At 71.3% G+C, this 56,045-nt stretch carries 51 protein-coding genes and 1 pseudogene (1 of these 52 running past the window's edge); 21 read left to right on the top strand and 31 right to left on the bottom strand.

Going from position 1 to position 56,045, the window contains the following annotated elements; all coding sequences use genetic code 11:
- On the top strand, window positions 1–308 hold the 3' portion of the coding sequence (locus ACFWZ5_RS16895; RefSeq protein ID WP_384803513.1) for a 2-phosphosulfolactate phosphatase. 445 nt of this gene lie to the left of the window's left edge; the window shows 308 of its 753 coding nt (coding positions 446–753); its start codon lies beyond the left edge, outside the window; it ends in the stop codon at window positions 306–308.
- A gap of 18 nt (window positions 309–326) precedes the next feature.
- On the opposite strand, the gene ACFWZ5_RS16890 is transcribed toward ACFWZ5_RS16895, so the two are convergent.
- The 7 genes and pseudogenes from ACFWZ5_RS16890 to ACFWZ5_RS16860 form a co-directional block, all read right to left on the bottom strand.
- Window positions 327–2,315 (bottom strand): galactose oxidase-like domain-containing protein, encoded by a 1,989-nt coding sequence (locus tag ACFWZ5_RS16890; protein ID WP_384803516.1) that lies wholly within the window; start codon window positions 2,313–2,315, stop codon window positions 327–329.
- A gap of 4 nt (window positions 2,316–2,319) precedes the next feature.
- Window positions 2,320–4,098, bottom strand: coding sequence for a glycosyltransferase family 2 protein (locus ACFWZ5_RS16885; RefSeq protein ID WP_384803522.1), 1,779 nt, complete (start codon window positions 4,096–4,098; stop codon window positions 2,320–2,322).
- Between the two features lie 351 nt (window positions 4,099–4,449).
- The gene (locus ACFWZ5_RS16880) at window positions 4,450–5,082 is read right to left on the bottom strand and encodes a TetR/AcrR family transcriptional regulator (protein ID WP_384804574.1); all 633 of its coding nucleotides are present in this window, start codon (window positions 5,080–5,082) and stop codon (window positions 4,450–4,452) included.
- Window positions 5,079–5,759 (bottom strand): DUF4166 domain-containing protein, encoded by a 681-nt coding sequence (locus tag ACFWZ5_RS16875; RefSeq protein ID WP_384804572.1) that lies wholly within the window; start codon window positions 5,757–5,759, stop codon window positions 5,079–5,081. Before ACFWZ5_RS16875 ends, ACFWZ5_RS16880 begins: the two co-directional genes overlap by 4 nt.
- A gap of 269 nt (window positions 5,760–6,028) precedes the next feature.
- Window positions 6,029–6,709: pseudogene (locus ACFWZ5_RS16870) on the bottom strand (hypothetical protein); the annotation flags it as partial.
- Window positions 6,710–6,871: 162 nt separating this feature from the next.
- Window positions 6,872–7,168 carry an MTH1187 family thiamine-binding protein gene (locus ACFWZ5_RS16865; protein WP_384804570.1) on the bottom strand — a complete coding sequence of 99 codons (297 nt, stop codon included), beginning with the start codon at window positions 7,166–7,168 and terminating at the stop codon, window positions 6,872–6,874.
- A complete protein-coding gene (locus ACFWZ5_RS16860) occupies window positions 7,165–7,509 on the bottom strand; it encodes a DUF3817 domain-containing protein (protein WP_384804568.1) in 345 nt (114 codons plus the stop codon). Before ACFWZ5_RS16860 ends, ACFWZ5_RS16865 begins: the two co-directional genes overlap by 4 nt.
- Before the next feature lie 154 nt (window positions 7,510–7,663).
- On the opposite strand from ACFWZ5_RS16860, the gene ACFWZ5_RS16855 reads away from it, so the two are divergent.
- The 4 genes from ACFWZ5_RS16855 to ACFWZ5_RS16840 all read left to right on the top strand — a co-directional run bounded on the left by ACFWZ5_RS16855 (window position 7,664) and on the right by ACFWZ5_RS16840 (window position 10,372).
- A complete protein-coding gene (locus tag ACFWZ5_RS16855; protein WP_384804566.1) occupies window positions 7,664–8,302 on the top strand; it encodes an AIM24 family protein in 639 nt (212 codons plus the stop codon).
- Between the two features lies 1 nt (window position 8,303).
- A complete protein-coding gene (locus tag ACFWZ5_RS16850) occupies window positions 8,304–8,954 on the top strand; it encodes an AIM24 family protein (RefSeq protein WP_384804564.1) in 651 nt (216 codons plus the stop codon).
- A 23-nt stretch (window positions 8,955–8,977) separates the two neighbouring features.
- On the top strand, window positions 8,978–9,778 hold the full coding sequence (locus ACFWZ5_RS16845; protein ID WP_384804576.1) for an AIM24 family protein: 801 nt from the start codon (window positions 8,978–8,980) through the stop codon (window positions 9,776–9,778).
- 117 nt (window positions 9,779–9,895) lie between these two features.
- A complete protein-coding gene (locus ACFWZ5_RS16840; RefSeq protein ID WP_384804562.1) occupies window positions 9,896–10,372 on the top strand; it encodes a MarR family winged helix-turn-helix transcriptional regulator in 477 nt (158 codons plus the stop codon).
- 16 nt (window positions 10,373–10,388) lie between these two features.
- Here the strand turns inward: ACFWZ5_RS16840 and ACFWZ5_RS16835 are convergent, their stop codons facing one another.
- Together ACFWZ5_RS16835 and ACFWZ5_RS16830 are read right to left on the bottom strand one after the other, a co-directional pair.
- Window positions 10,389–11,879 carry an ATP-binding protein gene (locus ACFWZ5_RS16835; RefSeq protein ID WP_384804560.1) on the bottom strand — a complete coding sequence of 497 codons (1,491 nt, stop codon included), beginning with the start codon at window positions 11,877–11,879 and terminating at the stop codon, window positions 10,389–10,391.
- Entirely contained in the window at window positions 11,876–12,571 is a 696-nt protein-coding gene (locus ACFWZ5_RS16830; RefSeq protein ID WP_384804558.1) for a response regulator transcription factor, read from the bottom strand. The genes ACFWZ5_RS16835 and ACFWZ5_RS16830 overlap by 4 nt, the downstream gene beginning before the upstream one ends.
- Before the next feature lie 139 nt (window positions 12,572–12,710).
- Between ACFWZ5_RS16830 and ACFWZ5_RS16825 the strand changes: the two genes are divergently transcribed.
- The gene (locus ACFWZ5_RS16825; RefSeq protein ID WP_384804556.1) at window positions 12,711–13,340 is read left to right on the top strand and encodes a PepSY domain-containing protein; all 630 of its coding nucleotides are present in this window, start codon (window positions 12,711–12,713) and stop codon (window positions 13,338–13,340) included.
- A gap of 547 nt (window positions 13,341–13,887) precedes the next feature.
- Here the strand turns inward: ACFWZ5_RS16825 and meaB are convergent.
- Both meaB and ACFWZ5_RS16815 read right to left on the bottom strand, forming a co-directional pair.
- Window positions 13,888–14,844, bottom strand: a complete 957-nt coding sequence (gene meaB, locus ACFWZ5_RS16820) for a methylmalonyl Co-A mutase-associated GTPase MeaB (protein ID WP_384805028.1) — start codon at window positions 14,842–14,844, stop codon at window positions 13,888–13,890.
- A gap of 73 nt (window positions 14,845–14,917) precedes the next feature.
- Window positions 14,918–16,120, bottom strand: a complete 1,203-nt coding sequence (locus ACFWZ5_RS16815; RefSeq protein ID WP_384805026.1) for an acetyl-CoA C-acetyltransferase — start codon at window positions 16,118–16,120, stop codon at window positions 14,918–14,920.
- 144 nt (window positions 16,121–16,264) lie between these two features.
- Between ACFWZ5_RS16815 and mce the strand changes: the two genes are divergently transcribed.
- The 7 genes from mce (at window position 16,265) to ACFWZ5_RS16780 (ending at window position 26,286) form a co-directional block, all read left to right on the top strand.
- Window positions 16,265–16,705, top strand: coding sequence for a methylmalonyl-CoA epimerase (mce, locus tag ACFWZ5_RS16810; protein WP_384805023.1), 441 nt, complete (start codon window positions 16,265–16,267; stop codon window positions 16,703–16,705).
- Window positions 16,706–16,915: 210 nt separating this feature from the next.
- Window positions 16,916–20,833, top strand: coding sequence for a polarized growth protein Scy (gene scy, locus ACFWZ5_RS16805; protein ID WP_384805021.1), 3,918 nt, complete (start codon window positions 16,916–16,918; stop codon window positions 20,831–20,833).
- Window positions 20,834–21,016: 183 nt separating this feature from the next.
- On the top strand, window positions 21,017–21,952 hold the full coding sequence (locus tag ACFWZ5_RS16800) for a cellulose-binding protein (RefSeq protein ID WP_384890798.1): 936 nt from the start codon (window positions 21,017–21,019) through the stop codon (window positions 21,950–21,952).
- Between the two features lie 106 nt (window positions 21,953–22,058).
- Window positions 22,059–23,066, top strand: coding sequence for an ABC transporter ATP-binding protein (locus ACFWZ5_RS16795; protein WP_384805178.1), 1,008 nt, complete (start codon window positions 22,059–22,061; stop codon window positions 23,064–23,066).
- Window positions 23,067–23,072: 6 nt separating this feature from the next.
- Entirely contained in the window at window positions 23,073–23,843 is a 771-nt protein-coding gene (locus ACFWZ5_RS16790) for an ABC transporter permease (RefSeq protein ID WP_384805176.1), read from the top strand.
- 113 nt (window positions 23,844–23,956) lie between these two features.
- On the top strand, window positions 23,957–25,138 hold the full coding sequence (locus ACFWZ5_RS16785; protein WP_384805174.1) for an ABC transporter ATP-binding protein: 1,182 nt from the start codon (window positions 23,957–23,959) through the stop codon (window positions 25,136–25,138).
- A gap of 305 nt (window positions 25,139–25,443) precedes the next feature.
- Entirely contained in the window at window positions 25,444–26,286 is an 843-nt protein-coding gene (locus tag ACFWZ5_RS16780; protein WP_384805180.1) for an ABC transporter permease, read from the top strand.
- Window positions 26,287–26,411: 125 nt separating this feature from the next.
- On the opposite strand, the gene ACFWZ5_RS16775 is transcribed toward ACFWZ5_RS16780, so the two are convergent.
- The gene (locus ACFWZ5_RS16775; RefSeq protein ID WP_384805172.1) at window positions 26,412–26,759 is read right to left on the bottom strand and encodes an ATP/GTP-binding protein; all 348 of its coding nucleotides are present in this window, start codon (window positions 26,757–26,759) and stop codon (window positions 26,412–26,414) included.
- A 243-nt stretch (window positions 26,760–27,002) separates the two neighbouring features.
- On the opposite strand from ACFWZ5_RS16775, the gene ACFWZ5_RS16770 reads away from it, so the two are divergent.
- The gene (locus tag ACFWZ5_RS16770) at window positions 27,003–28,079 is read left to right on the top strand and encodes an LLM class flavin-dependent oxidoreductase (protein ID WP_384805170.1); all 1,077 of its coding nucleotides are present in this window, start codon (window positions 27,003–27,005) and stop codon (window positions 28,077–28,079) included.
- 119 nt (window positions 28,080–28,198) lie between these two features.
- On the opposite strand, the gene ACFWZ5_RS16765 is transcribed toward ACFWZ5_RS16770, so the two are convergent.
- Complete coding sequence (locus ACFWZ5_RS16765) at window positions 28,199–28,591, bottom strand: SCO5389 family protein (protein ID WP_384805168.1); 393 nt, start codon at window positions 28,589–28,591, stop codon at window positions 28,199–28,201.
- 257 nt (window positions 28,592–28,848) lie between these two features.
- Between ACFWZ5_RS16765 and nucS the strand changes: the two genes are divergently transcribed.
- Window positions 28,849–29,520, top strand: coding sequence for an endonuclease NucS (nucS, locus tag ACFWZ5_RS16760; protein ID WP_384805166.1), 672 nt, complete (start codon window positions 28,849–28,851; stop codon window positions 29,518–29,520).
- A 137-nt stretch (window positions 29,521–29,657) separates the two neighbouring features.
- On the opposite strand, the gene ACFWZ5_RS16755 is transcribed toward nucS, so the two are convergent.
- From ACFWZ5_RS16755 to ACFWZ5_RS16740, 4 genes are all read right to left on the bottom strand, one after another.
- The gene (locus ACFWZ5_RS16755; protein WP_384797062.1) at window positions 29,658–32,333 is read right to left on the bottom strand and encodes an ATP-binding protein; all 2,676 of its coding nucleotides are present in this window, start codon (window positions 32,331–32,333) and stop codon (window positions 29,658–29,660) included.
- A 342-nt stretch (window positions 32,334–32,675) separates the two neighbouring features.
- A complete protein-coding gene (locus ACFWZ5_RS16750; RefSeq protein WP_030361223.1) occupies window positions 32,676–32,999 on the bottom strand; it encodes an STAS domain-containing protein in 324 nt (107 codons plus the stop codon).
- Window positions 33,000–33,170: 171 nt separating this feature from the next.
- Window positions 33,171–34,019, bottom strand: coding sequence for a 3-hydroxyacyl-CoA dehydrogenase family protein (locus tag ACFWZ5_RS16745; protein ID WP_384797064.1), 849 nt, complete (start codon window positions 34,017–34,019; stop codon window positions 33,171–33,173).
- Between the two features lie 173 nt (window positions 34,020–34,192).
- Window positions 34,193–34,831: a TetR/AcrR family transcriptional regulator gene (locus ACFWZ5_RS16740; protein WP_384797066.1), complete on the bottom strand. Its 639-nt coding sequence runs from the start codon at window positions 34,829–34,831 to the stop codon at window positions 34,193–34,195.
- A 106-nt stretch (window positions 34,832–34,937) separates the two neighbouring features.
- Here ACFWZ5_RS16740 and ACFWZ5_RS16735 point away from each other — a divergent pair, with 106 nt between their 5' ends.
- The 3 genes from ACFWZ5_RS16735 (at window position 34,938) to ACFWZ5_RS16725 (ending at window position 37,135) form a co-directional block, all read left to right on the top strand.
- The gene (locus ACFWZ5_RS16735; RefSeq protein ID WP_384797069.1) at window positions 34,938–35,720 is read left to right on the top strand and encodes an ABC transporter ATP-binding protein; all 783 of its coding nucleotides are present in this window, start codon (window positions 34,938–34,940) and stop codon (window positions 35,718–35,720) included.
- A gap of 63 nt (window positions 35,721–35,783) precedes the next feature.
- Window positions 35,784–36,533 (top strand): ABC transporter permease, encoded by a 750-nt coding sequence (locus tag ACFWZ5_RS16730; protein ID WP_384797073.1) that lies wholly within the window; start codon window positions 35,784–35,786, stop codon window positions 36,531–36,533.
- 29 nt (window positions 36,534–36,562) lie between these two features.
- Entirely contained in the window at window positions 36,563–37,135 is a 573-nt protein-coding gene (locus ACFWZ5_RS16725; protein WP_384797076.1) for a cob(I)yrinic acid a,c-diamide adenosyltransferase, read from the top strand.
- Window positions 37,136–37,159: 24 nt separating this feature from the next.
- Here ACFWZ5_RS16725 and ACFWZ5_RS16720 read toward each other — a convergent pair whose 3' ends face one another.
- On the bottom strand, window positions 37,160–37,738 hold the full coding sequence (locus ACFWZ5_RS16720) for a hypothetical protein (protein WP_384797079.1): 579 nt from the start codon (window positions 37,736–37,738) through the stop codon (window positions 37,160–37,162).
- 180 nt (window positions 37,739–37,918) lie between these two features.
- On the opposite strand from ACFWZ5_RS16720, the gene ACFWZ5_RS16715 reads away from it, so the two are divergent.
- The 3 genes from ACFWZ5_RS16715 (at window position 37,919) to ACFWZ5_RS16705 (ending at window position 41,796) form a co-directional block, all read left to right on the top strand.
- Entirely contained in the window at window positions 37,919–39,139 is a 1,221-nt protein-coding gene (locus ACFWZ5_RS16715; RefSeq protein ID WP_384797082.1) for a sensor histidine kinase, read from the top strand.
- Entirely contained in the window at window positions 39,136–39,780 is a 645-nt protein-coding gene (locus ACFWZ5_RS16710) for a response regulator (protein ID WP_384797085.1), read from the top strand. Before ACFWZ5_RS16715 ends, ACFWZ5_RS16710 begins: the two co-directional genes overlap by 4 nt.
- Before the next feature lie 162 nt (window positions 39,781–39,942).
- The gene (locus ACFWZ5_RS16705) at window positions 39,943–41,796 is read left to right on the top strand and encodes a glycosyl hydrolase family 18 protein (RefSeq protein ID WP_384797088.1); all 1,854 of its coding nucleotides are present in this window, start codon (window positions 39,943–39,945) and stop codon (window positions 41,794–41,796) included.
- Window positions 41,797–41,905: 109 nt separating this feature from the next.
- On the opposite strand, the gene ACFWZ5_RS16700 is transcribed toward ACFWZ5_RS16705, so the two are convergent.
- The 13 genes from ACFWZ5_RS16700 to glyA all read right to left on the bottom strand — a co-directional run bounded on the left by ACFWZ5_RS16700 (window position 41,906) and on the right by glyA (window position 55,969).
- On the bottom strand, window positions 41,906–44,197 hold the full coding sequence (locus ACFWZ5_RS16700; RefSeq protein WP_384797091.1) for an MMPL family transporter: 2,292 nt from the start codon (window positions 44,195–44,197) through the stop codon (window positions 41,906–41,908).
- Window positions 44,198–44,488: 291 nt separating this feature from the next.
- Window positions 44,489–44,947 carry a DUF2550 domain-containing protein gene (locus ACFWZ5_RS16695; protein WP_384797094.1) on the bottom strand — a complete coding sequence of 153 codons (459 nt, stop codon included), beginning with the start codon at window positions 44,945–44,947 and terminating at the stop codon, window positions 44,489–44,491.
- Between the two features lie 159 nt (window positions 44,948–45,106).
- Window positions 45,107–45,481, bottom strand: a complete 375-nt coding sequence (locus ACFWZ5_RS16690; protein ID WP_016643256.1) for a F0F1 ATP synthase subunit epsilon — start codon at window positions 45,479–45,481, stop codon at window positions 45,107–45,109.
- 130 nt (window positions 45,482–45,611) lie between these two features.
- Window positions 45,612–47,048, bottom strand: a complete 1,437-nt coding sequence (atpD, locus tag ACFWZ5_RS16685; protein WP_384797098.1) for a F0F1 ATP synthase subunit beta — start codon at window positions 47,046–47,048, stop codon at window positions 45,612–45,614.
- Window positions 47,048–47,965 (bottom strand): F0F1 ATP synthase subunit gamma, encoded by a 918-nt coding sequence (locus ACFWZ5_RS16680; protein ID WP_384797101.1) that lies wholly within the window; start codon window positions 47,963–47,965, stop codon window positions 47,048–47,050. The genes atpD and ACFWZ5_RS16680 overlap by 1 nt, the downstream gene beginning before the upstream one ends.
- 20 nt (window positions 47,966–47,985) lie before the next feature.
- Entirely contained in the window at window positions 47,986–49,578 is a 1,593-nt protein-coding gene (atpA, locus tag ACFWZ5_RS16675) for a F0F1 ATP synthase subunit alpha (protein ID WP_384797104.1), read from the bottom strand.
- Between the two features lie 124 nt (window positions 49,579–49,702).
- Window positions 49,703–50,524, bottom strand: coding sequence for a F0F1 ATP synthase subunit delta (locus tag ACFWZ5_RS16670; protein WP_384797107.1), 822 nt, complete (start codon window positions 50,522–50,524; stop codon window positions 49,703–49,705).
- The gene (locus ACFWZ5_RS16665) at window positions 50,521–51,078 is read right to left on the bottom strand and encodes a F0F1 ATP synthase subunit B (RefSeq protein WP_030685168.1); all 558 of its coding nucleotides are present in this window, start codon (window positions 51,076–51,078) and stop codon (window positions 50,521–50,523) included. Before ACFWZ5_RS16665 ends, ACFWZ5_RS16670 begins: the two co-directional genes overlap by 4 nt.
- Window positions 51,079–51,117: 39 nt before the next feature.
- Entirely contained in the window at window positions 51,118–51,354 is a 237-nt protein-coding gene (gene atpE / locus ACFWZ5_RS16660) for an ATP synthase F0 subunit C (protein WP_030685170.1), read from the bottom strand.
- Between the two features lie 76 nt (window positions 51,355–51,430).
- Window positions 51,431–52,201 (bottom strand): F0F1 ATP synthase subunit A, encoded by a 771-nt coding sequence (atpB, locus tag ACFWZ5_RS16655; protein ID WP_384797119.1) that lies wholly within the window; start codon window positions 52,199–52,201, stop codon window positions 51,431–51,433.
- Window positions 52,202–52,477: 276 nt separating this feature from the next.
- Entirely contained in the window at window positions 52,478–52,939 is a 462-nt protein-coding gene (locus ACFWZ5_RS16650; RefSeq protein ID WP_384797111.1) for a hypothetical protein, read from the bottom strand.
- A gap of 261 nt (window positions 52,940–53,200) precedes the next feature.
- The gene (locus tag ACFWZ5_RS16645) at window positions 53,201–54,568 is read right to left on the bottom strand and encodes an MraY family glycosyltransferase (RefSeq protein WP_384797114.1); all 1,368 of its coding nucleotides are present in this window, start codon (window positions 54,566–54,568) and stop codon (window positions 53,201–53,203) included.
- Between the two features lie 102 nt (window positions 54,569–54,670).
- Entirely contained in the window at window positions 54,671–55,969 is a 1,299-nt protein-coding gene (gene glyA, locus ACFWZ5_RS16640) for a serine hydroxymethyltransferase (RefSeq protein ID WP_384797116.1), read from the bottom strand.
- Window positions 55,970–56,045 lie beyond the last annotated feature (76 nt).

Here is a 56,045-nt window from a genome sequence, read left to right as displayed (position 1 = left end):
TCGGGGTGATCGCCGCGGGCGAGCGCTGGCCCGACGGCAGTCTGCGCCCGGCCCTTGAGGACCTGCTCGGCGCCGGTGCCGTGATCGCGGCGCTGCGGGAGCACGACCGCACGTCGCTGTCGCCGGAGGCCACGATGGCCGCGTCCGCGTTCGCGGCGTCCGTCGACGTGGGAGCGGCCGTCGCGGCCAGCTCCTCCGGGCGGGAGCTGGCCGACGACGGCTTCGCGGAGGACGTCGAGATCGCCACGGAGCTCAACGCGAGCGAGCAGGTGCCGGTGCTGCGGCACGGGGCGTTCGTACCTGCCTGAACCACCCGTGGCCCGGGGCTACTTCACGTGCACCCACTTCGCCTCGGACGAGGCGCCGTCCGCGTCCGTGACGAACAGCATGTACCAGCCGGGCGGCACCAGGGCGGTGTCGCCGCGCGGCACGTCCACGGTGATCGAGCCCTGGCCCTTCGTCAGGCCGAGGGCGATCGAGCGCTGCTCGACGTCCGTGGTGTGCGTGACCGCGCTCGGGCGCATCAGGCGGGCCGAGACGATCTTCTCCGGGTGCGCGGTGCGGAAGGTCGCGCGGCCGTCGGCCGGGAGCTGCTCGGGGCCCTCGCCGACGACGGGACGGTCCTTGCCCGCCTTGTGCAGCGAGGGCGGCGTGAAGATCTCCATGCGCTGCTCGAAGTGGCCGAGCTTGGTGTTCTGCTCGTTGTCGAAGAGCGGGTCGGAGCCGAAGGTGGCGACGCGGCCGTCGGGCAGGAGCAGCGCCTCGGAGTGGTAGTTGCGGCCCACCATGGGCTCGGCGGCGGTGCGGAAGGCGCCCCGTCCCGCGTCGGCCTTCGGGTCGTAGAACTGGGCCTTGAGGATGTTGCTCGCGCTGCGGCCGCGGTAGTCGGACGAGCCGTTCGTGGTGAAGACGGAGTCGTCCGGCATGAGCACGCTGTTCAAGTAGCGGGTGCCCTGCGGGAGTTGCGGGCCCGTCCTGAAGGAGGGCTTGGCCTCCTTCAGGTCGATGACGGCGGTGCGGCGCGTGGCCTTGTCGGACTCGCCGACACCGCCGCCGCCGAGGATCATCACCTTCTGGTCCTGCGCGGGCGGGAGCAGCACGGAGGAGGACGTCTCGGTCTGGTCGAGGTCCTCGAGGCCGGGCACCTTCTCGAACGTGTTGGTGTCCAGGTCCCACAGGCCCGGCTTGCGCCCCTTGTCGGCGGGCCCGTAACCGGCGTTGGACGCGGGGTAGAAGAGCTTGCCGCCCTTGGTGAGGAACAGGGCCGGGTAGGTCGGGAAGTACCGCTTGGGGCCGTCCGTCCACTGCTTGGTCTTCGGGTCGTAGATCTCGTTGTCGCCGGGGTCGATGACGCCGACGTCGTCGAGCCCGGACACCGCGAGCACCCGGCCGTCGTCGAGGCCGACGAGCGTCGGGTACCAGCGGGCCTTGTCCATCGGCTCCACGGGCACGTACCGCTCGGCCTTCGGGTCGAACTCGTACGCCGCCTTGATGCCCTGGAAGTCCTGCTTCTCCATGGTGAGCTTCTCGGCGATGCCGTACGTGTTGTCGGCCTCCTTGCCGGTCAGGCCCTCGATCTCGTACTGCGCGGACTTCTCCGTGACCGACTGCTTGCCCTCCTGCACGGCCTCCACGAAGACCCGCGCCTCGCTCGCGGTGACCTTGGTCTTCCAGGGCTGCATCGCGCCGGACTTCGAGTACGTGATCTCGAAGTCCCGCTTGGCCTTCGGGACCTTCACGTCGAACCTGCTGACGTACTCGACGCCCGACGGCGAGCGGAACTTCGTGCCCTTCTTCAGGACGACCGGCTTGTCCGGGTTCTCGTTCTTCACGCGCATGCCGCCGCCCGCGCGGTCCACCTCGTCGTCGAGGAGTTCGTAGCGGGCGGTGCCGCCGGCGACGAGGAGGCGCCCGTCGGGGAGCTGGGCGTGCCCGGCGCAGAAGAAGTCCTCGGGCGTTGCGACCTTCTTGAAGGTGTTCTCCTTCGGATCCCACAGCACGGTGTCGAAGGACCCGGCGTCGAACTTCTTCTGCTCGTTGCCGGACCCCGCGACGATCAGCACCTTCCCGGTGTGGAGCAGCGCCGCGTGAATGGCGTTCGTACGGAACTCCTCGGGAATGCCGACCTGCTGCCACGACCCGTACTTCTTCTTGTAGCCCGGCCGGGAGATCTTGTACGCGTGGTACTTCTCCTCGGCGAAGGACAGCGCGGCCGGGGCGTTGAGCCCGATGAGCAGCGCGCCCGCGCCCACTCCGAAGACGACCTTCTTGGAGCGCCTGGACAGCTTGGAGAACTGCGTGAACCGGGGGGCCATGGCGTCAGTTACCTCCAGTGGTCGTGCCGGTGGCGAAGGCCGGCTCCGGCTCGCCCTCGGTGCCGCGCTCCTTCAGGCGCTGCCGGGCCGCCGCCTTGCGGGCCCTGCGCTCCCTGACCGCGGTGACGCTCCACACCGTGACCGGCGCGAGCGAGATGGCCATGGCGAGCACGGCCCAGGTGCGCATCGCCACGTGCGTGTGGCCGAGCACGAACGACGCGACGAGCGAACTGGCGAGCACCGCCGCCCAGAAGAGATGGATGCGGAAGGTGAGCAGCCGGTCGGACGTGGCGCCGCCGCCCTTGGGCGTGACGACGAAGCGGCTCGGTCGGCGCGCACAGGCCGCGCCGAGCGACTTGGCGTAGATCGGCGCGGACAGCGCGGACATCGCCATGCCGGCGAGGCCGCCCGAGCCCTCGGGCTCGTGCGGCGAGACGTTGTGCCGCCGGTTCCACAGGTAGAGCCCGATCTGGAGCGCGGCGGCGTCGCTGTACAGCATCAGCCATACGGAGGCGGCGACCTGCGTGCCGGAGGCGCCGAACCACAGGAACAGCACGCAACTCAGGATCCCGAGGAGCCAGTTGACGGCCGTCATCGGGTAGTAGACGAGCATCAGCGTGTACGAGAAGAGCCGCCCGGGCGGCATCGTGAACGGCGCCTTCCAGTACTGCTTGAACAGCGTCTCGTACGTACCGCGCGACCAGCGCATCTGCTGGGTGAAGAAGTCCGTCCAGGAGGCGGGGCCCTCGCCGACGGCGAGGACGTCCGGCGTGTACACGGACCGCCAGTGCCGCCGGGTCGCCGGGTTCTTGTGCCGGTGCAGCTCGAAGCCGGTGGCCATGTCCTCGGTGATGGAGTCGTAGAGCCCGCCGACCTGCCGCAGGGCGGAGATCCGCACGACGTTGTTCGTGCCGACGAACATGGGGGCCCGGTAGCGGTTCCCGGCCCGCTGGATCAGCGCGTGGAACAGGAACTGCTGGGACTCGGCGGCCTTGGTGACGGGTGAGGTGTAGTTCCCGTACACCTGCGGCCCGACGACGAACGCGACGTCCGGGTCGCGGAAGAACCCCATCATCCGCTCCAGGAAGTTCGGCAGCGGGACGTGGTCGGTGTCGACGGAGGCGAAGAAGTCGTAGGCGTCGCCGTGCATCGCGAGCCAGGCGTTGTAGTTGCCGTGTTTGGTACGGGCCTTGTGCGGGCCCTTCTTGCGGTTCCACTCGGGCACCCCGTTGCGGGTGAAGTGCCGCACGCCGAGCTCCGCGCACAGGGCCTTGGCCTCGTCGTCGTCGCCCTCGTCGAGCAGCCATACGTCCAGGGGGCCGACGTGGTGTATCGCTACGGCGCCCGCCAGCGTGGCGCGGACCATGGAGAGGGGTTCCTTCCCCGGTACGTACGTCGTCAGGAAGGCGACGCGGGTGCCCGGCTCGGGCAGGACGGGGATCGGGTCGCGGGCCACCATCGTCGCGTGCGCGATCGATATGACGTTGATGAGCATGAACAGCTCGATGAGTCCGATCGCGACCAGCATGGTGACGTCCAGACCCACCAGCCAGCGGTCGCCGCCCTCGCGCTCGGTCCAGTGGGTGGGCCAGACGAGGTAGAGGAGCAGGGCGCCGGTGAGGACCGGGGCCAGCGTCATCAGGAGTACGGCGCGTATTCGGTGGGGCTCGCGTGCCAGGAGCGACCGGTACTGGACCCGATAGCCGCCGGCGTCGCCCTCCGGCGGGGTGAGCGGACCGGCGAGCCGGCTATGGGTGTCGTAGTCGTAGCCCTCCGGCCGCACGGTGCCCTCCTGGTGATCGAACAAGCCGATACCCATACAAAAGTGGACTTTTCTCGGCGTGTCGAACGGGGCGCGTCCGACAGAGTGCCGGGCCGGGCTGGGCTTGCCGGTTCCTCTCCCACCCGCCCGCCCGTTTCCGGTGGGACACGGGTGACCGCCCCCGGTGGGGGGTGACCCGCCGTTGGCGGCGGAAGCGCATGGGGTGGGCGGGCGGGATAGCTCCCGCCGCGAAGCGGCGGGGCGGGGGCGTATCGGGCCCGGGTGCGGGCCGGACGGTTGGTCATGGGTGGGCGGGCGGGATGAAGCCGCCGCGTTAGCGGTGGTAGCTGTGCACAGGGACCGGTGGAGGCGCTACGCCCGCTTCGCGCGGCGGAGGTGGTGGCGGACCGCCCGCTGCGCCACCGGACCCAGGTCGTCCAGGGCGGCCACCAGGGCCCCCAGGTCCTCCAGGGCATCCAAGGCGCGCGCGACCCCTTCGGGGTCGACCCCCTCGTACAGCTCAAGGCCCACGAACGACCCCGCCACCGCCCGCGCGAGCCCCACCGCATCCACGAACGCCCCGAGCGGCGACGCCCCCAGGACCCGGACGAGGACCTTCTCGATCTCCTCGATCCACAGGGAGAGCCCGGCGGCGGTCGCGGCGGCGAGCCGCGGCTGGGTCTGGGCCCCGGCCAGCAACTGGCCGAGCACGGCGACGTGCCCCGCCGCCCGCTCCTCCTCGTGCATCTCACGCCCGAAGGCGAGGAGTTCGCCAAGGGAGGAGACGGCGGCGAGCCGCTCCCGGTAGAGGGCGACGCGCTGCTCCGTGCCATGGCGGCAGGCCTCGGAGAGCAGGTCGTCGACGGAGCCGAAGTGGTAGAAGACGAGGGCCTGGTTCACCCCGGCAGCCGCGGCGACGGACCGCGCCGAGGTCTTGGCGATGCCCTGCTCGGTGAGGGTGCGCAGGGCGCCGTCGAGGAGCTTCGCGCGGGTGTCGGCGCTCACGCGCGGACCTCCTCGCGCACGGGCCTGAGCCCGGGCCGCACCCCGCACTCCCGCACGTCCCGGTAGCGCGCCGTGAACGACCCCTCGTACCCGAACAGCGGCCCGAAGTACCGGTTGGCCACCCGCACCCGGATCCGGAAGCACCCGGCGGCGTCGTCGTACGACTCGTGCACCTCGGCGTCGCCGCCGATGAGGTCCGGCACCCGTACGTCGACGGGCCCCTCGCGGAACCGGTGCACTCCCGAGCGGATGACGAGGGAGCCGTCGGGCCGCGCGTCGAAGTGCAGGTCGCTCGCGAGGTGCTGATGCGTGCCGAGGTAGTCGAGCACGCGGTCGCCCTGGGGGGCGAGGATCATCTGGGCGTCGAAGCGCCGGGGACGCCCGGGGAAGTCGAAGGTGCGCACGAAGGTCACCGTCTCACGGCCGAACGAGTCGGCGTACGGCACGTTCTCGATGGTGAACGGGATGTTCCGGCCCGTGCGCGGGACGAGGATGTGCCGGGTCGCACCGACCGCGAGGAACGGCTTCACAAAGCCGCGCCCGTGCCAGATCCGGTCCATCACGCCCCGGCCGACGCAGGCCTCCCCGCTCGCGAGCCCGACGGAGAAGCGCCGCTGGAGCTGCGGGTGCAGGCGCGCGAAGTCGGCGCCGAGGACGGTACGGAAGATCGAGGTCATGCGGGCTGCTCCTGGACGGTGACGGGACGGACGGGACAGACGGGAGAGACGGCACGGACGAGAGGGACGAGACGGACGAGGGAGACAGTGCGGACGGGAGAGACAGCGCGGACGGCGCGGACGCGGACGCGGGCGACGCCCCCGCGAACAGCCCGCCCAAGGACGGACACGAAGGCCGCGGAACCACCACCGGCACGGCCGCCGCCCCCACCGCTCCCCACGGCCACCCCCGCACCGGACACCCCCGCGCCGGGCGCCCCCGCACCCCCGAGCCCCGCAAGCACCCGAGGCGCCCGCGCCGCCCCCGTCGGCGGCGTCCGCAGGCACCGCCGCGCCGCAGGCGTCACCGGCAGCGGCGGCACAAGCAGCACGACCACCGCCGCGGCGACGGCGGCCACCGGACCGGCGAGCGCCGCGGCGGCGACGCACAGGGCGCGGGCCGCGACCTCGGCGGCCGCGTGGCCGAGCGCCCGCTCGGGCGTGATCCCGCGCTCCAGCCACAGCCGGAGCCGGTCGAAGGACCAGGCGGTGGCCCAGCCCATGAGCGGCCGCAGCGCGACCCGGTCGGCGAGGGCGCCGACGCGGCCCCAGCGCGGCCGGTAGTCGTAGCCGGTGAGGAAGCGGACGCCGTCGCCCGTCGGTACGTAACGCCAGTAGCCGCTGCCCTCGGCGAGGAGCGAGAGCGGGTGCGGCGAGGCGAACCGCAGGGCCGAGGTGCGGGTGCCGTCGGGCCGCCGCTTCTCGCCCGCGCTGACGCCGGTCCCGGCGACGGTGAGGAAGGGCAGCACGCGCGTGGCGTACCGGAACCGCTGGGGCTCGTCGGCCGCCTTCGGCAGGTAGTCGATCTGCGTGAAGCGCAGGTCCCAGCGCTGGTGCGCGGCGGGCTCCTGCGTGTGCGCCCAGAGCTCGTCGAGATCGGCACGTATCAGGGCTTCGATGTACAGGCTCACTGCAAACCCCCACGTCAGCACGTTTTTGAGCGAGTGCTCAAACGCTACGTAGGAAACGTACAGCGATTTGAGCACTCGCTCAACTCTCCTCTTGCCTCCCCCACGGGCACCAAAAAGCCCCCGCCGGACACTCGGCGGGGGCCTGGAGGAAGGCGGGCGTCGTCAGCCCTGCGACAGATGCCGCTCCACGGTCTCGACCTTGGAGGTCATGCCGTCCGTCACGCCGGGGCGGACGTCGGCCTTGAGGACGAGGGAGACCCGGGGCGCCCGAGCCTCCACGGCCGCGACGGCGCGCTTGACCACGTCCATCACCTCGTCCCACTCGCCCTCGATCGAGGTGAACATCGCGTCGGTCCGGTTGGGCAGACCCGACTCGCGGACCACGCGGACGGCGTCGGCGACGTACTCCCCCACGTCCTCGCCGACGCCGAGGGGCGTCACGGAGAAGGCGACGATCATGCGTTCACGACTCCCTCGCGGCGGGCGCGGGAGGCGATGACCGCGGCCTCGGCCTCGCGCTTCAGCTTGCGGTCGGCGAAGAAGCCGCCGGTGGGCAGGACGGAGAGGACGAAGTAGAGGAGGCCGGTCTTGGCGTCCCACTTGGTGCGGTTCCAGGCGTCGAGCCAGAACAGGACGTAGAGGACGAAGAGCAGACCGTGGATCATGCCCATCGCCGGTACGGCGTTGAAGTCCGTGGTCCGCTTGAGCACCGAGCAGACGATGAGGAGCAGGAAGGACACGGCCTCGGGAATCGAGACCAGGCGGAGGCGGCGGAGTGCGGAAGCGGTCTTGATGTCCACGGGTCACCTTCGGGGCGGGGTCGAGGTCGATCTTGTGAACGGATGCACAAGCGCTCCCCATTGTGGCATCAGGGGCCCGTGAGGGATTTTCCGGGGTCCGGTCAGGGTCGGCGGCCCTGTCGCCGGGACCCGCGCTGCGGATACCTTCGGCTTCGTGGCTACGTTCCGATTGCAGGGCAGCAGAGTGCTCGCCGTGGACATGAGCGGCGATGCCGTGAAGGCGAAGAACGGGTCGATGGTCGCCTACGACGGCACCATGATCTTCAAGAAGCTGACGGGGGGCGGTGAGGGCATCCGCGGCATGGTCACGCGCCGGCTGACCAATGAGCAGATGACCGTGATGGAGGTGAAGGGGCACGGCACGTGCTGGTTCGCCGACCGCGCCACGGAGATCAGCCTGGTGCAGCTCCAGGGCGAGAAGCTGTACGTGGAGTCGAGCAACCTGCTGTGCACGGAGGCGAGCCTGCGCACCGGCACCACCTTCACGGGCCTGCGCGGCGCCTCCCAGGGCAACGGCGTGTTCACCACCACCGTCGAGGGCATGGGCCAGGCGGCCATCATGTCGGACGGCCCGGCGGTGATCCTGCGCGTCACGAAGCAGTACCCCTTGACCGTGGACCCGGGCGCGTACGTGGCGCACCAGGGCAATCTCAAGCAGAGCTTCCAGTCCGGGGTCACCTTCCGCCATCTGTTCGGCGAGGGCGGCGGCGAGGCCTTCCAGATCCGCTTCGAGGGCGAGGGCCTTGTCTACGTCCAGCCCAGTGAGCGCAACACGATCGCGGGAGACGTGTGACATGCCGTTCCGTGAGGTCAACGCAAAGATGGTCGAGGCGACCCTGCAGCCGGGCGTGAAGCTGTTCAGCCAGCGCGGCGCCATGCTCGCCTACAAGGGAGACGTCTCCTTCACCCCCAACATCACCGGCGGCCAGGGCGGCCTGATGTCCATGATCGGCCGCCGCGTCGCCAACGAGTCCGTGCCCCTGATGACCGTCGAGGGCTCCGGCACGGTCCTGTTCGGGCACGGCGGCCACCACGTCCATGTGATCGCCCTCAGCGGCGACACGATGTACGTGGAGGCGGACCGCCTGCTCGCCTTCGACGGCACCCTGCAGCAGGGCACGATGTTCCTCGGCTCGCAGGGCGGCGTGATGGGCATGGTGCGCGGCCAGGTCTCGGGCCAGGGCCTGTTCACGACGACCCTCAAGGGCCACGGCGCGGTCGCCGTGATGGCGCACGGCGGCGTGATCGAGCTGCCGATCACCCCCCAGCGCCCGGTCCACGTGGACCCCCAGTCGTACGTGGCGCACCACGGTGACGTACGCAACAAGCTGTCCACGGCGCTCAGTTGGCGCGACATGGTGGGCCGCGGCTCCGGCGAGGCCTTCCAGCTGGAGCTCAGCGGCAGCGGCGTGGTGTACGTCCAGGCATCGGAGGAGAAGCTGTGAGCACGCCCGTGATCTTCGACCCGATGACGCTGCCGAGCGACGACAACGTCAACGCGTACACGTTCTGCGTGGAGCTCAGGGGCAGCCAGTGGTTCCTGCAGAAGGGCAAGATGATCGCCTACTACGGGCGCATCGACTTCAACGGCATCGGACACGGCCGCCTCGACCGCCTCGTGCGCACGTCCTTCCACTCCCCGCTGCACGCGAGCGACTGGGTCGTGGCCGAGGGCGAGGGCAAGATGCTCCTCGCCGACCGCGCCTTCGACGTCAACTCGTACGACCTGGAGGACGGCAACCTGACGATCCGTGCGGGCAACCTCCTCGCTTTTCAGCCAAGTCTCGCGCTCAAGCAGTCCATCGTTCCCGGCTTTCTCACCCTGATCGGGACGGGCAAGTTCGTGGCGGTGTCGAGCGGTCCGGTGGTCTTCATGGAGCCGCCGATCCGGGTGGATCCCCAGGCCCTCGTCGGCTGGGCGGACTGCCCGTCCCCCTGCCATCACTACGACCACCAGTACATGACCGGGGTGATCGGCGGCCTGCGCGCACTCACGGGAATCGGCGGCACGTCCGGGGAGGAGCACCAGTTCGAGTTCGTGGGCGCGGGCACGGTGCTGCTGCAATCGTCGGAGGCGCTGATGGCGGACGTGGACACGGGCGCGCTGCCGCAGCAGGCCGGGGTGCCGGGCGCGGGGGCCACGGGCGGCGGCCACGGCGCGGGCGGCCCGTCCGGCCAGCGCGGGCAACATGGCCAACGTGGACAGCAGCCGCAAGGACCGCGCCTTCCCGGACAACTAGGAGACCTCCAGCGTCGCTTCGGCCTGTGAGCGGTAGTCTGCGGAGTGTGACGGCGAACGCCTGTACCCCTCGATCTCCGGGGGGTGCGAGGCGCGTCACACCCCGACACTCGTTCACCATTCAACTTCTTAGGTAGAATCGATTCCATGGAGACCGAGACGGCCCCGCAGTGGCTGACCGACGAGGAACAGTGCGCCTGGCGTACCCACGTGGAGGTCAACAGGATGCTGACGTACCAGCTGGAGAAGGATCTCCAGCCGTTCAACCTGACCATGAACGACTACGACATCCTCGTGCATCTCTCCGAGTCCGAAGACCTTCGGATGCGCATGAGCGACCTGGCGTCCGCCACCCTGCAGTCCAAGAGCCGCCTCTCCCACCAGATCACCCGCATGGAGAACGCGGGACTGGTCCGGCGGGAGAACTGCGAGTCCGACCGGCGCGGACTCTTCACCGTCCTCACCGAAGAGGGCCTGGAGACCATGAAGCGCGTCGCCCCGCACCATGTGGCCTCCGTGCGGCAGCACTTCGTCGACCTTGTCTCGCCGGAGGCGCTCAGCGACCTCCACAAGGCGCTGACGCCTATCGCGGAGCACCTGCGGGGGCTGCGCGGCAAGCCCTGACCCTGTTTGCGGGTTGTCAGGGGCTGGGCGCGCCCGCCCCGGCCGGCAGGCGCAAGGTGAACAGGGCGCCGCCGTCTGGGGACTCGGTGACCGTGAGGGTGCCGCCGTGGCGGGTGGCTACGTCTCGGGCGATGGCCAGGCCCAGGCCCGCTCCGCCCTCGTCCCGGCCGCGTGCGTCGTCCAGGCGTACGAAACGTTCGAAGATCCGCTCACGCTCGGCCGGTGGCACGCCGTCCCCGTCGTCGGCCACCTCAAGCACCGCCCACGCCCCGTCGGCCCGGGTCGTGACCGTCACCCGGGAACGTGCGTGCCGCTGCGCGTTCGTCACCAGATTGCCGAGCACCCGCGCCAACTGACCGCGCGATCCAGCCACTTCGACGCTCTCCAGTTTCCTCGTCACCGCGATCCGGTCGGCCGGACGCTGCGAGAGCTCCTCCTCGGCCAGGGCCCCGAGCTCCACCCGGCCCTGGACCGGCTTCTCCCCCGCGTCGAGGCGGGCGAGCAGGAGCAGGTCGGCGGCCAGCTCCTGGAGGCGCACGGTGTCCTCGACGGCACCCGGCACATCCAGCAACTCCGGGTGGGCGGCGCCCACTTCGAGCTGGGTGCGCAGCGAAGCGATCGGGCTGCGCAGCTCGTGCGAGGCGTCGGCGACGAACCGCCGCTGCCGCTCCACGGACGTCTCCAGGGCAGCCAGGGTCTCGTTCGTGGTCCGGGCCAGGCGCGCGATCTCGTCGTGCGTGTCCGGCTCGGGCACCCGGCGCGCCAGGTCCTCGGACGCGGTGATCGCGGCCATCTCGGCGCGGATCGCGTCCACGGGGCGCAGTGCGCGGCGCGTGACCAGCCAGGTCACGGCCGCGATCACGGCGAGCAGGAGGGGGAAACCGATCAGCATCGCGGTCAGCGCGGTGGTGACGGCGCTCTGTTCGGCGGTCAGCGGCGCGCCCGCGTGGACGGTCAGCTCACCCTTCGACTCGGTGTTCACCCGCACCGCGGCGAAGCGGTAGTCCTGCGTGTCGCCGTCGACGGTCGCCGAGCCCTCGGAGACATGGGCCTCGTCGTCGATCTCGCCGAATTCAAGGGAGTCGGAGTCCTCGCCGGAGTCCTCCGCGGCGTCCTCCTTGTCGTCACTGTCGTCACTGTCGTCGCTCTTCTCGCTACTGTCGTCGCTCTTCTCGCTCTTCTCGCTCTTCGGGCGTACGTCGCTGACTCCCGTACCGCTGATGCGCTCCAGGTCCTCGCTGGCCTTCACCAGACGGCCGTCGTCGTTCACGACCTGGACGGGGTTGTCCTCCTCGTCGGGCAGCTCCAGCTTGGCGTACGAGACGTTGGCGGCGAGCTGGGCCGCGACCTTGCGGGCGGCCGACTCCGCCTGCGCGTCCGCCTGGTCGACCAGGCTCGTCCGCAGGGAGAGGAGCACGGCGGCGCCCGCGGCGACGAGCGCGAGCGCGACGACGAGGGTCGCGCCCACCGTCGCGCGGGCCCGCACGGACCCGAAGAGCCTTCTCATCGCGGGGCCTCCAGGCGGTAACCGGCGCCCCGGACCGTCTTGATGAGCGGCGCCCCCAGCTTGCGGCGCAGCGTGCTCACGTACACCTCGACGATGTTGGGATCGCCCTCGTACGCGAAGTCCCAGACGTGCTCCAGGATGTCGGCCTTCGACACCACCTGGCCCACGCGCACCACCAGTTGCTCCAGGACCGCGAACTCCTTTGCCGTGAGGGCGATTTCGTCGCCCTCGCCCTCTCCCCCGCCCGCTGCGCTCCCCTGCTCCCGGAACACACGGCGGGACGCCGTGTCGATCCTCAGGTCGCCGATCCGGTGCACCGGCGAGGGGGCCGCGGCGCGGCGGCGCAGCAGCGCCTTCACGCGGGCCACCAGGACGACGTAGCTGAAGGGCTTGGTGAGGTAGTCGTCGGCGCCCGTGTCCAGGCCCTCGGCCTCGTCGTACTCGCCGTCCTTGGCGGTGAGCATCAGGATCGGCACGTCGTGCCCCGCGGCGCGCAGCGCCGAGCAGACGCGGTAGCCGTTCATGCCCGGGAGCATGATGTCCAGGATCACCAGGTCGTACGTGCCCTCGCTCGCCCGGTGCAGACCGTCGACGCCGTCGTGGACGACGTCCACGGCGTAGCCCTCGGCCGTCAGGCCCTTGGCCAGGGACAGGGCGAGGCGCTTTTCGTCCTCCACGATCAACAGGCGCATGGGCCCCAGGATGCCGGAGCGAAGCTGAAGAGTTCTTCAGGCTTCTTCAGGAAGGCTTCAGGAACGTTCAGCCAGATTGGTTCTCGTCGGAACGGACGGCCCCGCTTCACTCGGGGCCACCCACTCGGGAGGAACCCTCATGAAGCGCAACATCGCCATCGCCGGCATCGCGGCCCTCGCTCTCGCGGCGGGCGGTACGACGGTGGCCCTCGCCGCCGGCGGCGACGACGAGCCGTCGAAGGCGGGCGCCAAGTCGAGCGTGCGGGTGCAGGACGACGACCGCCGGGGCACGGTGCTGCGGGACGACGACGCCGCCGAGAACTCCGCCGAGGTTAAGGCGGCCGAGGTCAGCGCCGCCGACGCGATCTCCGCCGCGCTGAAGTCCGCGTCGGGGACCGTGGTCTCCGCCGACCTGGACGACGAGGACGGCGGCCTCGTCTGGGACGTCGACGTCCTCGGCAAGGACGGGCGCACCTGGCACAGCGTGCAGGTCGACCCGGGGACGGGGAAGGTGCTCGGCTCGTACGTCGAGCGGGACGACGACGAGGACGATGCGCGGGTCGCGGGTCTGCTGAAGGGGGCGTCGGTGTCGGCGTCCGACGCGGTGAAGGCCGTTTCCGGGAAGGGGACGGTGACGTCGGTGGACGTCGACGACGACTCTGGCGTGGGCGCCTGGGACGTGGAGACCGTGTCTGGCGCGGGCGCCGAGAGCCACTGGAACGTCGACGTACGCTCCGGCAAGGTGACCGCCGGCCCCCTCGACGACTGACCTCCCCGCCGCCACCGCGGCGCTTGCTCCCCACCCCCACGCGAGCCGAACGCTCCCCGTGGGGGTTTCTCATGATCGACACCCGCGGCCCCCGGCCGCTACCGCGGCGGCTGTTCCCCACCCGCCCGCCCGTTTCCACCCCCACGCGAGCCGAACGCTCCCCGTGGGGGTTTCTCACAGTCGGCGCCTGCGGCTCCCCGCCGCTACCGCGGCGGTTGTTCCCCACCCGCCCGCCCGTTTCCACCTCCACGCGGGGTGGACGCCCCTGGTGGGTCTTGCCCGCCGTCGGCGGCTGCGGCGCCGTCCCTCACCCACCCAGCCGCAGCGCTCCGCGCAACGCCCACCGCCCGGTGCGGGGTAAACGGGTGGGGCGGGTGGGGGAAATCCCGCCGCGGTAGCGGCGGGCACATGCGCACTCGGCCGCAGCGCTTCGCGCGACCAGCACCCCGCGGGGTGCTGGAAACGGGTGGGCTGGGTGGGAGAGATCCCGCCGCGGTAGCGGTGGGGGCGCTAGCTTCGCCCCGCAGCAGGTGCGTGGGGGACCCCCCTACGACGACGTCAGGCCCTCCACCAGGGAGTCCGCGGCCGCGTACGGATCCAGGCCCCCGGCCACGATCCGCTCCGCCAAAGCGCTCAGCCGCACGTCCCCGTGCAGATCGGCGATCCGCTCCCGCAGCGCCGTCACCGCGATGGTCTCGACCTCACGCGCGGCCCGCGCCACCCTCCGCTCCGCGAGGACCCCCCGCTCGTCCATCCACGCCCGGTGCTTCTCCAGGGCCTCGACCAGCTCGTCGGTGCCCTCACCGCGCGCGGCGACGGTCTTGACGATGGGCGGGCGCCAGTCGCCGGGGCCGCGGGACTCGCCGAGGCCGAGCATGTGGTTGAGCTCGCGCGCGGTCGCGTCCGCGCCGTCACGGTCGGCCTTGTTGACCACGTACACATCGCCGATCTCGAGGATCCCGGCCTTCGCCGCCTGGATGCCGTCGCCCATGCCGGGCGCGAGCAGGACCACCGACGTGTCGGCCTGCGAGGCGATCTCGACCTCGGACTGGCCGACGCCGACGGTCTCGACGAGGACGACGTCGCAGCCCGCGGCGTCGAGCACGCGGATGGCCTGGGGCGCGGCCCAGGCGAGCCCGCCCAGGTGCCCCCGCGTCGCCATGGAGCGGATGTAGACGCCGGGGTCGGACGCGTGCTCGGACATCCGCACGCGGTCGCCGAGCAGCGCGCCCCCGGAGAACGGCGACGAGGGGTCCACGGCGAGGACACCGACCCGCTTCCCGGCCCGCCGGTACGCGCTGACCAGGGCGGACGTCGACGTGGACTTGCCGACACCCGGCGATCCGGTGAGCCCCACCACGTACGCGTTCCCGGCGAGCGGGGCGAGCGCCGCCATCACTTCGCGCAGCTGCGGCGACGCCCCCTCCACCAGCGAGATCAGCCGGGCCACGGCCCGCGGCCTGCCTTCGCGGGCCTGGGCCACCAGGGAGGGGACGTCTTGCATTGCGGCTCCGTTCCGTACGTACGTGAGACGAAGGGACGACGTGGAAGGGCTCAGCCCGGGGCTCGCCCGGGGCTCAGCCCTTGGCCACCTTCAGGATGAGCGCGTCACCCTGGCCACCGCCGCCGCACAGCGCCGCCGCGCCCACGCCGCCGCCGCGCCGCTTCAGTTCGAGCGCCAGGTGCAGGACGAGGCGCGCGCCGGACATCCCGATCGGGTGACCCAGGGCAATGGCACCGCCGTTGACGTTCACCTTTTCCGGGGACACCCCGAGGTCGTTCATTGACTGGACCGCGACGGCGGCGAAGGCCTCGTTGATCTCGATGAGGTCCAGGTCCTCGACGCCGAGGCCCTCCTTCTTCAGCGCGTGCAGGATCGCGTTGGACGGCTGGGACTGGAGGGAGTTGTCCGGGCCCGCCACATTGCCGTGGGCGCCGATCTCGGCGATCCACGCGAGGCCGAGCTCCTGCGCCTTCGCCTTGCTCATCACGACGACGGCCGCGGCGCCGTCCGAGATCTGCGACGACGTGCCCGCGGTGATCGTGCCGTCCTTGGTGAACGCCGGGCGGAGCTTGCCGAGGGTCTCCACCGTGGTCTCGCCGCGGATGCCCTCGTCCTGGGAGACGAGCACCGGGTCGCCCTTGCGCTGCGGGACCTCGACGGGGGTGATCTCGGCGTCGAACGTGCCGTTCTTCTGGGCGGCGGCCGCGCGCTGGTGGGAGAGGGCGGCGATCTCGTCCTGCTCGGGCCGCCGGATGCCGAGGCGGGTGTTGTGCTTCTCCGTGGACTCGCCCATGGCGATGGACTCGAAGGGGTCGGTGAGCCCGTCGTGCGCCATCGAGTCGAGCATCTCGATCGCGCCGTACTTGTAGCCCTCGCGGGACTTGGGCAGCAGGTGCGGGGCGTTCGTCATGGACTCCTGGCCGCCCGCGACGACGATGTCGAACTCGCCCGCGCGGATCAGCTGGTCCGCGAGCGCGATCGCGTCGAGGCCGGAGAGGCACACCTTGTTGACGGTGAGCGCGGGGACGCTCATGGGGATGCCCGCCTTGACGGCGGCCTGGCGCGCCGGGATCTGTCCCGCCCCGGCCTGGAGCACCTGCCCCATGATCACGTACTGCACCTGGTCGCCGCCGATGCCGGCCCGGTCGAGCGCGGCCTTGATCGCGAAGCCGCCCAGGTCCGCACCGGAGAAGGACTTGAGCGAGCCGAGCAGACGCCCCATGGGCGTGCGCGCACCCGCGACGATCACTGAGGTGGTTCCGGTCGTTCCGGACATGTGGGAGGCCCCTTTCAGCTGGGGAGCTGAGGAGTGAACGAGGGTTTACTCGAATGTACTGAGCGGTACGGCGCGCGTCATCGGGCGACGAGTGTGATCGCGCGCACGTTGCGTAATCGCGGTCACAGGCGCTGCACTTGAGTCATGCTGACGCGAATCGATCACATCGGGATCGCCTGTCGGAACCTCGACGAGACGGTCGAGTTCTATCGCGCGACGTACGGCTTCGAGGTGTTCCACACCGAGGTCAACGAGGAGCAGGGCGTGCGCGAGGCCATGCTGAAGATCAATGAGACCTCGGACGGCGGCGCCTCGTACCTCCAGCTCCTCGAGCCGATCCGGGAGGACTCGGCCGTGGGCAAGTGGCTCGCCAAGAACGGCGAGGGCGTGCACCACATCGCCTTCGGCACGGCCGACGTGGACGGCGACGCCGCCGCCATCCGCGACAAGGGCGTGCGCGTCCTGTACGAGGAGCCGCGCATCGGCTCCATGGGCTCGCGCATCACCTTCCTGCACCCCAAGGACTGCCACGGAGTCCTCACGGAACTGGTCACGTCGGCGCCCGCGGAACACCCGGAGCACTGACCACCCGTTATCCGGGGCCGGTAGGGTTAGTGGCGGCCGTCCGAACCTTGGGCGGTCGCTTGCCGGGGTCCGGGTTTCGGGGGACGAGCGTCGGGGCAGCAGCCCAAGCTCCGCTGTTGATCTGACACCATTCCCCGGGGGCCCCGTTCGGAGGATGGACGGGGTTCGCACGAAAGAGACTTGCGACCAGGGGACGGATGGGACCGCGCAGTGCGGGGCTACGAGAGCCAGGACAGCCGGCGACCGGCTGAGGCCGACCATCTCGCACGGTTCGAAGCCGAGATGGACCGGCTGAAGACCGAGCGGGAGAAGGCCGTCCAGCACGCCGAGGACCTCGGCTACCAGGTCGAGGTGTTGCGCGCCAAGCTGCACGAGGCGCGCCGCAACCTCGCGACCCGCCCTGCCTACGACAGCGCGGACCTCGGGTACCAGGCCGAGCAGCTCCTTCGGAACGCCCAGATCCAGGCCGAGCAGCTGCGCGCCGACGCCGAGCGCGAGCTGCGCGAGGCCCGCGCCCAGACGCAGCGCATCCTCCAGGAGCACGCCGAGCAGCAGGCCCGCCTCCAGGCCGAGCTGCACACGGAGGCCGTGTCCCGGCGCCAGCAGCTCGACCAGGAGCTGAACGAGCGCCGCCAGACCGTCGAGTCGCACGTCAACGAGAACGTGGCGTGGGCGGAGCAGCTGCGCGCCCGTACGGAGCAGCAGGCCCGCCGCCTCCTCGAGGAGTCGCGCGCCGAGGCCGACCAGGCCCTGGCCGCCGCCCGCGCCGAGGCCGAGCGGCTCGCGGAGGCGGCACGGCAGCGGCTCGCGGCCGACGCCGAGAGCGCCCGCGCGGAGGCCGACGCCACCCTGCGCCGCGCCCGCGCCGACGCCGAGCGGCTCCTGAACGCCGCGTCGACGCAGGCCCAGGAGGCCACCGACCACGCGGAGGCGCTGCGCTCGTCCACCGCGTCCGAGTCCGACGAGGCGCGCCGCAAGGCCGCCGATCTCAGCCGCGCCGCCGAGCAGCGCATGGCCGAGGCCGACGCGGCGCTGCGCGAGGCGCGTGCGGGGGCCGACAAGCTCGTCGCCGAGGCGAAGGAGGCGGCGGCCAAGCAGCTCGCGGCGGCCGAGGCCGCGGGCGAGCAGCGTACGCGTACGGCGAAGGAGCAGGTCGCCCGGCTCGTCGGCGAGGCCACGAAGGAGGCCGAGGCCGCCAAGGCGGAGGCCGAGCAGCGGGTCGCGGACGCCCGTGCCGAGGCCGAGAAGCTGATCGCGCAGGCCGCCGAGAAGGCGCGCTCGATCACCGCCGAGGAGACGGCGTCGGAGATCGCGAAGGCCGCGCGGACCGCCGAGGAGGTCCTGACCAAGGCGTCCGAGGAGGCGAAGGCGACCACGCGCGCCGCCGCCGAGGAGGCCGAGCGAGTCCGCGGCGAGGCGGAGGCCGAGGCCGACCGGCTGCGCGGCGAGGCCCATGACATCGCCGAACAGCTGAAGGGCGCGGCGAAGGACGACACCAAGGAGTACCGCGCCAAGACGGTCGAGCTGCAGGAGGAGGCGCGCCGGCTGCGGGGCGAGGCCGAGCAGCTGCGGGCCGACGCGGTCGCCGAGGGCGAGCGGATCCGCGACGAGGCGCGGCGCGAGTCCGTGCAGCAGATCGAGGAGGCGGCCCGGTCCGCCGAGGAGCTGCTCACCAAGGCCAAGACCGACGCGGACGAGGCGCGCCAGGCCGCCGCCGCCGAGGCCGAGCGGGTCCGCACGGAGTCCGTGGAGCGGGCCACCGCCCTGCGCGAACAGGCCGAGGAGACCCTGGAGCGCACCCGCGCGGAGGCCGACCGGCACCGCACGGAGGTCCATGAGCAGGCCGAGGCCGTCAAGAGCGAGGCGGAGGCGGCCGCGCAGGCGCTGCGCGAGGAGACCGACCGCGCCGTCGCGGCCCGCAAGGCCGAGGCCGACGCGGAGCTCGCCCGGCTCCAGGAGGAGGCCGAGGAGCGCCTTGCCGCCGCCGACAAGGCGCTGAGCGACGCGCGCGCCGAGGCCGAGCGGCTGCGCCGTGAGACGGCCGAGGAGACGGAGCGGCAGCGCACGGAGACCGCCGAGCGGATCCGCACCCTGCAGTCGGGGGCCGAGGCCGAGGCGGAGCGGCTGCGCGACGAGGCCGCGTCGGACGCCTCACAGGCCCGTGCCGAGGGCGAGGCCGTCGCGGTGCGCCTGCGCTCGGAGGCGGCCGCCGAGGCGGAGCGCCTGAAGACGGAGGCGCAGGAGACCGCCGACCGGGTGCGCGCGGAGGCCGCTGCCGCCGCCGAGCGGGTCGCCGCGGAGGCCGCCGAGGCCCTGTCGGCCGCGCAGGAGGAGGCGGCCCGGCGCCGCCGCGAGGCCGAGGAGACCCTGGGCGCCGCGCGCACGGAGGCCGACCAGGAGCGGGAGCGGGCGCGCGAGCGCAGCGAGGAGCTCCTCGCGTCGGCGCGCAAGCGCGTGGAGGAGGCCGAGGCCGAGGCCCTGAGGCTGCTCGCGGAGGCGGAGACGCGCGCCGGGGAGCTGGTGTCCGCGGCCGAGCAGCAGGCCCAGTCGGTGCGGGACTCCGTCGCCGGCCTGCACGAGCAGGCGCAGGAGGAGATCGCGGGCCTGCGCTCGGCGGCCGAGCACGCGGCGGAGCGCACGCGGACGGAGGCGCAGGAGGAGGCGGACCGGGTCCGCGCCGACGCGCACGCCGAGCGGGAGCGCGCCGCCGAGGACGCGAGCCGCACCCGCCGTGAGGCCACGGAGGCGGCGGAGGCCGCGAAGGCCCTCGCGGACAGCACGGTCGCGGACGCCATCGCCGAGTCCGAGCGGCTGCGCCGCGACGCGTCCGAGCACGCCCAGCGGGTGCGCACGGAGGCCTCGGACACCATCGCGCAGGCCGACCAGGACGCCGCCCGCACGCGCGCCGACGCCCGCGAGGACGCCAACCGCATCCGCGGCGACGCGGCGAGCCAGGCGGACACGCTGATCGGCGAGGCCCGCAGCGAGGCCGAGCGGCTCACCACCGAGACCGCGGCCGAGGCCGAGCGGGTGCGCGCCGAGTCGGTCGCCGAGGCCGAGCGCCTCACCGCGGAGACGGCCGCCGCGGCCGAGCGCGTGCGCGCCGAGTCCGTCGCGAAGGCCGAGCAGCTGATCTCGGACGCGACCGGCGACGCCGAGCGGCTGCGCGCCGAGGCCGCGGAGAACGTCAACTCCGCGCAGCAGCACGCCGAGCGGATCCGTACGGAGTCCGAGCGGCTCAAGCGGGAGGCCGAGGCGGAGGCGGAGCGGCTCAGGGCCGAGGCGCGCGACGAGTCCGAGCGCACCCTCGACGAGGCCCGCCAGGCCGCCAACAAGCGGCGTACGGAGGCCGCGGAGCAGGTCGACAAGCTCATCACGGAAGCCACGGCGGAGGCCGAGAAGCTGACGTCGGACGCCCAGGAGAAGGCGCTGAAGGCGACGACGGACGCCGAGGCGCAGGCCGACACGATGGTCGGCGCGGCCCGCAAGGAGGCCGAGCGGATCGTCGCCGAGTCGACGGTCGAGGGCAACACGCTGGTGGAGAAGGCGCGTACGGACGCGGACGAGCTGCTCGTCGGCGCGCGCCGGGACGCGACGGCGATAAGGGAGCGCTCCGAGGAGCACCGCGACCGCGTCACGACGGAGATCGAGGAGCTGCACGAGCGGGCGCGGCGCGAGTCGGCGGAGGCGATGAAGTCCGCGGGCGAGCGCTGCGACGCGCTGGTGAAGGCCGCGGAGGAGCAGCTCGCGGAGGCCGAGGCGAAGGCCAAGGAGCTGGTGTCGGACGCCAACTCCGAGGCGAGCAAGGTGCGTATCGCGGCCGTGAAGAAGGCCGAGGGGCTGCTCAAGGAGGCCGAGCAGAAGAAGGCGGAGCTGGTGCGCGAGGCCGAGCGCATCAAGGCGGAGGCGGAGGCGGAGGCCGAGCGCATTGTCACCGAGGGCAAGCGCGAGCTGGAGGTCCTGATGCGCCGCCGCGAGGACATCAATGCGGAGATCTCCCGTGTCCAGGACGTGCTCGAGGCGTTGGAATCGTTTGAGGCCCCGCAGGGCGGCGGCAAGGACTCGGGCGTCAAGGCAGGGGCCGCGGCGGGGGCTACTCGTTCGGGTGGCAAGCCGTCAGAAGGCTAGCCACGGGGCGTTTTCCGTGCTCGCCGGGGACCTTCGGCACTGTCGCTGGCAAGCGCTCTGCCGGTTGACCACTCAAAAGGGGTGTCATTCTCCAGATCAAACGGGCATACGCTCGATGACACGCCGCAACGCCCCCTAGGATTCCCTCTATCACCTCACCCGGTCTCATTCGACAGGAACCCCATGAGCGACACTTCCCCCTACGGCTTCGAGCTTGTGCGGCGTGGGTACGACCGCGCTCAGGTGGACGAACGTATCTCCAAGCTCGTCTCCGACCGTGACTCCGCTCTCACTCGAATCACTGCTCTGGAAAAGCGCATCGAGGAGCTCCACCTCGAGACGCAGAACGCCCAGGCCCAGGTCGCCGACGCCGAGCCGTCGTACGCCGGTCTCGGTGCCCGCGTCGAGAAGATCCTCCGCCTCGCCGAGGAGGAGGCGAAGGACCTGCGCGAGGAGGCCAGGCGCGCGGCGGAGCAGCACCGCGAGCTCGCCGAGTCGGCCGCCCAGCAGGTGCGCAACGACGCCGAGTCGTTCGCGGCCGAGCGCAAGGCGAAGGCCGAGGACGAAGGCGTCCGGATCGTCGAGAAGGCCAAGGGCGAGGCGAACGCGCTGCGCGCCGAGGCGCAGAAGGACGCGCAGTCCAAGCGCGAGGAGGCGGACGCCCTCTTCGAGGAGACCCGCGCCAAGGCCGCCCAGGCCGCCGCGGACTTCGAGACCAACCTCGCCAAGCGGCGCGAGCAGTCCGAGCGCGACCTGGCGTCGCGCCAGGCCAAGGCGGAGAAGCGCCTCGCGGAGATCGAGCACCGCGCGGAGCAGCTGCGCCTGGAGGCGGAGAAGCTGCGCACGGACGCCGAGCGCCGCGCCCGCCAGACCGTGGAGACGGCGCAGCGCCAGGCCGAGGACATCGTCGCGGACGCGAACGCCAAGGCGGACCGCATCCGCAGCGAATCGGAGCGCGAGCTCGCTGCCCTCACCAACCGCCGCGACTCGATCAACGCCCAGCTGACGAACGTCCGCGAGATGCTCGCGACGCTCACCGGCGCGGCCGTCGCCGCCGCGGGCACGCCCACGGAGGACGAGCCGATCTCGCGGGGGGTCCCGGCACAGCAGAGCCGCTAGTACGCGGAGCCGACTTCTCGGGGTGAACGAGACGGAGCCCCCTGCCACGCCAAGTGGCAGGGGGCTTTGTCCCGTTTTAGCGTGGCGGCATGATCGAGGTGCCGACATGATCGAGCTCGAGGGGCTGACCAAGCGGTACGGCGAGAAGCTGGCCGTCAACAACCTCACGTTCACCGTGCGCCCCGGCATGGTCACGGGCTTCCTCGGGCCGAACGGCGCGGGCAAGTCCACGACGATGCGGATGATGCTCGGTCTCGACAACCCGACCGCGGGCGACGTGCGCATCGACGGCAAGCACTACGCCCAGCTCAGGGACCCGCTGACGTACATCGGCGCGCTCCTGGACGCCAAGGCCATGCACGGCGGCCGCAGCGCGTTCAACCACCTCCTGTGCCTCGCGCAGTCCAACGGCATCCCGCGCTCCCGGGTCCACGAGGTCCTGGACACCGTGGGCCTCACGGCCGTGGCCAAGAAGAAGGCCAAGGGCTTCTCGCTCGGCATGGGCCAGCGGCTCGGCATCGCGGGCGCGCTGCTCGGCGACCCCGAGATCCTGATGTTCGACGAGCCCGTCAACGGGCTCGACCCCGAGGGCATCCACTGGATCCGGAACCTGATGAAGTCCCTCGCCGCCCAGGGCCGCACGGTCTTCGTCTCCTCGCACCTGATGAGCGAGATGGCACTCACCGCCGACCACCTCGTCGTCATCGGCCAGGGCCGCCTGCTCGCCGACACGTCCATGTCGGAGTTCATCCGGCAGAACTCCCGGTCGTACGTACGCCTCCGCTCGCCGCAGCGGGAGCGGCTCCTCGACGTCCTGCACGAGGCCGGCATCACCGTCGTCGAGGCGGGCAACGGCACCCTCGAAGTGGACGGCGCGGGCTCGGAGCAGCTCGGCGAGCTCGCCGCCCAGCACCAGCTCGTCCTGCATGAACTCAGCCCGCAGCAGGCGTCGTTGGAGGAAGCCTTCATGCAGCTCACCGCCGAGTCGGTGGAGTACCACGCGCACGCCGACCACCAGGGGGCGCCCGCGGCCGACGGCACGCCCCCACGGCCCGGCGGCCCCGGCGGCCCCGGCTGGGGCGAGGGCTGGCAGCCGCGCCGGAAGGGAGAGTGACGCCCCATGGCCGCGACACAGGTGCTTCGCTCCGAGTGGACCAAGATCCGCTCGGTCGCCTCCACGGTCTGGACCCTGGGCCTCGCCGTCGTCGTCACGATCGCCCTCGGCATGCTCATCAGCGCCCTGTCGAAGAACGACTTCGACAAGCTCAGCCGCGAGGACAAGATCACCTTCGATCCGACGTTCATCAGCTTCGCCGGGATGTCCCTCGGCCAGCTCGCGATGATCGTCTTCGGTGTGCTCGTCGTCTCGAACGAGTACAGCACCGGCATGATCCGCACGTCGCTCGCCGCGGTCCCGCAGCGCGCCACCTTCCTGTTCAGCAAGGTCGCGGTCGCCACGCTGCTGGCGTTCGCCGTCGGCCTCGCCACGAGCTTCGTCGCGTTCTTCGCCGGGCAGGCGATGCTCGGCGAGCACAAGGCCCAGATCGGCGACCCCGGCGTGCTGCGCGCGGTGATCGGCGGCGGGCTCTACATGACGCTCATCGCGATGTTCTCCATGGGCGTCGCGGCGATGCTGCGCAGCCCGATGCTCTCCCTCGGCATCCTGATGCCGTTCTTCTTCCTGATCTCCAGCATCCTCGGCAACGTCTCGGCGACGAAGAAGGTCGGCCGCTTCCTCCCCGACCAGGCCGGCAGCAAGATCATGCAGGTGAAGACCCCGTTCGACGACGACACCCCGTACGGCCCGTGGGGCGGCCTCGGCATCATGGTGGCGTGGACGGCGGCGGCGCTCCTGGGCGGCTACCTGCTCCTCAAGAAACGAGACGCGTGACCGGCCCACCCTTTTTACTCTCTCTTGGCCGGAACCGTCAGCTCGTGGTTATCCTCCTAACCCTTACGGGGGCGTGTGCCCCGACGTCCTGAACCATTCGATGGGTGCGGAGAATGATCGAGGCAGTCGGCCTGACGAAGCGCTACGGCGCCAAGACAGCCGTGTACAACCTTTCCTTCCAGGTGCGGCCCGGCACCGTGACCGGCTTCCTCGGCCCCAACGGGTCGGGCAAGTCGACGACGATGCGCATGATCCTCGGGCTCGACGCGCCGACGCAGGGGCAGGTGACGATCGGCGGCTACCCGTACCGCAAGCTGCCGAACGCTCCGCGCCAGGTCGGCGCCCTGCTCGACGCGAAGGCCGTGCACGGCGGGCGGCACGCCCGCAACCACCTGCTGTGCCTCGCGCAGCTCTCCGGCATCCCGGCCCGCCGCGTGGACGAGGTCCTCGGCGTCGTCGGCCTGCAGGACGTCGCGAAGAAGCGCTCCAAGGGCTTCTCGCTCGGCATGGGCCAGCGCCTCGGCATCGCGGCCGCGCTCCTCGGCGACCCGCAGGTGCTGCTCTTCGACGAGCCGGTCAACGGCCTCGACCCCGAGGGCATCCTCTGGGTGCGCAACCTGATGAAGTCCCTCGCGGCCGAGGGCCGCACGGTCTTCGTCTCCTCGCACCTGATGAGCGAGATGGCGCTGACCGCCGAGCACCTGATCGTCATCGGCCGCGGCCAGCTGCTCGCGGACATGAGCGTCACGGACTTCATCTCGCACAACTCCGCCGACTTCGCCCGGGTGCGCACCCCGGACACCGACCCGCAGCAGCGCGAGAAGCTGACCGCCGCGCTCATCGAGTCCGGCGGCCAGGTCCTGCCCGAGCCGGACGGCGCGCTGCGCGTCACCGGCCTGCCGCTGCCCCGCATCAGCGACCTCGCCCACGGCGCGGACGTCCGCCTGTGGGAGCTCTCGCCGCACCAGGCCTCGCTGGAAGAGGCGTACATGCGCATGACGCAGGGCGCCGTCGACTACCGCTCGACGGTCGACCAGCGCGCGGGCCTGCAGCAGCAGCTGCCGCCCGGCGCGATGCCGCAGCCGCCGATGCCGGTGCCCGGCCAGGGCCAGCACGGCTGGTACGCCCCGCCGCCGCCCCAGCAGGGCGGCCAGCCCTTCGCGATGCCGCAGGGCGCGCCCGCCGCGCCGCACGCGCCCGCGGGCGAGCAGCCGAACCCGTACGCCGCCGCGGCCCCGCAGACCCCGGCCGCCGCCCCCGAGATGACCAAGCGCGACAGCGAGGAATCCCGATGACCACGCCTCCGACTCCGCAGCAGCCGCAGGCACAGCCCCAGCAGGCCCCGGCACCGCAGGCCCCGGCGCCCCAGGACGCGGCCCCGGCCCCGGCCCAGGCACCCCCGGCCGCACCGGCCGCCGCCCCGCAGACCGCGCAGGCCCCGCAGCCCCCGGCCCCCCAGCCCCAGCAGGCCCCCGCCCAGGCCGCCACCGCCACGGCCACAGCCACCGCCCCGCAGCCCCAGGACGCGCCCCCGCAGGGCCTCCCGGCCGCGCACGGCGCCCCGGCCCTGCACGGCGCCCCCCTGCCCGGCGCCGCCCCGATGGCCCCCGCGCCGGCCGCGCCCGCGCCGCCGTCCGCCTGGCAGCAGGCGATGAGCGCCGCGTACACGTCCCCGATCCCGATCGCCAAGACCCACATCGGGAACGCCCTCTCCTCGGAGTGGACGAAGATCAAGTCGGTCCGCTCGACCATGTGGACGCTGGGCATCTTCCTCGCCCTGGTCCTCGGCGTCGGCGTGCTCGCCATCGCGAACACCGATGCGCAGGACTACGCCGAGGTGCCGTTCACCATCCCGGCCTTCTTCGGCCTGCTGCTCGGCCAGATCTGCCTGATCACGCTCGGCGTCCTCGTGACCTCGTCCGAGTACGGCACCGGCATGATCCGCACCACCTTCACCGCCTCGCCGCAGCGCCACCGCGTCCTGGCCGCGAAGGCCATCATCTTCTTCGTGGTCGCCTACGTCGCGTCCGCGGGCTCCATCCTCCTGGTGGGCCTGCTCGCGTCGGGCGCGCACAGCGGCCCGGAGGCGGGCGACATCCCGTGGACGGGCACGGTCTTCAAGGGCGGCCTGTACGTCTCGCTCCTCGGCGTCCTCGCGCTCGCCGTCGGCTCCATGCTGCGCCACTCCGCGGGCGCGATCACCGCGATGCTCGGCGTGGTCCTCATCCCGTCGATCCTGCCCGGGTTCCTGAGCATCTGGGAGAGCACCCAAACGCTCGGCGAGAAGATGGAGAAGTACAACGCCATCAGCTCCCTCGCCGAGATCTTCAGCGTCGACAGCGGCAACCCCGGCAGCGGCAACGGCCAGCTCGCGCTGCTCGTCGTCGTCACGGCGGCCGCGCTCGCGGGCGCGTTCGCGCTCCTGGAGAAGCGGGACGTCTGACCCCGCGCGTACGACGTCCTACGCCCCCTGACGGGCGGCCTCGTACGGACACCGCACAGCGCCCCGGCCCTTCCCGGCCGGGGCGCTGTGGCGTTCGGTGGGGCAGGCGCGGGCGGGCGGCCGCCTCAGTGCTTGGGCGCGTTGCGCGAACGGCGCTCCCGCGTGCCGCGCCGGTCCTTCGCCTTCCAGCACCCCGAGTGCCAGTGCCGCCGCTCGTCCACGCCCGAGTACTCGGACCAGGCGACGACGTGGGCGAGCCCGGAGGGGATCTCCTGGTCGCAGCCGGGGCAGCGGTAGGTCTTGCCGGCCGCGCTCGCGCCCGCGACGTGCCGCACGCTCCACTCCTCGCCCTGCCAGTGCTCGGTGCGCTGGAAGCCGCCGTAGCGGCCGGACGGCTCCGCACCCGAAGAGTCGGGACCGGCGTCCGACCAGGATCCTCCGGCGCCCTTGGGGCGGTTACGACGCGGCGACACAGAACACCTCACGAGGGACACGGCACGTACCGGATGGACGCGGGCCTGGTGGACACGGGACGGGGCATGTCCAGCCTACGCACCGTACAGAGGGGTAGACGTCCTTCACCAACCCCCACAGAACCCCCCGGCTCCGCGCAGAAAATCCGCCAATCTGCCCGCGAAGCCGTGCCTTTGGCACGTGTCATGCGTTGTTGCCGGTAGGGGAATGCCTGCGTCGGCGCCAAGGAGGCAGGAAGTTCGATGCGCTTAGGAAGCTTTGTGCTGGCCGCCCAGTTCCCGGGCCAGGGCCATGGGGAGGCGCTGCACCGCGCGGTGCGGTCCGCCGAGGTGGCCGAGGAGGCGGGCCTGGACTCCGTCTGGCTCGCCGAACACCACTTCGTGCCGTACGGCACATGTCCGTCCGCGACCACGCTCGCAGCACTGCTCCTCGGCCGCACCCGGCGCATCCGCGTCGGCACGGCCGTGAGCGTGCTGCCCACCGCCCACCCGGTGGCGCTCGGCGAGCAGGCCGCACTGCTCCACCTCACATCCGGTGGCCGCTTCTCGCTCGGGGTCGGACGCGGCGGCCCCTGGGTGGACCTCGAAGTCTTCGGAAGCGGCATCGAGGCGTACGAGAAGGGGTTCCCGGACGCCCTCGACCTGCTCCTTCGCTGGCTCAGCGGCGAGCCGCGCGTCGCGGGTCCGGGCGGCCGCTTCGCCTTCCGGGACGTCGCGGTCGTGCCGCGCCCGCAGGAGGCACTCCCCACGCAGGGCCCCCGGGAGTCGCCCGCCCCGCAGGGCCCGTCCGCCCCGCCCCACGGCCCGGAGGTGATCGTGGCGTGCACGTCGCCGTCGAGCATCCGCCTCGCCGCCGCCCGCGGCCTGCCGATGCTGCTCGGCATGCACGTCGGCGACGAGGAGAAGGCCGAAATGGTGGCGTTGTGGGCCCGGCACGCGCGCGCGGCCGGGCGCACGCCCGACGAGGTGGCGCGCGCCGCACACGTCTCGGCCGGGGTCGCGCAGATCGCCGACCGCCGCACCGAGGCCGCCGAGACGCTGAAGAAGGCCATGCCCGGCTGGCTGCGGCAGGGCCTGGAGGCGCACGTCACGGTCGACGGCCGGGTCCGCGCCATGCGCGACCCGCTGGCGTACACGGAACTGCTGTGCCGCCTTCACCCCGTGGGCACGCCACAGCTGTGCGCGGACCGCATCGCGGCCACGTCGGAGCGCACGGGCATCACCCGCTTCGCCCTGCTCGTCGAGGGCTCCGGCGACCTGACGACGACGGAGGAGAACGTACGCCGCCTGGGCGCGGAGGTCCTGCCGCAGCTCGCTTAGGAGTCCTGCTCGTACTCAAACAATCCCTGTCCAGAGGGAGTTGACCCGCACCTCGCACCCGAGGGACTGCCGCCCCGGTACTGAACACCTCCCGCTGTACGGGGCGGCAGCAACGGGCCTCAGCAGTCGCGCAATTCGGGTGACTGGTTCAGCAACTGGCCACGTACAGACGTGAATTTGGCCAGTCTGTCGTCCGCCGAGGCGTCCATGGGGAACACCGCCACACGGTGGCAGTTCTGGAACGCCAGACGGACCCCGAAGTGGCGCTGCAAGGCACCCCGAATCGCGTCACTCGCGAGCGCGCGCAGCAGTTGGCCGCGCGCCTGCTCATCCGGCGGCGGCGTCCGGTTGTCGGCGAACTCGCCGCCGTCGACCTTCAGCTGGGCCACCAGGGAGCTGATCATCTCCCACGCGTAAGGCAGGGAGGTCCGGACGCAGTCGACGAAGGCAGCTTCGTCGACCTCGCCTCGCTCGGCCTGTTCCAACAGCGCCGGTGAGACGTCGAGCGACATGGGTTCTCCTCTCGCACCCCCAGGGAGCAGGGGTTTACGGACAGGGAAGGAGCTCGCATACGCAGCGTGCACGTGCGACGACCTCCTGCTTATACGGTAGGCAACGCCTCGGTGCCGCACCAGGAGATTGGGCGCATAACTGGCCAGGTTCGAACGGGTCCATCGCCGGACAAGTGGTGCGGCCCAGGGCGCCTCCGGAGACTCCCCCGGGGCACGGAATTCGCTGGACCACCTCAGGTCGAGTAGCGTTGCCGACCATGCGTCTCGTCATCGCCCGCTGCTCCGTGGACTACGCGGGCCGGCTCACCGCCCATCTCCCGTCGGCCCCCCGCCTGATCCTGGTCAAGGCGGACGGCAGCGTCTCCATTCACGCTGACGACCGGGCCTACAAGCCCCTCAACTGGATGTCCCCGCCGTGCACCCTCAAGGAGGGCACAGGCGACGACGCCGGAGTGTGGACCGTCATCAACAAGGCGGGCGAGAAGCTCATCATCACCATGGAGGAGGTCCTCCACGACTCCACGCACGAACTGGGCGTGGACCCGGGCCTCATCAAGGACGGCGTGGAAGCACACCTTCAGGAGCTGCTCGCCGACCGGATCGAGACACTCGGCGACGGCTATTCGCTCATCCGCCGCGAGTACATGACGGCCATCGGCCCCGTCGACATCCTGTGCCGCGACGCCGACGGCGGCACCGTCGCCGTCGAGATCAAGCGCCGCGGCGAGATCGACGGCGTCGAGCAACTCACGCGCTACCTGGAGCTGTTGAACCGCGACCCGCACCTGGCGCCGGTCAAGGGCGTCTTCGCCGCCCAGGAGATCAAGCCGCAGGCACGCGTCCTGGCCACCGACCGCGGCATCAGCTGCACCGTCCTCGACTACGACGCGCTGCGCGGCATCGAGGACGACAAGCTGCGGCTCTTCTAGCGCAGCCGCCCGAGCACACGCGGGGGCCGGGTCCTGGTGGACCCGGCCCCTTCTGCCGTAGGCGCTTTCCTACGCGTTCCCGTACGTACTTTCGTACGCGCCTGCGTACGCGCTTTCGTGCGCGACGTGCGCGGCCCTCAGACCACCGGCGAGCTCGGCGGGGCGTCCGGCGCCGAGGACGACGCCGAGGTGGTCGTCACCGGGCTCGACGGGGGCGGGCCGCTGGCCGAGTTCGACGTGTTCGGCGACGACGGGGTGGTCGGCGGCGCGGTCGTCGGCGGCTGGGTCGTCGGCGGGCGCGTGGTGGGCGGCCTGGTCGTCGGGGGCCTGGTCGTCGGCGGGCGCGTCGTCGGGGGCCTGGTCGTGGGCGGCCGGCTCGTCGGGTGGTCGCTCGGCTTGTCCGACGGCTTGCCGCTGGGCTTGTCCGAGGGGTCCTTCGTGCCGTGGCCCTTGCCGCCGTCGCCGTCCGAGGGCTTGCCGCTCGCGGGCGGCTCCGGGTCGTCGGACGTGCCGATCACGCCGTCCTTGCCGGGGTCGGCGGGGGGCTGCGCCCCGCTGTCGCCGGGCTTGTCGGCGCCGATACCGCCGCTGCCGTCGTCGTCGGCGCTCGCCGACTGGTCCGTGCGGACCTTGTCGGGCGGTCCGTCGTCGTTGTCTGAGGTCGCGCCGAGCGTCACCACCGTGCCGAGTACGGCGACGAGCAGGGCACCCGCGCCGGCCGCGACGAGGTTGCGGCGCGTGCCGCGCAGGATGGAGCGGCGGGCCGGGGCGGACCCCGACGCCGCAGGGACGATCCGCGGCGTCACCACGGTGTCCGGCTCCTTGGACGGCGTCGGCGGCGTCGGCGGCGTCGGCTGGGTGAGCGCGGCGGGCACCCCGCCGGGCGGCGACGCCGACTCCTCGTACCGGGCGTCGGGGACCTCCTCCCCCGCCGCCGTGCGGCCGCCGTGCAGCACGCCGCCCGAGCGGTCGGCGACCAGGGCGAGCGCCCTGCGGCCCGCGATCATGCCGCGCTTGTCGGCGAGCGCGCCGCGCAGGCCGATGGAGGCCTCGAGTTCGGCGCGGGCCCGGTCGAGCCGGCCGCCGCACAGCGCGAGGATGCCGAGCTCGTGGTGGAAGTACGCCTCCTCGCCGACCTCGCCCGCGGTGCGCGCCGCCTCCTGCCCCGACCGCAGCGCCCGCTCCCAGGCGCCCCAGTGGAGCCCGCCCGCGAAGGCGGGCGCGACCGTCCGGGCGAGCAGCACCGCGGCGGACGGCTCCCCGCCGCCCGGCGTGTCGCTCCCGGTGGCCACGAGGGCGGTGAGCGCCGCGAGGATCGCGTCGGCCTCGGCGGCGACCCGCTCGGGGCCGACCGACGGGTGCCCGGACCACCAGGCGTAGTGCTGGGCCGCGGCCTGCGCGCCCGCGGTGGCGTCGTCCGCGTACCCGGCGGCCTCCAGCTGGGTCGCGACCCCGGCCGCGAGGCGGTAGTGGCCGCCGACGGGGGTGACGAGGGCGCAGTCGACGAGCTCCGCGAGGGCCGCGTCGGCGTGGGTGTCGCCGACGAGGGCGGGCAGGTGGGCGGGGTGCGGCAGCTCGCCGCCGAGCGCGACGGCGAACCGCAGCGCGGCGCGCGCGGACTCGCTCAGGCGGGACGCGAGCAGCGCGGCGGGCGCGGCGCCGTCCGCGAGCGAGGGCAACGGCACGTCGCCCGGGTCGGGGGCGCCGTAGGGCGCCGCGTCCGGCCCGTCGTAGCCGCCGAAGGCGTCGAAGGACGCGGGGTCGGCGCGCAGCTGGTCGCACTGGCGGAGCAGGGCCCCGGCCTGGACGAAGCGCAGCGGCAGGCCCTCGGACTCGAACCAGAGGTCGCCCGCCCAGTCGGCCTCGTCGTCGGTGAGGATCCGGCCGACGGAGCGCTCCAGGAGTTCGAGGCCGCCGCTGCGGCCGAGCCCGCCGAGGAAGACCTCCTCCAGGTGGGACTCGGGCGAGGGCGCGGCGACGTCGGGGGTCGCGGCGACCAGGAAGGCGCACTCGGGCGTCGCGTCGAGGAGCTCTTCCAGGGCGGAGCCGCCGAACTCGAGGTCGTCGAGGATGACGACGGCGCCGACGTCGCCGACGAGGTCGCGCAGATGGGCGCGGTCGGGGCGGTGCAGCGGCGCGTCGTACACGGCGGTGAACAGGTCGTGCAGGAGGTCGTGGGCCGTGCGGTGGTAGCCGGAGAGGCGGACCACGCCGTCGGGGGCGAGGTCCGCGCAGTCCTCGGCGACGGCGTCGAGCAGCGAGGTGCGGCCGGAGCCCGCGGGGCCCGTGAGGCGCACGGAGCGGCCGCGCGCGAGCAGCCGCACGAGCCGCTCGCGCTCCTCCTGGCGTTCGAGCAGCGGCGTGCGGGGCAGCGCGGGGCCCGGGGGCACGGGCGGCAGGGCGGCGCGGCGGCGCTCGGCGCGCTCGGCCTGGGTGTACTTGCGGGGGTGGTCCGGCTGCTCGCCGGGCGGGCAGGGTTCTATCTCGCTGCCGTCGACGGGGTTGACGGTGAGCAGGAAGTCGCCGGACACCAGCTGGACGGTGCGGACGGGCGCGGGCGTGGACGCGGGCTCGCCCAGGGCGGTCGAGCCGGCTCCGCCGCGGCTGGGCAGGCCGGAGTTGTCGGGCACCGCCTCGTGGTCCCGCTCGTGGGTCGGCGCTCGCTCCGGGGCATGCTCCGGCGTGTGCTCCGGCGGCGCCGCGTCCTGCGGCGGGGTGTCCCGCGGCGTGGCGTCGCGCTTGTCGCGGTCGGCGGGGCCGACGGCTTCGGGGCCGTCGCCGTACTCTTCCGGTCCGCGGTTCGTCGGGTCCATGTCCAAGCCCCCCAGATGCGTCGTGTGCGTAGCCCCCATCCGGCCTTGGGCACACCGCGCTGTCGCTTCTGGTCCGGTGCCCCCCGTGCGGGTTCTCAATCGGCAGGCGACCGAACCCTAAACCGTCCTCAGTATCCATGCGGAAGCCGGGGTACCGCCCGGCCCGAGACGTCACAGTCTCGTGAGAATTGCGCGCCAGATGCCGTCCCGCACCGCTTGTCCGCGCACCGCCCCTGAACAGGAGTCACGGCTCGTACGGGAGCCCCCGCCCGCCCGCGCGTCACACGCGGGAAGCGACCGCTCGCACGCGGGATGCGACGCTCACGCGCGAGGAGCGACGCGTCACACGCGCGGCAGCGACTCGACCCCGATGCCGCCCTCGATGGCGAGGATGCGGTGCAGTCGCGTGGCCACGAGGAGGCGCTGCATCTGCGGGGGCACGCCGCGCAGGACGAGCCGGCGTCCGCAGCGCCCGGCGCGCCGGTGCGCGCCCATGATGACGCCGAGTCCCGTGGCGTCCCACGAGTCGAGTTCGGACAGGTCGAGCACCAGGTCGCCGGCGCCGTCGTCGACGGCCGAGTGCAGGACCGTGCGGGCGTCCGCCGCGCTGCGTACGTCGAGGCGTCCCCCGACGACCAGCTGGGCCTGGTCGCCCCTGATGTGCATATGCGCTCCCCGAGAGTGCTGTGCTTGCCGTGTTTGCCGTTGACGTCTGTGCCGTGAGGCATCTGCGTATGTCAACGCAACTGACCACGCCACGGGTACGGAAGTTGCCGTCTGTAAGCGAACCGATACCGAAATCACCCCGAGGGGTGATCCGCGCGGACCCGTAGCAGCTCAGTGCTTGTAGAAGCCCTGCCCGCTCTTGCGGCCGATGTCACCGGCGTCCACCATCCGGCGCATCAGCTCGGGCGCCGCGAACTTCTCGTCCTGCGACTCCGTGTAGATGTTGTCGGTGGCGTGCAGCAGGATGTCGACGCCCGTGAGGTCGGCGGTCGCGAGCGGGCCCATGGCGTGGCCGAAGCCGAGCTTGCAGGCGATGTCGATGTCCTCGGCGGTCGCGACGCCCGACTCGTACAGCTTGGCCGCCTCGACGACGAGCGCCGAGATCAGGCGGGTGGTCACGAAGCCCGCGACGTCGCGGTTGACGACGATGCAGGTCTTGCCGACGGACTCGGCGAACTCCCGGGTGGTGGCGAGGGTTTCGTCGCTGGTCTTGTGGCCGCGCACGAGCTCGCAGAGCTGCATCATCGGCACCGGCGAGAAGAAGTGCGCGCCGACGACCCGCTCCGGGCGCTCCGTCACGGCCGCGATCTTGGTGATCGGGATGGCGGAGGTGTTGGAGGCGAGCACGGCGTCGTCGCGGACGAGCTTGTCGAGCGCCCGGAAGATCTCGTGCTTGACCTCGAGCTTCTCGAAGACGGCCTCGACGACGACGTCGGCGTCGGCGGCCGCGTCCAGGTCGGTGGTCGTGGTGATGCGGCCCAGGGCGGCCTCGGCGTCCGCGGCGTCGAGCTTGCCCTTGCTCACGAACTTCTCGTACGAGGCCTTGATGCCGTCGGTGCCCCGGGTCAGCGCCTCGTCGGTGACGTCGCGCAGGACCACGTCCCAGCCCGCCTGGGCAGAGACCTGGGCGATTCCGGACCCCATGAGACCGGCTCCGATGACGGCGAGCTTCCGTGCCACGTTGCGACTCCCCTTGCCTGGCGAATGACTGAGCTCTTACACGCTGTTTACGTTTCGCTCTGCAGCGGACACTAGCGCCGTTGAGCTGCTATGGGGCGGTGAAGAGACGCACGCCACGTGTCATTTGACGGACATCACATCCAGGCGGGCCGGGGGCGGCCGCCGGCGGGTCATCAGGCGGTGCGCACCGCGTAGTTGAGGACCCGTTCGCTCAGGAGTTCCTCGATCTCGTCGATGAGGTCGAGGGCCTCGCGGGAGACCTCGGCGGCGGGGCGGCGCTCGACCATCTCGGCGCCGATCCAGCCGTGGACCGTGGCGTGCAGCCAGTGGAGCTGACCGGCGACGAGCTCGGGCAGGCGCCCCTCGGCGTCCGGGCCCGCCTCCTCGCGCAGCGTGGCCTCCAGGTCGGCGAGGCTCTCCTGCTGGAAGGCCCAGAGGCGGGAGCGCAGGGCGGGCGAGTCGGTGATGACCTTCATGAAGTCGGCGTAGCCCGCGAAGAGCCCGACGGTGGGCGACACGCCCTCGACGAGCGCGCGCAGCTCGCGCAGGACCGCGGCGGCCGCCGACTCGCCGGTGCGCCGCCCCCGTACCCAGCGCGAGAGCCGGTCGACCATCTCCACGCCCCGGTCGAGGAACAGGTCCTCCTTGGCCGGGAAGTAGTTGTAGACGGTGTTGACGGAGACGTCCGCCTTCTCCGCGACGTCGGCGACGGTCACGGTGACGAAGCCGTGCTCCAGGAAGAGCCCGGTCGCGATGTCCGAGATCCGCTGCTTGGTCTGCCGCTTCTTGCGCTCCCTGAGTCCCTCAGCCATGTCCCCATCCTAGGGGTCGCCCAAAACTTGGTGCCTCATAAAACTTAGCACCACAGAAAACTTGGTGGCATTGCAAAATTTCATCGACTCTGTTTTTGTGGTCGCCATGGCAATCATCAGTACGGCCGGGCTCGCCCGGACCTTCGACACCAAGAGCGGCCCGGTGGAGGCAGTCCGCGGCATCGACCTGACCGTCGAGCCCGGCGAGATCCTCGGCTTCCTCGGGCCGAACGGCGCGGGCAAGACCACCACCCTGCGGATGCTCACCACGCTCCTGCCGCCCACCGGCGGCACGGCCACGGTCGCGGGCCACGACCTGCTCCGGGACCCCGCGGGCGTCCGCAGGAAGATCGGGTACGTCGCCCAGTCCGGCGGCGTCGACCCGCAGGAGACCGTGCGCGACGAGCTCGTCCTCCAGGGGCGGCTCTACGGCCTGCCGAAGGACGAGGCCACCGCCCGCGCCGCGGAGCTCGCGGACGACCTCGGCCTCACCGGCCTGCTCGACCGCAGGACCCCCGCGCTCTCCGGCGGCCAGCGCCGCCGCCTCGACCTCGCGCTCGGGCTCACCCACCGCCCCTCGCTGCTCTTCCTCGACGAGCCGACGACGGGACTCGACCCCGGCAGCCGGGCCGACCTGTGGGAGCTGGTGCGGCAGCTGCGCGACGAGCACGGCACGACCGTCTTCCTGACCACGCACTACCTCGACGAGGCCGACGCGCTCGCGGACCGGATCGTCGTCGTCGACCGGGGCGTGGTCGTCGCCGACGGCACTCCGGCCGCGCTCAAGGAGCAGTACGCCGGGTCCCCCGACGCCACGCTCCAGGACGCCTTCCTCGCCATCACCGGTCGCGGCCCCGCCCCCGTCGACCACACCCCCGTAGCCGTCTGACCCCGTCAAGCCGTCTGACCCCGTCAGAGACGTCTGACCCCACCAGGAGACCCGGACACCGCCATGCTGTTCCACGACACCGCGCTGCTGTTCAGGCGCTACGCCCGCCAGACGCTGCGCTCCAAGTTCCAGATCCTGTTCGGCGCCCTGATGCCGCTGCTGTATCTGCTCTTCTTCGGGCCGCTGCTCACGGACCTGCCGCTGGGCCGGCGCGGCGACTCCTGGCAGGTCCTCGTCCCCGGGCTACTGCTCCAACTCGGCCTGTTCGGCGCGTCGTTCAGCGGGTTCGCCCTCATCCTCGAGAAGAACTGGGGGGTGGTGGAGCGGCTGCGCGTGACGCCGGTCAGCCGGCTCGCGCTGCTCCTCGGGCGGCTCCTGCGCGACGCGGCGCTCTTCGTCTTCCAGGCCGTGCTCCTCGTGCTCGCCGCCCTGGTGATGGGCCTGCGCGCGCCGCTCGCCGGGATCCTGATCGGCTTCGCGTTCGTCGCGCTGCTCACCTTCGCGCTCGCCTCCCTGTCGTACGCGCTCGCACTGAAGGTCCCGACCCCGCAGGAGTTCGGCCCGACGGTCAACGCGCTCGCCATGCCGTCCATGCTCCTGTCCGGACTGATGCTGCCGATGGCGCTCGCCCCCGGCTGGCTCGACGTGCTCTCGCACTTCATGCCGTTCCGCTATCTCGTGGACGCGATCCGCGACGCGTACGTCGGCGAGTACGCGACCTCCGGAATGCTGTACGGCACGCTGGTCGCCGTGGGCTTCGCGGCGCTCGCCGTGACGGTCGGCACACGGGTGTACCGCACGGCCGGGGCCTAGCCCGGCGGCGCCGTGATTACGCTGGCCGCATGGTCAATCTGACGCGCATCTACACCCGGACCGGCGACCAGGGCACCACCGCACTCGGCGACATGAGCAGGACCGCCAAGACCGACCTGCGGATCGCCGCGTACGCCGACGCCAACGAGGCCAACGCCGCCATCGGCACGGCCATCGCCATCGGCGGCCTCGACCAGGAGGTCGTACAGGTCCTCACCCGGGTCCAGAACGACCTCTTCGACGTGGGCGCGGACCTGTCCACGCCCGTCGTGGAGAACCCCGAGTACCCGCCGCTGCGGGTCGAGCAGTTCTACGTCGACAAGCTGGAGGCGGACTGCGACCGGTTCAACGAGCGCCTGGAGAAGCTGCGCAGCTTCATCCTGCCGGGCGGTACGCCGGGCGCGGCGCTGCTGCACCAGGCGTGCACGGTGGTGCGGCGGGCGGAGCGCTCCACGTGGGCCGCGCTCGACGTCCACGGCACGACCATGAACCCGCTCACGGCGACGTACCTCAACCGCCTCTCCGACCTCCTGTTCATCCTGGCCCGTACGGCCAACAAGGAGGTCGGAGACGTGCTGTGGGTGCCGGGCGGGGAGCGCTAGCGGCGGCCCGTACCGGCGGCCCCGTCAGAGCTTGGTGAGGGGGCGGTCGGCGTCCCGGTCCTCCGGGGCCGGGGCCGGGGTCCGCTTCGGGAAGAGCGCGTAGCTCAGCGCGATCAGACCGTGGATGCCCGCCACCCGCCAGGAGGTGTACATCCAGGACTCCAGGGAGCCGGTCCGGCTCGGGTCGTCGACGTACCACATGGCGAGCAGGAGCAGGCCCGTGGCGACGGCCGCGGCCACGAGGGAGCCGAGCCAGACCTTGGCCTCGTGCAGGGCCCGCGGCCGGCCGTAGCGCGGCGGGCGCGGCACCGGCGTGCCGTGGAAGCGATGGGCCGCCAGGCCGTCGAGCCACTTCACGGTGCGGTGGCCGTGGCCGACGGTGTAGCCGATGTAGAGCGCGGCGAGACCGTGCTTCCAGCTCGGGTCCGCGCCGTTCTTGAGGTCGAGCGCGGTGACGACGAGCAGCACGACTTCGAGCAGCGGTTCGCACAGCAGGAGCGCGACGCCGAGGCGCGGCATCTTCAGCAGATAGCGCGTGGCGAGGCCCGCCGCGAGCAGCACCCAGAAGCCGACTTCACAGATGATGATCAAGGTGACGATCACGGCTCGGTCCTCCCGGTCGCCCTGGTCTTCGTGGTCACCTCTCCAGGCTCGCCCCCGGGCCCGTGCACATCGTCGTCACCAGTGACGAAGTGCGGCTGCATCCTTCGATGTACTCGGGGCGCTCCGGGCTTCACCCGGCATAGGGAGGCCGGGGCGGCGTACGCCGTGTTGGATGGACCCATGCCCCTGCCGCCGCTGAGCCGCCCCGACGTCGTCGACGTGCGCATCGCCGTGGCCAGCCTCCTCAGCGGGGTCGCGCTGTGGGCGCTCGGCCTGCACATGCAGCAGGACCGGCTCCTCGGCGAGCCCTGGTCGCTGCTGCCGCTGGTCGTCATGGCGGGCCTCGAACTCCTTCGCCGGACCGCTCCGCAGTTCGCCCTGACCGCCGGCACCCTCACGCTCACCGCCGACCAGTTCACGCAGGGGAACCTGGCGACGGTCGTGATGTTCACCGACATCGTGTACGCGGCGGTGGTGTACGGCACGCCGGCGGCGGCGCGGCGCATCCCGGTCACCACGGGCCTGATCACGGTGGCGGTCACCGTCGGCTTCCTGGCCTGGTTCCGCGAGCCGGAGGCGATCCTCATCGGGGCCCTGACCGCCCTGGTGTCGTTCGCGCCCGCGACCACCGGCGTCCTCGTACGCAACCACCGCGAGGCCGCCGACGCGGCCCGTCTGCGCGCCGAGCAGACCGCCCTGCTCGCCGAGATGGACCGCGTCCAGGCCGTCACCGCCGAGCGCGCCCGGATGGCCCGCGAACTGCACGACATGGTCGCCAACCACCTCTCGGCGATCGCCATCCACTCCACCGCGGCGCTCTCCCTCGACGACCCGAAGACCACGAACGACGCGCTGACCGTCATCCGCGAGAACAGCGTCGAGGGGCTCGCCGAGATGCGGCGCCTCATCGGGATACTGCGCGACTCGAGCGGCGACTCCCGGCACACGGAGCCGACGGCCGCCCCCACCCTCGACGGCCTCGGCGCGCTCGTCGGCAACGCCCGCACCAACGGCCTCGACGTCGCCCTCGACGACGGCCGCACCCCGGCGGACGACCCGCTCCCGGCGCCGGTGGAGCTGGCCGCGTACCGCATCGTGCAGGAGTCCCTGACGAACGCGCTCAAGCACGCGCCGCCCGGCCTCGTCACCGTCGCCCTGGCCCAGGAGCCGGGCGCCCTGCACGTGCGCGTCACCAGCCCCTACGGCGACACCCTCGGCCCGCGCGCGCCCGGCTCCGGGGCCGGGCTCGTCGGGATGCGGGAGCGGGCCGCGCTGCTCGGCGGCACGTTCGAGGCGGGCCCCGCCGCGCACCCGGACGCGCCCGACGGCCCCGGGAGCAAGGTCTGGCGCGTGCACGCCCGGCTGCCCATCGACCCCGCAGACAAAGGAGCCACCGAATGATCCGCGTGCTCGTCGCCGAGGACCAGTCCGCCGTGCGGGCGGGGCTCGTCCTGATCCTGCGCAGCGCGCCCGACATCGAGGTCGTCGGCGAGGCCGCGGACGGCGAGCAGGCGGTGGCGCTCGCCCGCGAGCTGCGGCCCGACCTGGTCCTCATGGACGTACAGATGCCGCGCCTCGACGGCGTGTCGGCGACCCGCCAGGTCGTGGCGGAACGCCTAGCGGACGTGCTCGTCCTGACGACGTTCGACCTCGACGAGTACGTCTTCGGGGCGCTGCGGGCGGGCGCGTCCGGCTTCCTGCTCAAGAACACGGAGGCGAAGGCGCTCCTCGACGCGGTGCGTACGGTCGCGCGCGGCGAGGGCCTGATCGCGCCCGCCGTCACCCGCCGTCTGATCGCCGAGTTCGCGGCCCCGTCGCCGGGCGCGCGGGGCACGGCGGACCCGGCGGTCCTCGACGCCCTCACCCGGCGCGAGCGCGAGGTCCTGTCCTGCATCGGCGAGGGTCTCTCCAACGCGGAGATCGCGCGGCGGTTGAGCATGGCCGAGGCGACCGTGAAGACCCATGTGAGCCGGCTCCTTGCCAAGCTGGAGCTCCGAAGCCGCGTTCAGGCGGCGGTACTTGCCCAGGAGCTGGGGGTCTAGCGAGCCCCAGGTTCATACTCTTGACCGCTGGTCCAGACCTTTCTATTCTCGCCGCACTGCGGTGGGCACAGGACGTGCACAGAGTGTCCACGGGCGTCGCAGGGTTCCACCCGTTCCACACCCCCACTCAGGAACAGCCAGGAACTCACCCAGGAGCACACCTTGCGCGTCAAACTCCCGTCCAGACACCGGCTGACCGCGGGGCTCACCACCCTGCTGCTGCCGCTCGCCACCCTCGTCGCGCTCTCGGGACCCGCCGAGGCCGCACCGGACGCACCCTCCAAGGCCGCCGCGAACGCCACCGCCACGTACGAGAAGACCCAGGACTGGGGCACCGGTTTCGAGGGCAAGTGGACGATCAAGAACACCGGCACCGCCTCGATCAACGGCTGGACCGTCGAGTGGGACTTCCCCTCCGGCACCCGCGTCGCCTCCGCCTGGGACGCCACCGTCACCAACTCCGGTGACCACTGGACCGCCAAGAACGTCGGCTGGAACGGGTCGCTCGCCCCCGGCGCCTCCGTCTCCTTCGGGTTCAACGGCACCGGCGAGGGCAACCCCTCGGGCTGCAAGCTCAACGGCGAGAGCTGCGACGGCGGCGGCCAGCCCGGCGACAACCCGCCCTCCGCCCCCGGCACCCCGACCGCGTCCGACATCACCAACACCTCGGTGAAGCTGGACTGGAAGCCCGCCACCGACGACAAGGGCGTCAAGAACTACGACGTCCTGCGCGACGGCGCCAAGGTCGCGACGGTGACCGGTACCGCGTACGCGGACTCCGGGCTCACGGCCGGCACCGACTACTCGTACAGCGTCCAGGCCCGCGACACCGCGGACCAGACGGGCCCCGCCAGCGGCTCCGTGAAGGTGCGCACCACCGGCGGCGGCAACCCCGACCCCGGCGACAAGGTGAAGATGGGCTACTTCACCAACTGGGGCATCTACCAGCGCAACTACCACGTGAAGAACATCGTGAGCTCCGGCTCCGCCGAGAAGATCACGCACATCAACTACGCCTTCGGCAACGTCCAGGGCGGCAAGTGCACCATCGGCGACTCCTTCGCGGACTACGAGAAGTCCTACACCGCCGATCAGTCCGTGGACGGCGTGGCCGACACCTGGGACCAGCCGCTGCGCGGCAACTTCAACCAGCTGCGCAAGCTGAAGGCCAAGTACCCGCACATCAAGGTCCTCTGGTCGTTCGGCGGCTGGACCTGGTCCGGCGGCTTCACCGAGGCCATGAAGAACCCGGCGGCGTTCGCGGACTCCTGCTACAAGCTGGTCGAGGACCCGCGCTGGGCCGACGTCTTCGACGGCATCGACCTGGACTGGGAGTACCCGAACGCGTGCGGCCTCAGCTGTGACACCTCGGGCCCGGCCGTGATGAAGACGATGATGCAGGCGTTCCGCGCCAAGTTCGGCGCGAACAACCTGGTCACCGCCGCCATCACCGCCGACGCCTCCCCCGGCGGAAAGATCGACTCCGCCGACTACGGCGGCGCCGCGAGCTACGCCGACTGGTACAACGTGATGACCTACGACTTCTTCGGCGCCTGGGACGCGAAGGGCCCCACGGCCCCGCACTCGCCGCTCACCGACTACCCGGGCATCCCCCGCGACGGCTTCAACTCGGCGGCGGCGATCGCCAAGCTGAAGGCCAAGGGCGTGCCGTCGAAGAAGCTCCTGCTCGGCATCGGCTTCTACGGCCGCGGCTGGACGGGCGTGACCCAGAAGGAGCCGGGCGGCACCGCGACCGGACCCGCCGCGGGCACGTACGAGCAGGGCTTCGAGGACTACAAGGTCCTGAAGAACTCCTGCCCGTCCAACGGCACCGTCGGCGGCACGGGCTACGCCCACTGCGGCAGCAACTGGTGGGCGTACGACACCCCGGCGACCATCCGCGCCAAGATGGCCTGGGCCAAGGAGCAGGGGCTCGGCGGCGCCTTCTTCTGGGAGTTCAGCGGCGACACCGCGAACGGTGAGCTGGTGAACGCCATCCACGAGGGCCTGAAGTAGCACCGCGGCCGGTCGGCCTCATCGGCCCGACCGGCCCCTGTGGCCTCAACGGCCTTCCCTGGACGAAGCCGGGGAGACAGGAACGCCCCCTGTCTCCCCGGCTTCTTCGTCACCGGCCCCGGTCGGCCGACGCGTAGGTGCCCCGGCCGCCGTACGCGCCTTGGTCGCCGTACCCGTCCTGATCGCCGTACACCTCGTGACCCGGGGCCCTGCGGTGCCCGCCGCCGGACCTCCCGGACGTCCCCCGGCCCGACCGCGCGGGCCACCAGGTGGCCCCGCGGAGCAGCGCCATCACCGCGGGCACCAGCACGATCGACAGGACCAGCGAGGACAGGCCGATGCCGAGCGCGGTGACGACGCCGATCTCCTGGGTCGCCGGGGACGGGTTGACGGCCAGGCTCGCGAAGGACCCGGCGAGGACGACTCCGGCGGTCACGATGGCCGGTGCCGTGTGGCGCACTGCGGCGGCCACCGCCTGCCGGGCCGGGCCAGGACGCCCCATCTCCTCCCGGATGCGGTCGCTGATCAGGATGTTGTAGTCGGTGCCGAGCGCGACGACGAACAGGAAGAGCACCAGGGGCAGCGTGAAGGACACCCCCGGCCGGTCGAGCACGTGCTGGAAGATCAGCACCCCGGACCCGAGCGTCGCCGTGAAGCCGAGCCCGATGGCGGCCATGAGGACCAGCGGCGCCAGCAGGCTGCGCAGCAGGACGATCAGGATCACGGCGATCAGGGCGGCCGCCACGGGGAAGACCACGCGCAGGTCCTTCGACACCGCTTCGGACACGTCCGAGAAGATCGCGGCCTGACCGGACACATGCGCCTCGGTGCCGGGCGGCGCCTGCCGCGCGACGACGGGCCGGACCTCGTCGGAGACCAGGTCGCGGGCGCGCTGCGACTGCACGTCGACGCTCAGGTAGAAGTCGACCTTGGCGGCCGTGTGCCGCTTGTTCAGTACGGGCTCCGCGACCCGGCCGACGCCCTTGACCGCCTTCAGCTCCTTGGTCAGGCCCTTGAGCCCGGCCCGGTCGATCCGGACGTCCTTGGCACCCTTGCCCTCGGCCGCGACGTACACGGTGTGCGGGCTGTCCACGCCGCCGGGCAGGGCGCGGGAGATCTCCCGCGCGGTCACCGCCGCGGGCGTGTCGTCCGGGCCCGCGTCCTGGCCGTAGTCCATCTTCATGCCGAGGACGCCGGCGCTCAGCGCGCAGAGCAGGCCCACGGAGGCGGCCACGAAGAGGAAGGGGCGGCGCGACACCCGCTCCCCGAGCCGCGCGCTCATACCCGCGCGCGGCTCCTTGCGCAGCGCCCGCGACGGCCAGAACATCCGGCGCCCGGACACGGCGAGCAGCGCGGGCATCAGCGTGAGGCTGGCCAGGAGCATCACCAGGACACACACGGCGATGGCCGGGCCGAGCACCTTGAACTGGCCGAAGCTCGCGATGCCGAGCGTGGCGAAGGCCGCCACGATGGTGAGCGCGGCGGAGGCGATGGCCGCGCCGACCCGGCCCGCGCAGCGCGCCGCCACGTCCCGGGGCCGCCCGTCGGGGTCCTCGCGCAGCAGCTCGCGGAAGCGGAACAGCAGAAACAGGAAGTAGTCGATGCCGATGCCGAGCAGGACCACGGTGATCAGGGACGGCGTCGAGGCGTCGATCCTGAAGTCGCACAGCAGGGCCGTGCCGACCACGGCGCCGGTCGCGGCGCCACCGATGATCGTGACCGCGAGGAGCGGCAGGAACGCGGCGAGGACGCTGCGGAAGGCGAGCACGTTCAGGAGCACGATCAGCCCGGCGGTGAGCATCCCGACCAGCTTCTCGGTGTCCTCCTGGGCCTCCGTCGAGTCGGACAGGTCCGCTATCCCGCCGGTGAACCCGGTGCGCAGCCCGTCCCGGCCGAACTCCTTCTCCGCGTGGTCGCGGACCTCCCGGTAGAGCTCCTGGAGCGCCGGGTCGTTCTTGTTGCCCTCCAGCGAGACGGAGACGAGGCGGAACGACCGGTCCGGCGCGTCGCTGAGCGGCTTCACGACCGGGGTCTGGTCGTGGTCGGTCAGCAGGAACTTGGGCATGTCGTCCGGGTTGGGCGTCTTCAGGCGCAGCTTGCCGAGGTCCGCCGCGAGCTTGTCGATGCGCTGCCGGTCGCCCTCGCGGAGCTTGTGGCCGTCCTCGCGGGCGACGAGCATCGTGACGGCGTTGTCGTCGGGCTTCGCCCCGAACTCGTCCTCGGCGATCCCCAGCGCGGCCGCCGAGTCGTACGACTTCGGCAGGAAGCTGCCGACGTCGGGCTCGGTGACGCTCTGCATCCTGGCCTGGCCGAGCATGGTCAGGGCGAGCCCCGCCACCAGCCACAGCAGGATGACCTTCCAGGCGTTGCGGGTGGCACAGGCGGTCAAGCGTCTGATCACGGTTCCTCCGGCGGGTGGGGTCGAGCCCGGTCCCACCGGGCCCCTCCAGAAGATCACCGGGACCACCGCCGGCACGTCGCCCCGCACGACGAACCGGCGCCGGGACCAGAGCCGTGCCGCACCACCCGACCAGGACCCAGCTCCCACCCCCGCCCTCCCCCCGAAGGAGGACGCCGCGAAAAACACCGCCGCCGCGCACGAGCCGAAGCCCGTGCGCGGCGGCAGGGAAAGGATGCGTACGAGACGTACGGGGTGTACGAGGTGTACGAGAAGTACGAGGCGTACGTGGCGTCAGGCCACGTTGACCCGCTGGCCCGGAGGCGCCGCTTCCAGCCAGGCGAGGAAGCCGGTGAGCGCGTCCTCACTCATGGCCAGTTCCAGTCGCACGCCCCGGTGCAGACAGCCGAGCACGATCGCGTCGGAGAGCAGCGCGAGCTCCTCCTCGCCGTCGGGCGCGCGCCGGTCGACGACCTCGATCGCCGAGCGCTCCAGGATGCGGCGGGGCCTCGGCGCGTACGAGAAGACCCGGAACCACTCGATCCGGTCACCGTTGTAGCGGGCCACTCCGTACCCCCAGCCCTTGCCGGAGGTGTCGGGGGCCTCGTCGGGGCCGGGCGCGGGCCATCGCAGGCTGCAGTCGAACGTACCCCCGGAGCGCTGGATGAGCCTGCGGCGCAGCCCGAAGACGAAGAGCCCCAGCAACACCAGCGCGATCAACGCAAGTCCGCACACGAGCAGAACGAGGATCATCGGCACCGACCTCCTCGCCTCACTACAGTCTCAACACGACTTCCCGAAACGGACCGAACTACCGCACCCGAAAAAGCACCCGCATTGCCGCAGCCGCGACCCGGTCCGGAAGGTTCCGGACCTGGCCGCGGCTGAGTCACGTTACGCCGCGCGCTGGGGTCAGCGCGCCGCCACCGCACGCAGTCGGACATCGGCGCGCCGCTCCGCGGAGGCGTCCGCCTCCGACTTGGCACGCTCGAGCGCCCGCTCCGCACGCTGGACGTCGATCTCGTCGGAGAGCTCGGCGATCTCGGCGAGCAGCGACAGCTTGTTGTCCGCGAACGAGATGAATCCGCCGTGCACCGCGGCGACGACGGTGCCGCCGTCACTCGTACGAATGGTCACCGGGCCCGACTCCAGCACACCGAGCAGCGGCTGGTGACCGGGCATGACGCCGATGTCGCCGGACGTGGTGCGCGCGACGACCAGGGTGGCCTCGCCGGACCAGACGCTGCGGTCCGCGGCGACCAGCTCGACATGCAGCTCAGCAGCCAAGGGTGGCTCCTCGGGTCACCACCCGGCGGTTCAGCCGGGTGTTGGGTCAAATTCTAGTAGGCGTGGGAGGAGGGGCGGGAACGCGGTCCCTCTCGGGCCGCGCCCGCCCCTCCCCCAGGAGTCACATGACTCAGGAGACGCCGAGCTCCTTGGCGTTGGCCTTGAGGTCGTCGAGGCCACCGCACATGAAGAACGCCTGCTCGGGGAAGTGGTCGTACTCGCCGTCGCAGATCGCGTTGAACGCCGTGATCGACTCGTCCAGCGGGACGTCCGAACCGTCGACGCCGGTGAACTGCTTGGCGACGTGCGTGTTCTGCGACAGGAAGCGCTCCACGCGACGGGCGCGGGAGACGACCAGCTTGTCCTCCTCGCCGAGCTCGTCGATGCCGAGGATGGCGATGATGTCCTGGAGGTCCTTGTACTTCTGCAGGATGTTCTTGACCCGCATGGCGGTGTCGTAGTGGTCCTGCGCGATGTACCGCGGGTCCAGGATGCGGGACGTGGAGTCCAGCGGGTCCACGGCCGGGTAGATGCCCTTCTCGGAGATCGGACGGGAGAGCACCGTCGTCGCGTCGAGGTGGGCGAACGTGGTGGCCGGGGCCGGGTCGGTCAGGTCGTCCGCGGGGACGTAGATCGCCTGCATCGAGGTGATCGAGTGACCACGGGTCGAGGTGATGCGCTCCTGGAGGAGACCCATCTCGTCGGCCAGGTTCGGCTGGTAGCCCACCGCGGAGGGCATGCGGCCGAGCAGGGTCGACACCTCGGAACCGGCCTGCGTGAAGCGGAAGATGTTGTCGATGAAGAACAGCACGTCCTGCTTCTGCACATCGCGGAAGTACTCCGCCATGGTCAGACCGGCGAGGGCCACGCGCAGACGCGTCCCCGGCGGCTCGTCCATCTGGCCGAAGACAAGGGCGGTCTTGTCGATGACGCCCGAGTCCGACATCTCCTCGATGAGGTCGTTGCCCTCACGGGTGCGCTCGCCGACACCGGCGAACACGGAGACACCGTCGTGGTTGTTGGCGACGCGGTAGATCATCTCCTGGATGAGCACCGTCTTGCCGACACCGGCACCACCGAACAGACCGATCTTGCCGCCCTTGACGTACGGGGTCAGCAGGTCGATGACCTTGACGCCGGTCTCGAACATCTCGGTCTTCGACTCGAGCTCGTCGAAGTTCGGGGCCTTGCGGTGGATGGACCAGCGGTCACCCGTGTACTGCTCGTCGACGTTCAGCACCTCACCGAGGGTGTTGAACACCTTGCCCTTGGTGAAGTCGCCGACCGGGACGGTGATGCCGTCGCCGGTGTCGGTGACCGGGGCCTGGCGGACCAGGCCGTCGGTGGGCTGCATGGAGATGGTGCGCACGAGGCCGTCACCGAGGTGCTGGGCGACCTCGAGCGTCAGCGTCTTCTTCTCGCCGTCCTTGGCCGGGTCGGCCACCTCGACGTGAAGGGCGTTGTAGATGTCCGGCATCGCGTCGACGGGGAACTCCACGTCGACGACCGGGCCGATGACCCGGGCGACGCGGCCCGTGGCAACGGCCGTCTCAACAGTGGTCGTCATTACTTGTCACTCCCCGCGGTCGCGTCGGCCAGCGCGGACGCGCCACCAACGATCTCGCTGATTTCCTGGGTGATTTCGGCCTGGCGGGCCGCGTTGGCAAGCCGGGACAGATTGTTGATCAGGTCCCCGGCGTTGTCGGTCGCCGACTTCATCGCGCGGCGCGTGGCGGCGTGCTTGGAGGCAGCCGACTGCAGCAGCGCGTTGTAGATCCGGCTCTCGACGTAGCGCGGAAGGAGGGCGTCGAGGACGTCCTCCGCCGACGGCTCGAAGTCGTACAGCGGAAGGATCTCGCTCTTCGCGTTCGACTCCTCCGCTACCTCTTCGAGGCTGAGCGGCAGCAGCCGGCTGTCGATCGCCGTCTGCGTCATCATCGAGACGAACTCGGTGTAGACGATGTGGAGCTCGTCCACGCCGCCCTCGGCCGTGTCCTTCTCGATGGCCTCGATCAGCGGGGCCGCGACCGTCTTGGCGTCCGCGTACTCGGGCTGGTCGGTGAAGCCGGTCCACTGCTTCGCGATCTTGCGCTCGCGGAAGTTGTAGTGGGCCACACCGCGGCGGCCGACGATGTACGTGTCGACCTCCTTGCCCTCGGCCTCAAGGCGCGCGGTCAGCTGCTCCGCGGCCTTGATCGAGTTGGAGTTGAACGCGCCGGCCAGACCGCGGTCGCTGGTCAGGAGCAGCACGGCGGCACGCGTCGCCGTCTCCGCCTCCGTCGTCAGCGGGTGCTTGGTGTTCGAACCGGTGCCGACCGCCGTGACCGCGCGCGTGAGCTCGGTCGCGTACGGCGTGGAGGCCGCCACCTTGCGCTGCGCCTTGACGACGCGCGAGGCGGCGATCATCTCCATCGCCTTGGTGATCTTCTTGGTCGCCGTGACGGATTTGATGCGACGCTTGTAGACCCGGAGCTGGGCTCCCATGAGTCAGGTCCCTTCCGTCGTCACTTGCCGGCAGCGGCAGGAGCGTCCTCGCCGAGAAGCTTGCCGTCCGAGGTCTCGAACTGCTTCTTGAACTCGGCGACGGCGTCACCGATGGCGGTGATCGTGTCGTCGGACATCTTGGCGCCCTCCTTGATGGAGGTGAGCAGACCCTGCTCCTTGCGGTGCAGGTAGTCCAGGAGCTCGCGCTCGAAGCGGCGGATGTCGGCGACGGGCACGTCGTCCATCTTGCCGGTGGTGCCGGCCCAGATGGAGACGACCTGGTCCTCGGTGGCCATCGGCTGGTACTGGGCCTGCTTCAGGAGCTCGACCATGCGCTGACCGCGCTCCAGCTGCGCCTTCGACGCGGCGTCCAGGTCGGAACCGAAGGCGGCGAACGCCTCCAGCTCACGGAACTGGGCGAGGTCGACGCGGAGTCGGCCGGAGACCTGGCGGATCGCCTTGTGCTGCGCGGAACCACCGACTCGGGAGACGGAGATACCGACGTTCAGGGCGGGGCGCTGACCGGCGTTGAACAGGTCCGACTCCAGGAAGCACTGGCCGTCGGTGATGGAGATGACGTTGGTCGGGATGAACGCCGACACGTCGTTCGCCTTGGTCTCGACGATCGGCAGACCGGTCATCGAGCCCTTGCCCATCTCGTCCGAGAGCTTCGCGCAGCGCTCGAGCAGGCGGGAGTGCAGGTAGAAGACGTCACCGGGGTAGGCCTCGCGCCCCGGCGGACGACGGAGCAGCAGGGACACGGCGCGGTAGGCGTCGGCCTGCTTCGAGAGGTCGTCGAAGATGATGAGGACGTGCTTGCCCTCGTACATCCACTGCTGGCCGATGGCCGAACCGGTGTAGGGGGCCAGGTACTTGAAGCCCGCCGGGTCGGACGCCGGGGCGGCGACGATGGTCGTGTACTCCAGCGCGCCGGCCTCTTCCAGGGCACCGCGCACGGAGGCGATGGTGGAGCCCTTCTGGCCGATGGCGACGTAGATGCAGCGCACCTGCTTGTTCACGTCGCCGGAGCGCCAGTTGTCGCGCTGGTTGATGATCGTGTCGACGGCCAGGGCGGTCTTGCCCGTCTGGCGGTCGCCAATGATCAGCTGGCGCTGACCACGGCCGATCGGGGTCATGGCGTCGACGGCCTTGTAGCCCGTCTCCATCGGCTCGTGCACCGACTTGCGCTCCATGACCGTGGGGGCCTGCAGCTCAAGGGCGCGACGCCCGCTGGTCTCGATGTCGCCGAGGCCGTCGATCGGGTTGCCGAGCGGGTCGACGACGCGGCCGAGGTAGCCCTCGCCCACCGCGACCGACAGGACCTCGCCGGTGCGCTGCACCGACTGGCCCTCCTCGATGCCGCTGAACTCACCGAGGACGATCGAACCGATCTCGCGCTCTTCCAGGTTCAGCGCGAGACCGAGGGTGCCGTCCTCGAACTTCAGCAGTTCGTTGGCCATGGCCGAGGGCAGGCCCTCGACCTTCGCGATGCCATCGCCGGCCAGGGTGACCGTACCGACCTCCTCGCGCGAGGCCGCGTCCGGCTTGTACGCCTGGACAAAGTTCTCCAGCGCGTCCCGGATCTCCTCCGGCCGGATCGTGAGCTCCGCCATCTGGGTTCCCTGCTCTCCTTGTTGGGCCCGAAGTTTCACTTGGGGGGGATGGGGACTCCCCCCTGTAAGAGGTGAATCCTCTGCACGGCCCAACGCGGGCCGTTCGGTCTTGCTTGTTGAGTTGCTAGCCCGCCATGCGGCGGTGCGCGTCCTCGATGCGGTCCGCGATGGAGCCGTTGATGACTTCGTCGCCCACCTGCACCCGGATCCCGCCGAGGACCTCGGGGTCCACGTCCAGGTTCAGGTGCATCTGACGCCCGTAGATCTTGGCGAGCGCGGCGCCGAGTCGCTGCTTCTGCTGGTCCGACAGCGGAACGGCGGAAGTGACGACGGCGACCATGCGCTCCCGGCGGTCCGCGGCCAGCTTGGAGAGGGACTCGAGTCCCGCTTCCAGGCTACGTCCACGGGGCACGGTCACAAGACGCTCGACGAGACGCTCCGTGGTCGCCGCCGCCTTGCCGCCGAGCAGGCTGCGCAGCAGCTCGCCCTTGGCCGTCGCGGTGGCGGCGCGGTCGGTGAGGGCCGCCCGCAGCTCGGTGCTGGAGGCGACGATCCGACCGAAGCGGAACAGCTCGTCCTCGACCGTGTCCAGCGCGCCCGACTTCTGCGCGGCGGTCAGGTCGGCGACGTCCGCCAGCTCCTCCAGGGCGTCCACCAGGTCGCGCGAGGCGGACCAGCGGGAGCGGACCATGCCGGCCACCAGGTCGGCGGTCTCGCCGCTGACCTTGTCGCCGAGCAGGCGCCCGGCAAGCTCGGCCTTGGCCTCGCCTGCCTGCGCCGGGTCGGTCAGGACCCGACGCAGCGAGACCTCCCGGTCGAGCAGCGCGGTGACGGCGGCCAGCTCGTCCGCGAGCCGGGCCGCGTCCACCGCGGTGTTGTCCGTCAGCGCGTCGAGGCGCTCGCGCGCGGCGGCAAGCGCCTCGCGGCTCGCTCCATGCGCTGTCATCGAGTCGCCTCGGCCTTCGTCGCCTTCTCGTCGAGCTCGTCGAGGAAGCGGTCGATGGTGCGGCTCTGGCGGGCGTGGTCCTCGAGGGACTCGCCGACGAGCTTGCCGGCCAGTTCGGTGGCCAGCTGGCCCACGTCCTGGCGCAGCGCCTGCGCGGCGGCCTTGCGGTCGGCCTCGATCTGGGAGTGACCGGCGGCGACGATCTCCTCGCGCTGCCGCTGGCCCTCGGCCCGCATCTCGGCGATGAGCTGGGCGCCCTGCTCCTGCGCCTCCTGGCGCAGTCGCGCGGCCTCGTGCCGTGCCTCGGCGAGCTGAGCCTTGTACTGCTCAAGAACGCTCTGGGCCTCGGTCTGGGCGGCCTCGGCCTTCTCGATACCGCCTTCGATCGCCTCCCGGCGCTCTTCCAGAACCTTGTTGATGTTCGGGAGGAGCTTCTTCCAGAAGAAGAAGAAAACGATGGCGAAGGCAATGGCGCCGACAAGCAGCTCGGGGCCCGGAGGAATAAGCGGGTTCTGCTTCTCCTCGGCCGCCAGCTGAACCAGGTTGGCGATCACATCAGTGCCTTTCGTCGAAAATGTGTCGGTGAGTAGTAATTACTGACCGAACACGAACGGCATAACGATGCCGATGAGGGCGAGCGCCTCACAGAAGGCGAAGCCCAGGATCTGGTTGGCACGGATCAGACCGGCGGCCTCGGGCTGACGGGCCAGGGCCTCGGTGCCCTTACCGAAGACGATGCCGACGCCGATGCCGGGGCCGATCGCGGAGAGGCCGTAGCCGATCGAACCGAGGGAACCGGAAACACCTGCGGCGAGCTCAACAGCGGACATGCTGTCTCTTCCTTCTCTTTCATGGACCGGTGGGGGTTGGCCACCGGGCATCTGGGGGCTTACGGGGTGGGTGGTGTCAGTGGTGCTCGGCGACAGCACCCTGGATGTACGAGCAGGCGAGGAGCACGAAGACGTACGCCTGGACGGCCTGCACGAAGAGTTCGAAGCAGATCATCGCGACGGTCATCACGAAGGAGACGCCGGCCGCCGGGATCATCCAGCTGTTCAGCAGGTACCAGGAAGCGACGGTGAACATCACCAGCATCAGGTGACCGGCGAACATGTTGGCGAAGAGTCGCACGGAGTGCGTGAAGGGACGCACCAGCAGGTTCGAGAAGAACTCGATGAACGACACCAGCCACTTGATCGGGCCGAGCGAGTTGTCGTAGCCGGTGATGTTCTTCCAGCCGCCCACGAAGCCGTGGCGCTTGAAGGTCAGCGGCACCCAGATCAGGTACGTGATGACCGCGAGCACGACCGGGTACGCGAAGACCGACGAGACCGGGAACTGCGAGAGCGGGATCACGGACCAGATGTTCATGATCCAGATGAAGAAGAACATCGAGACCATGAGGGGGACGTACTTCTCGCCCTCCTTCTTGCCCAGGGTCTCGTAGACGATGCCGCGGCGCACGAAGTCGTAGCCGGCCTCGCCGATCATCTGGAGCTTGCCCGGCACGACCTTGGCCTTGCCGAAGGCGGCGTAGAAGAAGGTGATGACGACCAGGGTCGTGAGCAGCGCGAGCAGCATCACCTTGTTGAACTCGAACCCGCCGACCTCGAAGATCGGCTTGAACAGGAACGAGTGCAGGCCCGGAGCCGGGAAGCCACAGCCGTTGTCGGACATGATCCGACAGCTCCAGTCAAAGGCGAGCTCAGTTTGTTCAGCACTCACCGCGGGCTCCTTCGGCGTGAAGCATGGGTACGGCAACCTCGTTGTCGAGTCGGCGCGGCACGCGGCCGCGGATCGGCACCGGACTGGTGTTTCGGAAGTGTGAGCGGCGGTCAGGCATCGAGCCTCGCGATGGTGCAGGCGTCAGCTCAGATGCCCGCGCCTGCAGTGCCGCAGTTGGCACCGGACGATAGCAGCATCTCGAACGGGCATTTATCCCGGCCCTACCTCTCACGTCTCCGACCCCGACTTCTCCGGCTTGTCGCCCTTCTGGGAGACGGCGGCCGGGGAAGGTTCGGGTTCGGGTTCGACGTAGAGGATCTTGGCCTTCATGTGCGCGCGAGCCTGCGACGCCATCCAGGCGACGGTGGCGATGACGAGAGCGAGCGCGAAGGACTTCGGGTTGAACGCGGTGGTGTCCTTGAACAGACCCACGAAGATGAGAAGCAGCAGCAACTGAGCGACGTAGAGCATCATGCCCATCGCCTGGAACAGCTGCGGAAGCGATTTTGCCGTCCGTTGCAGGACGAACAGGCCGAGCCCCATGAAAGCGATGACCACCAGCGTGCCGATGACGGCGCCGAGCGCCCCCTTGCCGCCCGCGACCACACCACTGACCACGGCGACGATCGCGCCGGCGGCAGCGGTGGGAACGGCGGACTGCAGGAGAGTCCGGGTGTCTTGAGACGGCATGGCGGCAACTCCGCTTACTGATGGGGGCAGGGTGTCGTCATGGACGAGCGTAGACCCGGGCCGAGCGGGGTCCTCGGTCCAAGAGACCGTCGCACTACGGTCTTTCGGCTCTGTCGCCGGGTCTCGTGAACCGTATCACAAACTATTTGATGAGGTCTTTACCTGTCAGGTGTGCTCGGTGTCACACATGAGAAGTAGTCCGCGCGTCTGTGCATGCGGGCGGGCAACTTGTCTGGTAATGGACCGCTTTGCCGTCGCACGTCAACGCGACGAACCCGCCTTGCGCCACTCCTGGAAGCGCGAGCGGGTGCCGATCGCTGTCGCGCCGTTGACGCCCGCGCCCACCGGGGGGCGCTCTTCCGCCGCGCCGTCGGCCGCCGTGCCCGCCCCGTGCGCGGAGTCGGCGGTGACGGCGGCCCCGGCCGGGTCGGCGGTCGTCGCTTCGGGTGTGCCGGTCGCTCGGCTGCGGCGGTAGCGCGGGGGTACGAAGCCCTCGGCCCAGCCTGGCGTGTGCGGGGTGAACCGCGGGAGCAGGAGCAGGCCGAGGCCGACCGCACTGAGGGCGACGATCAGGAGCAGGATCCACATGTTCGTCGAGTGCACCGAGTACGCGACGGTGCCGAAGGCGATGAGGGCCGACCAGAAGTACATGATCAGGACGGCGCGGCTGTGCGAGTGGCCGACCTCCAGGAGCCGGTGGTGCAGATGGCCGCGGTCGGCGGCGAACGGCGACTGGCCCTTCCAGGTGCGGCGCACGATGGCGAGCACCAGGTCCGCGAACGGGATCGCGATGATCGTCAGCGGCATCAGGAGCGGGATGAAGACGGGGAGCATCGCGTGCGTGGCGTCGCGGGTGCCGCCGAGGTTCAGCTTCATCGCGTCCGGGTCGACCTGGCCCGTGATGGAGATGGCGCCGGCGGCGAGCACCAGGCCGATGAGCATCGAGCCCGAGTCGCCCATGAAGATCCGGGCGGGGTGCATGTTGTGCGGCAGGAAGCCCAGGCACATGCCCATGAGGATGGCCGCGAAGAGCGTGGCGGGGGCGGCGGCCTCGATGCCGTAGCCGTACCAGATCCGGTACGCGTACATGAAGAACGCCGCGGCCGCGATGCACACCATGCCCGCCGCGAGGCCGTCGAGGCCGTCGACGAAGTTCACCGCGTTGATGGTGATGACCACCAGGGCGACCGTCAGGAGCGTGCCCTGCCACTGGGTCAGGGAGACCGTGCCGGCGCCCGGGATGGGCAGCCACAGGATCGTCAGACCCTGCATGACCATGACGCCGGCGGCGATCATCTGGCCGCCGAGCTTGATCAGCGCGTCGATCTCGAACTTGTCGTCCAGGACGCCGATGAGCCAGATCAGGGCCGCGCCGGAGAGCAGCGCGCGCGGCTCGTTCGACTTCGTGAACACCTCGTTGAGGTTGGGCAGGTGGTCGGCGACCAGCAGGCCCGCGCACAGGCCGAAGAACATCGCGATACCGCCGAGCCGGGGCGTCGGCTCCCGGTGCACGTCGCGCGCGCGGATCTCCGGCATGGCACCGGCCACGATCGCGAACTTCCGCACCGGGCCGGTGAGCAGATAGGTCACCGCGGCCGTGATGCAGAGCGTCAGCAGATATTCACGCACGGGCTTCCCCACAGGTATCGCTGGCCATCTCAGCACCACACCCTAGCTTCGCGCGCATAAGGTTGTGGACGCCTGGGTAGCGAGGATCGTTGCACAAGTCCACTACAGCGGCGCGATCTCGCCCGTCCCGGCGACGGGATACGGCGGAAATCTGCCCGCGAGATCCCGCACCGCCCCCCTCACTCCGTCCTCCTCCCGGACCGCGGCGGCGAACAGCGCGGCGATCCGCGCCATCTCACCCTCCCGCATGCCCTGCGTGGTGACGGCCGCCGTACCGAGCCTGAGCCCGCGCCCGTCCCCGGCCGTGACATATGCGGCTCCGCCGCGTGGCAGCGCACAGGTGTCGAGCACCAGCCCCGCCGCGGCCAGCCTGCCGCGGGCCACATGTGCCGCCACCCCGTGCGGCGCCGGGTCGGCGAGGACGAGGTGGGTGTCCGTCCCGCCCGTGCTGATGCCGAACCCCTCCGCCGCGAGCGCGTCCGCCAACACCCTTGCGTTCGCGACGACTTGATGGGCGTACGCGGTGAAGGCGGGCGTCGCCGCCTCGCCGAACGCCACCGCCTTCGCGGCGATCGTGTGCATCTGCGCGCCGCCCTGCGTGAACGGGAACACCGCCCGGTCGACGCGCTCCGCGAGCTGTGCCCCGCACAGGACGAGCCCGCCGCGCGGCCCGCGGAGGACCTTGTGCGTCGTCGCGCACACGATGTCCGCGTACGGCACCGGGCTGGGCGCCGCGCCGCCCGCGACCAGGCCCATGGGGTGGGCGGCGTCCGCGATCAGATGGGCGCCCACGTCGTCGGCCACCTCGCGGAAGGCCGCGTAGTCGATGTGGCGCGGATAGGCGATGGAGCCGCACACGATCGCCTTCGGCCGGTGGGCGCGGGCCAGGGCCCGCACCTGCTCGTAGTCGATGAGCCCGCTCTCCGGGTCGAGCCCGTACCCGATGAACTCGAACCAGCGCCCCGAGAAGTTCGCGGGCGACCCGTGCGTGAGGTGGCCGCCGTACGGCAGGCCCATCGCGAGGACCGTGTCCCCCGGGCGCAGCAGGGCCGCGTACGCCGCGAGCACCGCCGATGAGCCCGAGTGCGGCTGCACGTTGGCGTGCTCCGCGCCGAAGAGGGCCCGGGCGCGGTCCGTGGCGATGCGCTCCGCGACGTCCACGAGCTCGCAGCCGCCGTGGTGGCGGGCTCCTGGGTAGCCCTCGGCGTACTTGTTCGCCAGGGGCGAGCCCAGGGCCGTCAGGACGGCCCTGGAGGTGAAGTTCTCCGCGGCGATCAGCTGGAGGGATGTCGACTGGCGGTCGAGCTCGCCGAGGAGGACGTCGGCGAGTTCGGGGTCTTGGCGGCGCAGCTCCGCGTACGCCGCTGGGGCGGCGGTGTGCGCGGGGGTCGCCGTCGTCATCTTTCCACTGTAGGGCGGGGGGTGGAGGGGCGCGCGTCGTGCGGTCCTCGCGGTGCGCCCCAGACCCGCCCCTTCC

It is taken from the genome of Streptomyces sp. NPDC059003 (assembly GCF_042740445.1).
GTDB lineage: Bacteria > Actinomycetota > Actinomycetes > Streptomycetales > Streptomycetaceae > Streptomyces.
The sequence above is the reverse complement of the archived record's forward strand: the minus strand, read 5'-3'. Positions and strand labels throughout refer to the sequence as shown.

What these genes read in the sequence shown, in the direction of transcription:
- ACFWZ5_RS16650 (WP_384797111.1), bottom strand. Translation starts at nt 52,939, where the DNA reads ATGCCGTCTCAAGACACCCGGACTCTCCTGCAGTCCGCCGTTCCCACC.
- ACFWZ5_RS16730 (WP_384797073.1), top strand. Translation starts at nt 35,784, where the DNA reads ATGCTGTTCCACGACACCGCGCTGCTGTTCAGGCGCTACGCCCGCCAG.
- ACFWZ5_RS16830 (WP_384804558.1), bottom strand. Translation starts at nt 12,571, where the DNA reads ATGCGCCTGTTGATCGTGGAGGACGAAAAGCGCCTCGCCCTGTCCCTG.
- atpB (WP_384797119.1), bottom strand. Translation starts at nt 52,201, where the DNA reads ATGTCCGACAACGGCTGTGGCTTCCCGGCTCCGGGCCTGCACTCGTTC.
- ACFWZ5_RS16770 (WP_384805170.1), top strand. Translation starts at nt 27,003, where the DNA reads ATGCGCTTAGGAAGCTTTGTGCTGGCCGCCCAGTTCCCGGGCCAGGGC.
- atpD (WP_384797098.1), bottom strand. Translation starts at nt 47,048, where the DNA reads ATGACGACCACTGTTGAGACGGCCGTTGCCACGGGCCGCGTCGCCCGG.
- ACFWZ5_RS16670 (WP_384797107.1), bottom strand. Translation starts at nt 50,524, where the DNA reads ATGACAGCGCATGGAGCGAGCCGCGAGGCGCTTGCCGCCGCGCGCGAG.
- ACFWZ5_RS16715 (WP_384797082.1), top strand. Translation starts at nt 37,919, where the DNA reads ATGCCCCTGCCGCCGCTGAGCCGCCCCGACGTCGTCGACGTGCGCATC.
- ACFWZ5_RS16890 (WP_384803516.1), bottom strand. Translation starts at nt 2,315, where the DNA reads ATGGCCCCCCGGTTCACGCAGTTCTCCAAGCTGTCCAGGCGCTCCAAG.
- ACFWZ5_RS16795 (WP_384805178.1), top strand. Translation starts at nt 22,059, where the DNA reads ATGATCGAGCTCGAGGGGCTGACCAAGCGGTACGGCGAGAAGCTGGCC.
- ACFWZ5_RS16680 (WP_384797101.1), bottom strand. Translation starts at nt 47,965, where the DNA reads ATGGGAGCCCAGCTCCGGGTCTACAAGCGTCGCATCAAATCCGTCACG.
- ACFWZ5_RS16840 (WP_384804562.1), top strand. Translation starts at nt 9,896, where the DNA reads ATGGAGACCGAGACGGCCCCGCAGTGGCTGACCGACGAGGAACAGTGC.
- ACFWZ5_RS16835 (WP_384804560.1), bottom strand. Translation starts at nt 11,879, where the DNA reads ATGAGAAGGCTCTTCGGGTCCGTGCGGGCCCGCGCGACGGTGGGCGCG.
- ACFWZ5_RS16780 (WP_384805180.1), top strand. Translation starts at nt 25,444, where the DNA reads ATGGCCCCCGCGCCGGCCGCGCCCGCGCCGCCGTCCGCCTGGCAGCAG.
- glyA (WP_384797116.1), bottom strand. Translation starts at nt 55,969, where the DNA reads ATGACGACGGCGACCCCCGCGCACACCGCCGCCCCAGCGGCGTACGCG.
- ACFWZ5_RS16815 (WP_384805026.1), bottom strand. Translation starts at nt 16,120, where the DNA reads ATGTCCGGAACGACCGGAACCACCTCAGTGATCGTCGCGGGTGCGCGC.
- ACFWZ5_RS16725 (WP_384797076.1), top strand. Translation starts at nt 36,563, where the DNA reads ATGGTCAATCTGACGCGCATCTACACCCGGACCGGCGACCAGGGCACC.
- ACFWZ5_RS16750 (WP_030361223.1), bottom strand. Translation starts at nt 32,999, where the DNA reads ATGCACATCAGGGGCGACCAGGCCCAGCTGGTCGTCGGGGGACGCCTC.
- atpA (WP_384797104.1), bottom strand. Translation starts at nt 49,578, where the DNA reads ATGGCGGAGCTCACGATCCGGCCGGAGGAGATCCGGGACGCGCTGGAG.
- ACFWZ5_RS16695 (WP_384797094.1), bottom strand. Translation starts at nt 44,947, where the DNA reads ATGATCCTCGTTCTGCTCGTGTGCGGACTTGCGTTGATCGCGCTGGTG.
- ACFWZ5_RS16845 (WP_384804576.1), top strand. Translation starts at nt 8,978, where the DNA reads ATGACGCTGCCGAGCGACGACAACGTCAACGCGTACACGTTCTGCGTG.
- ACFWZ5_RS16850 (WP_384804564.1), top strand. Translation starts at nt 8,304, where the DNA reads ATGCCGTTCCGTGAGGTCAACGCAAAGATGGTCGAGGCGACCCTGCAG.
- ACFWZ5_RS16790 (WP_384805176.1), top strand. Translation starts at nt 23,073, where the DNA reads ATGGCCGCGACACAGGTGCTTCGCTCCGAGTGGACCAAGATCCGCTCG.
- ACFWZ5_RS16825 (WP_384804556.1), top strand. Translation starts at nt 12,711, where the DNA reads ATGAAGCGCAACATCGCCATCGCCGGCATCGCGGCCCTCGCTCTCGCG.
- ACFWZ5_RS16865 (WP_384804570.1), bottom strand. Translation starts at nt 7,168, where the DNA reads ATGATCGTCGCCTTCTCCGTGACGCCCCTCGGCGTCGGCGAGGACGTG.
- ACFWZ5_RS16875 (WP_384804572.1), bottom strand. Translation starts at nt 5,759, where the DNA reads ATGACCTCGATCTTCCGTACCGTCCTCGGCGCCGACTTCGCGCGCCTG.
- mce (WP_384805023.1), top strand. Translation starts at nt 16,265, where the DNA reads ATGCTGACGCGAATCGATCACATCGGGATCGCCTGTCGGAACCTCGAC.
- meaB (WP_384805028.1), bottom strand. Translation starts at nt 14,844, where the DNA reads ATGCAAGACGTCCCCTCCCTGGTGGCCCAGGCCCGCGAAGGCAGGCCG.
- ACFWZ5_RS16710 (WP_384797085.1), top strand. Translation starts at nt 39,136, where the DNA reads ATGATCCGCGTGCTCGTCGCCGAGGACCAGTCCGCCGTGCGGGCGGGG.
- nucS (WP_384805166.1), top strand. Translation starts at nt 28,849, where the DNA reads ATGCGTCTCGTCATCGCCCGCTGCTCCGTGGACTACGCGGGCCGGCTC.
- ACFWZ5_RS16735 (WP_384797069.1), top strand. Translation starts at nt 34,938, where the DNA reads ATGGCAATCATCAGTACGGCCGGGCTCGCCCGGACCTTCGACACCAAG.
- ACFWZ5_RS16755 (WP_384797062.1), bottom strand. Translation starts at nt 32,333, where the DNA reads ATGGACCCGACGAACCGCGGACCGGAAGAGTACGGCGACGGCCCCGAA.
- atpE (WP_030685170.1), bottom strand. Translation starts at nt 51,354, where the DNA reads ATGTCCGCTGTTGAGCTCGCCGCAGGTGTTTCCGGTTCCCTCGGTTCG.
- ACFWZ5_RS16785 (WP_384805174.1), top strand. Translation starts at nt 23,957, where the DNA reads ATGATCGAGGCAGTCGGCCTGACGAAGCGCTACGGCGCCAAGACAGCC.
- ACFWZ5_RS16740 (WP_384797066.1), bottom strand. Translation starts at nt 34,831, where the DNA reads ATGGCTGAGGGACTCAGGGAGCGCAAGAAGCGGCAGACCAAGCAGCGG.
- ACFWZ5_RS16800 (WP_384890798.1), top strand. Translation starts at nt 21,017, where the DNA reads ATGAGCGACACTTCCCCCTACGGCTTCGAGCTTGTGCGGCGTGGGTAC.
- ACFWZ5_RS16765 (WP_384805168.1), bottom strand. Translation starts at nt 28,591, where the DNA reads ATGTCGCTCGACGTCTCACCGGCGCTGTTGGAACAGGCCGAGCGAGGC.